Origin of the sequence: Rhodanobacter sp. PCA2, assembly GCF_013620825.1 — a bacterium.
Classification (GTDB): domain Bacteria; phylum Pseudomonadota; class Gammaproteobacteria; order Xanthomonadales; family Rhodanobacteraceae; genus Rhodanobacter_A.
The window spans coordinates 1-55,771 of record NZ_NJIC01000001.1 but is presented as its reverse complement, the minus strand read 5'-3'; the positions used below and the strand labels follow the sequence as shown (position 1 = coordinate 55,771).

The following is a 55,771-nucleotide window of genomic DNA, read 5'->3' as shown; positions in this document are numbered from 1 at the left end:
GGCGTTCCACCATCACCTGCATCACCGCCGCCAGCGAATGGTTGCTGCCGCGGCGATGGAAGATGGTGCCGCCGCTGGCCGCCAGCCAGCCCACCAGCGGCCAGTGGGCGATCTCCGCCTTGGCCACGAAGCAGGCCGCGCGCTGCGAGTGCAGCAGCACGATGTCGATCCACGAGGTGTGGTTCGCCACGAACAGCACCGGGTCGGCCAGCGGCTGGCCCACGCGCACCGCGCGCAGCCCGAAGATGCGCATCAGCGCGGTGGCCCACCAGCGGATCATGCGGTGCGCGAACGGCTCGCGGCCATCCTGCATCACGCGGTTGCGGTTCCAGCTCATCAGGAACGCCGCCAGCATGATCGCCAGCACGATGTGCAGCAGCAGCAGCGGCACGCGCCAGAGGTAGCGCAACGGTTGCAGGCGGTCGCGTCGGGGCGCGGGGATGGCGGCGGTGTTCATCGGTCGCCCATTTTAGCTGCAGTCGGCGAACGGTTTGACCATGCCGGTGTGCATGCCCCGCGGCCGGCGTGCTGCGCGTGCAACCGGGCAGCTACCGGGTGCCGTTCGTGATCGCCGCCTTCCTTGCCTTGCGCATGCGCCGCGCGCGCGGCGGCCTGGCGCCGGCGGCCGAGCCGGCCTAGGCCTGCACCTGCGACAGCGGCAGCGACGACGAGCGCTTCACCGTGCGCAGCACGAAGCTGGAATTGACGTCGGCCACGCCGGCGTCGTTGAGCAGGTGGTCCAGCAGGAAGCGCGAGAAGTGCTCGAGGTCGGCCACGTAGATGTGCAGCAGGTAGTCCATGTCGCCGGTGAGCGCATGGCAGGCCACCACCTCGTCCCAGCCGGAGATCCGCTGCACGAAGCGTTCGATCATCGCCGCCTCGTGCTTCACCAGCTGCACCCGCACGAACGCCTGCAGGCCCAGCCCCACCGCCTGCGGATCGACCTGCGCGGCGTAGCCCGTGATCACCTTCTCCGCCTCCAGCCGCTGCAGGCGACGCAGGCAGGCCGAGGGCGACAGGTTCACCCGTTCGGCCAGCTCGGCATTGGTGATGCGGCCCTCGGTCTGCAGCACGGCGAGCAGGCGCAGGTCGGTACGATCCAGCACGGTCATTGCAAATTGCCTCGCCAAACACGGGTGGACACGCACGAATGTTGCGCCAACTACGTGTATGCACGCAATATTGCAATCTTCGTTCGACCGGTAGGCCCTATGCTGTGGACGCCGTCCGACTTGGCCGGCAACCGCGAACCGTCATACGGAGCCTCCATGGATCAGCCCCCGCCCCGCAAGGTCGAACACCAGCAGACCGACCGCGGTTACATCCCGGTCTACGCGACGGGCGTGGTCGAGCAGCCGTGGTCCGGCTACACCCGTACCGACCATGAGGTGTGGGACACCTTGTACCAGCGCCAGCGCGAACTGCTGCCCGGGCGCGCCTGCAAGGAGTTCCTCGCCGGCGTGGAGCGCTTCGGCCTGGGCGACGGCGGCATCCCGAAGTTTTCCGAACTCAACAAGGTGCTGGTCAAGGCCACCGGCTGGGAGCTGGTGGCGGTGGAAGGCCTGCTGCCGGACGAGGTGTTCTTCGACCACCTCGCCAACCGCCGCTTCCCGGTGAGCTGGTGGATACGCAAACCCGATCAGCTCGACTACCTCAGCGAGCCGGACCTGTTCCACGACCTGTTCGGCCACGTGCCGCTGCTGCTGAACCCGGTGTTCGCCGACTACATGCAGGCCTACGGCCGCGGCGGCATGAAGGCGTTCAACATCGGACCCGAGGCGCTGATGAACCTCACGCGCCTGTACTGGTACACGGTGGAGTTCGGCCTGATAAACACCGACGAGGGCATGCGCATCTACGGCGCCGGCATCGTCAGCTCCAAGGGCGAGTCGATCTACTCGCTGGATTCGCCCGCGCCGAACCGCATCGGCTTCGGCCTGGAACGCGTGATGAGCACGCGCTACCGCATCGACACCTACCAGCAGACGTATTTCGTGATCGACGACTTCGCGCAGTTGTTCGACGCCACCCGGCCCGACTTCACGCCGATCTACGCGAAGCTCGGGGCCGAGCCCACGCACGCCGCCGCCGACGTGCTGGACGGCGACCGCGTGTTCACCCGCGGCACGCGCGAAGGGTTTGCGACCGGCGCGGATACCTGATCCGCAACCGCAGATTCGCTGCGGGCGATATTCCTCGACACTGCTTGACCAAGGGTCAAACCTTGAACCAAGGCGGGAAGCTTTTTCCGTCTGTCCAGATTCGAGGCATTCAAAGCGTGCCGACGAGCTCGGCCGACAAAAAGAGAGCAAGGTGCCACGACTTGCCATGGCACCAGTCAGTTCGACAACCACCAGCAGGCGAATTGGTCGAGTGACCGACGTTCTCCAAGCGAACTATCCGACAGCGCCCGAGGCTGAGGGCGCCCCTCGCCAACCTGGAGTGGCGGGTGCAGGGGCTCGCATCTTCACTGCGAGTCCCGAGTTTTGCCGAGGCCAGGCTTTCGGTTTGACTTGAGGAGTCGGCAGCCTCACGCGACGACGCAGCTGTGGCCTCCGCTCGTCTGGCAAGGCATCGCTAGATCTTGCGCGTGGACAGCAGGATGCTGGTCTCGGTATTGGAGATGCCCTGAATGTTGCGGATGCCATTCAGAACTCGGTCGAACGCTTCCAAGGTATCGGCCCGCAGCTCCGCAATCATGTCCCAGCGCCCGTTGGTGGTGTGAAGCGCCACCACGTTCGGATGGCCGCGCAGTTCGCGCCGCACGCTTTCTCCATGGTTGCCCTCGACCCCGATGGAAGTCAGCGCACGAATTCGGTGCTCTTCCACTTCGGGCCTGAGCCGCACGGTGTAGCCCACGATCGTTCCATCGGCCTCCAGCTTGGCCATGCGGTTTTGTACCGTGGCCCGTGCGACGCGCAGCTTCTTGGCAAGCAACACCACTGAAGTGCGCGCATCGGCGCGCAACAGCGAGATCAGTTCGCGGTCGGTGTCATCCATCGGAATCTTTCATTCTGCAATCTGCAGGTGGCAAATTGTAATCAAGACGGAATAATCTGCCAAGCTGCCATCTTCAATTTGGCACGAAACACAAGAACAATTTCCTGGTCGCGGCAAGCCCGCTTGCCACTACTGCCAGGAGACCTCATGACCCGCTTCGTTGACGTTCCCACCATGTCCCGCCTCGTGCATGACATCGGAGTGACGCAGTTCATTGGCGAGCTCGCCGACGCCATTCAGGACGACTTCCTTCGTTGGCCCGAGTTCGACAAATCGGCCCGCGTGGCCAGCCATTCGGACATCGGCGTGATCGAGCTGATGCCCGTTTCCAACGCCGAGCGCTACGCATTCAAGTACGTCAACGGGCACCCCAGCAACACGCAGCGCGGCCTGTACACCGTGATGGCCTTTGGCGTGCTGGCGGAGGTGGACACGGGCTATCCCGTGCTGCTGTCGGAACTCACCGTCGCCACGGCACTGCGCACCTGCGCGACGTCGCTGATGGCGGCCCGCGCGCTGGCGCGGCCCGATGCCCGCCGCATGGCGCTGATCGGCAACGGCGCGCAAAGCGAATTCCAGGCCCTCGCGTTCCATAGCCACCTGGGCATCGAGGAAATCGCGGTCTACGACATCGATCCGCACGCGACCGGGAAGCTGATTCGCAACCTGTCCGCCTACCCCTCGCTGAAGATCATCCGCGCCGCATCGACAGCCGAGGCTGTGCGCGGTGCGGACATCGTCACCACGGTGACCGCCGACAAGGCCTTTGCCACCATCATCACACCCGACATGATCGAACCGGGTATGCACATCAACGGCGTGGGCGGGGATTGCCCGGGCAAGACCGAGCTGCACGCCGACGTGCTGCGCGGCGCACGCGTCTTCGTGGAGTACGAGCCGCAGACCCGCATCGAAGGCGACATCCAGCAACTGCCCCAGGACTTCCCGGTTGTGGACCTGTGGCGCGTCCTGGCCGGAACCGAAACCGGCCGGCAAAGTGCCGGGCAGGTGACGGTGTTCGACTCGGTGGGTTTCGCGTTGGAGGACTACTCCACGCTGCGCTACGTGAATGCGCAGGCCGAGCAGCGCGGTCTGGGCGAAAACGTGGAACTGGTGCCCCGGGCCGACGACCCGAAGGATCTGTTCCGCCACACCTGCTCCGGGACATCGCGCGCGGCGCCGCGCCGGGTCGCGTAAAGGCGAAGCCCCAGGAGTCGCCTTATGTCCACGTTCCGATCCATACAAGCCCCTGCCGCGGTCGTGATGGTGCGCCCGCACCGCTTCACGCCCAACCCGGAAACCACCGCCGACAACGCATTCCAGAGCGATGCGGCCAAGGACCAGGCCCGTGCCATCGCCGATACCGCCCATGACGAAGTGACCCAGGCGGTCGATCGACTGCAAGCCGCCGGCGTACGCGTCCACCTGTTCGAGGACACGGGCGAGCGTGACACGCCGGACTCGGTGTTCTTGAACAACTGGTTCTCCACGCACTCGGGCGGCCACGTTGCCATCTACCCGATGTACCCGCGGAACCGGCGCCGCGAGCGGCGCAGCGACATCATCGAGATGCTCAAGGCGGAGTACCGGGTGCGGGATGTGATTGACTACTCGGGCCTGGAGAACGATGGCCTGTTCCTGGAGGGCACCGGCGCCATGGTGCTGGACCACATGGCGCGCGTGGCCTACACCGCCCGCTCCAACCGCGCGGACCCGGTGCTGCTGGAGCGCTTCAGCACCCATTTCAACTTCGAGCCCATCGTCTTCGATACGGCCGACACCGCTGGCCGGCCGATCTACCACACCAACGTGTTGATGTGCGTGGCCACCGAATTCGCGCTGCTGGGAACCCGGACGCTGACCGATCCGCGCCGGGCGCAGGAAGTGATCGAGCGGCTGCAGGAGTCCGGGCACGAAGTGATCGACCTGAGCCAGGAGCAGATCGCCAACTTCGCCGGAAATGCCATCGAGCTGTCCGGTCGCGACGGCCGCATCCTCGCGCTGTCGCAGCGCGCCTGTGACAGCCTGACGGCTCGGCAAAAGGCACGCATCGAGCGCAGCGCGCGTTTGCTGCCGCTGGCGGTACCTACCCTTGAGATGGCAGGCGGCTCGGTGCGCTGCATGATCGCCGGCATCCACCTGTCGCCGCGGGATACGACAGCTCAGCCTGGGGAGGACGCATGAACGCCGTTGCTCCCGATGTCAGCTTCACGTCCGTACTTGCAGGCCGCAGCGCCCTGCGGGATGCAATCGCGCCGCCCATCGGCGCCCGAATCCGAGGCCGTGGAAGAGCTGCTGCGCGAAGCGCAGGTGGCCGAGCAGATGCTTGAGAACGAGGTGATCCGGGACGTCCCGCGAAAAAAGCCGTAGGCGCACCTGTCCGGCGAGCGCTGGTGCGCCAGACGATCGACAAGGCACCGAGCGAGCGCTGCTCGTTGCGCGTCGTAGGCATGAGCGCCAGCGCATTCCGCCATCAGGCGCAGCCAGGCCGCAACGCGGCGCTGCGGCGGCGGATCGTGGAACTGGCGCAGCGGCACAAGCGCTACGGCGTGGGAATGATCCACTTGAAGCTTTTCGGCAGGAGGGCGGCGAGCCGGTGAACCGCAAGCGCGTGGAACGGCTGCAAGTGCGGCGGCGCAAGCGGAAGAAGGTGCCGGTGAGCGAGCGGCAACCGCTGTTTCGTCCATCGGCGCCCGACGAAGTGTGTCGATGGATTTCGTGTTCGATCGCACCGCCGATGCCCGCGTCGCCAAGCGCCTGACCAACGTCGTCGACGCCGCGCATGAGTCGGCAGGCATCGAAGTCGAACGAGCCATCTCCGGCATCGGCGTGACGCGCGTGCTGGATCGCCCGGCGATCATTCGCGGCCTGCCCAAGACGATTCGCACCGGCAACGGCAAGGAGTTCTGCGGCAAGGCGACGATCGCCCGGGCGCACGAGGGCGGTGTGCAGTTGCGTTTGATCGAACCGGGCAAGCCGAACCAGAACGCCGACGTCGTACCGTTCAACGGTCGCCTGCGCGATGAGTGCCTCGACGAATACGGGTTTCCCAGCCTGCTGCACGCCCGCACCGAGATCGAACGCTGGCGGCTGGAATACGACGAGGGGCGACCGAAGCAGGCGCAGGGTGGGTTGACACCCGCCGCCTACGCGAAGCAGTCAAGTAACTCCGGACTCCAAACCGACCCGCTACTCAAAGCGGGGGACGTCGATGCCAGCCTGTCGAAGGGGCCTGACGCCGGACATTTTCCATGGGCCTGCGAAACGCGGGAGGTCGCGCGCATATGCGGCGCATCGCCGCGTGGGGCCCCGGTATTTGATTCGAGTCAGATGCGGGGCCGCGGGGCCGGATCAGCATGGATGCAGCACTTCGCTACATGCCCCAAAGGAAACCGATGAAAATCCTCCTCCCCCTGCTCGCCGTCGCCGGTCTCGCCGCCGCCCTGCCCGCCCACGCCAATGACGATACCTGGGTGGTGCGTTTCGGCGCCCACGTGGTCAGCCCCAAGTCCCACAACGGCACGCTCGCCGGCATGAACGCCAAGGTCAGCAGCGACCTCAAGCCCACGGCCAGCATCGAATACATGGCCACGCCGAACTGGGGCGCCGAGCTGCTGGTCGCCGTGCCGTTCCGCCACAACGTGCGGCTCAACGGCACCCAGGTGGCCGTGGCGCACCAGCTGCCGCCGGTGCTGGGCGTGAACTACCACTTCATGCCCGAGAGCAAGGTGTCGCCGTTCGTGGGCCTGGGCGTGAACTACACGCGCTTCTTCAACATCGACGGCAAGGGCCCGCTGCAAGGCACGCGCGTCGCCATCGACAGCAGCTGGGGCGCGGCCGCGCACGCCGGCGTGGACGTGAAGATCGCGCCGCAATGGAGCGTCACCGTCGACGCGCGCTGGATCGACCTGGCCAGCGACGTGAAGGTCGACGGCGCCAAGGTCGGCCGCACCACCATCAATCCGATGGCCTACGGCGTGAGCTTCGCGTACCGCTTCTGAGGTCCTGCCCCGCGCGCCATGGATGGCGCGCGGGGCAATCCATCGCAACGGCTTCCTGCCGCGGCTCCCTCACCGCTGCCCGTGCGCATCCACCCACGGTTTCAGCAGACCGATCCACAGCTCATAGCCGCTGCGGTTCATGTGCAGGCCGTCCGGCCCGAACCACTGCTGCTGCGGCTGACCATCCTTGCCCAGCATGGGCGTGTACACGTCGATATAGCTCACGCCCTGCTGCTTGGCGGCGTATTCGCGCACCAGCGCATTGGCCTGGCTGATCTGCGGCAGCAGCGCGCGGCGCGCCACGCTGGGCTTGATCGCCACGAAGGCCACCGGCACGCCGGGGTCGAACGAGCGCACCTTGCGCACGAAGGCGGCGAAATCGTCGCGCACCCGCTGCGGCGTGTGCCCGGCGTAGATGTCGTTGTCGCCGGCGTACATCACGATCGCGCGCGGATGGTAGGGCGCCACGATGCGGTCGGCGAAATAGGTGGAGTCGCCGATCTCGGAGCCGCCGAAGCCGCGGTTGATCACCTTCGCTTCCGGGAAGTCCGCCGCGACGGATTTCCAGTGCTCGATCGACGAGCTGCCGATGAACAGCACCGCGCCCTGCGGCGGGGGGTTCGCGCGATCGGCGGCTTCGAACGCCGCGATGGCGGAATTCCAGTACGCATGCGGGGCTTCGTCGGCGCACACGGCGCACGAAACCAGGGCCAGCAACAGCGACAGCAGGATTTTCATGGTGCTCCCGGAAACTCACTTCGTTGATGACGGGGACGGCAGGCGCGCCATGCCGCGCTACGGCCCGGAGCGCTTCATTTCGCTCACTTCGAGCACCTTGGCGATGCGCTTGCCGTCCCAGCGGTAGACCAGGTGCTGCGCCTGCACGCAGGGCGCGACGGCATCCGGCTGGAACGCGGCCAGGCACTCGCCGCCCGGATCGCGCACGCTGTCGTAGACGATGCCGTTGGAACCGGCGGCGCGCAAGACGCGCGCCAGTTCCACGCCGGCCGCATAGTCGTCCGCATCGTGTTCCCGCTTCCAGCCGCCGCGTATGTCGTGCAGGCGGCAGTCGACGCGGGTGCGGTAGCAACGCATCTGGATGTCGCAGGCCGGCTCGGCGGTGGCGGCGAGGAAGCGCTCGCGGTGGTACACCGTTTCCTCCACCGCGGTGGCGACGCTGTGCGCGGCGTAGAACACGCCCCACGTACCATCGGAAAAACGGCTGCCTTCCGGATTCAGATGGGTGAAGGCGGCCATCACCGGCGTGCTGCCCGGGCCGCTGATGCGATGCTCCTTCGCCACCAGCTTCAGCGCGCCGGCCTCCTCGCGCAGGCGCGGGTTGGTCAGCGCCTCGATCGCGAACACCGCGTCGAAGTCGGCCGGATCGGCGATGCGGTCGTACACGCCCACCGGCGGGAAACGGCTGGGCACGATGCGCCAGGCCTGGTTCCAGCGGATGCGGCGGACGGGGGGCAGATCGGCTGGCATCGCGGTGGTCCGTGTCGTTCCTGTGGGCCGGGGGGGCGAGGCTGGCGGCTGGCGGTCTCGCGGAACGCGACCGGCGCCACCGCGCGGCTCAGCCGCGTTGCGCATCCAGGTACTGGCGCACCACGAACAGGTCGGCCACGTTGCCCGACAGCATGCGCTCCAGCGCCGAATGGCCGCCGAACAGCGCCGCCGCGTTCGGCTTGCGCAGCCACGCATCGGCCTGCTCCGCATCGGGGAACAGGATCTGCAGGTCCTTCCAGATGCCGATCAGGTAGCTGATGCGCTCCAGCGTGTCGCGGCCGAGGCTGCCGTCCTGCTCGCGTTTCCACTTGTAGAACGTGGATTCGGGCGGATCGCCGAGCAGCTTGCGCTGTTCGGCGACGCGCAGCTTCCAGTGCCCGCTCAACCGGAAAAAACTCCGCAGGGCCGGGCCGTTCAGATCCTCGACGGGGAGTGCCGCTTGCAGGCTGTGCGCCGACATGGCTGATCTCTACGAATGCACCTGAAAGCCAATCTACTCCATACAGGAAGTCAATGCCAGCATGCCGCTTCCTGGCTGACGGATGCTGTCAGTGCGAATACCCGCGCAGCGCATCGGCGCGGCGATCCGCGTTCTCGATGTCCTGCCGGACCGCTGCGGGCGCCTTGAACGTGTCGTCAGGAATCGCCTGGAAATCGACGGCCGTGGTTTCCATGCGGCGGGCGTGCTCGCCCACGTCCTTGCCCTGGAAGGCCAGCAGCAGGCCGTATTGCGCATCGATCCAGAACGTTCCGCTGTCGGTGCCGCCCGGGCCGGACTGCTCCGCATGACGGTAGCGCCAGCCCTCCGACTGCCGCCCCGCGATGACGCGCTGCCCGACCTTGTCGCAGGCGAAGCCCAGCTTCCAGCATGGCTGTACCGGATCGAGCCGGGTGATCGCCCCGATCGGCACATGCTGCGCCGGCAAGGCCCGGTCGGAGGTCGACATGAACAGCCAGGCATGGCCGCGGCCGTCGCGCAGGATGCGCCCGCGCCGCCCCTGGCCTGCATCGAAATCCACGCGCACGCGATCGCCCTTGAGCCAGAGGGTTTCCGCCGCCACGCCGCCCGGTTTGGCCGTTCCGCCCGTGGCGACGCCGCTGAGCACCGCCTGCACTTTCACGTCGGGCATGTCCGCCGCGTGGACGGGAAGCGCCAGCGCACCGGCGATCATCCAGGCGAGCGGCAGGCCACGCCGGTTCACGGCAGCGGAGCCGGATCGCGGATGGGCGTCTGCATGCGCACCACGGCCTGGCTGACGATGGGCAGGCGGCCGCTTTCCAGCATGGCGATCTCGCGCGCATCCATGCCCTGGTAGAACGAGCTGCGGAAGATCGCGATCACGATCTTGTCGATGACCGGCACGATCATCTTGTAGCCGTAGACCACGCGGATCTTCAGCACGTTGGCGTCCTGGACGGTGAGCCCGCTGCGTCCGCCCGGCGTCGACGGGCGGAACGACAGGCTGTCGTTCGGGATCGCCTTGACGCCGTCGAACTGCGTCTCGGCCCAGTCCGCGTAGGCGGACTTGGTCGGGCTGACGATCCGGATCTCGGTTTCGAGCGGGTTGCTGGCGGCGATGTACGCCTCGCCGTAGGCCGTGGTGACCGCCATGTTGTCGGGCTTGTGCGCGTACAGCGGCATCAGGCCACTGGCGAAGCCCTTGCGTATTTCGCTCATCTCCGCGAAATGCGTGGCGCCGCTGCGCGCGGCCTGCAGCGCGGCGTAATCGACCACGCTCTTCACGCGATAGAACAGGATCGCCTGGAAGATGCCGAGCAGGAACACGCCGAACACCAGGATCACGATGGAGGTCTCGACCACCGCCTGCCCGCGCTGGCGTCGCATCGATGGCTGCTTCATGGCTTGGACTCCGCGCCGTCGGCGCCGGTGCCGCGCGGCGGAGGCGGGTTGTCGCTTGCTGCGGCCGCATCGTCCGGTTTCGCCGTGCTGCGCAAGGCTGCGATGTCGCGGGCCTTGTCCGCACTCTCCTTCTGCAGGCCATCGTCGATGCCGGCCGCGGCGCTCGCGCTGCGGGCGAAGGCGGCTTCGGCTTCGCGCAGGCGGATGATGCCGAGGTTGTGCCAGGCCTTGGCGTGGCCCGGTTCGATGCCGAGCGTGTGCTGATACGCGTCCACGGCTTCGTCGGGACGATCGAGCCGTGCATAGATGTTGCCGAGGCGGAACCAGAAATCCGCGTTCTGCGGCATGGCATGCGTCAGCGACTGGTAGCCCGACAAGGCGCCGGCGAGATTGCCCTGGACGTAGGCCTGGTCGGCCTGGTGCTGGCGGTCGACGGTGGCGCCGAGCCGCGACGCGGGCGAGGTCGCGCAGCCGGCCGTCGCCAGCAGGATCATCGCCACGATGGCGTGTTTCAGGTTTCCTGCCATGACCATTCCTCCCCACGCACGGGAGCGAGCGCCGCGATGCCGCCGGGCGCCAGTTCCACGGTCTGCCTTGCGCTGCGGCACCAGCGCATGCGCCACGGCGGCACGCTCTCGTGGCATGCCAGCACGCAGCCGTTCTGCCCCAGGAAGACGATGTCCAGCGGATAACCCATGCCGAAGGTGTGCACGCTGGGGCATGGCGCCAGCCACAGCGCCTGCACCGCGCCGCCGCGCAGGGGCGCCCGCGCCAGCAGTCCGCGCAGGCGGTTCCACGGGCGGTCGGCGTACCACGCCTGCGGCACGATCGGATGGCCTTCGCGGAGGATCACGCCCCGTTTCAAAAGATCCCCTCCTGCCGCATGCGCAGATAGATGAAGTAGCCGAGCACGAGGAAGATCAGCGGGAAGAAGAACATCACCAGCGGCAGCATCATCTTCACCGGCGCTTCGAGCGCGAGCTTCTCGGCGCGCAGGAAGCGCTCCTCGCGGCGTTGCGCCGACTGCGCCCGCAGCGTGGGGCCGAGGCTGGCGCCGACGCGGTCCGCCTGGATCAGGGTGCCGGTGAAGCTGGAGATCTGCGCCATCTCCATCCGCTCCGACATGCGCTTGAGCGCCTCGGCGCGCGGCAGGCCGGAGCGCACGTCGCGCAGCAGGCGGGTGAACTCCTGCTGCAGCGGCCCGGGCGGCCCTTTCTGCGTCGCCTGCTCGATTCCCCCGGTGATGTTGAGTCCCGCCTCGACCGACATGGTGATGAAATCCAGGTAGATCGGCATGTCCTTGATCACCAGCCGGCGCCGCTTGTTGCGGCGCTCGCCGAGCCACAGGCTCGGATAGAGCCAGCCCAGCGCCACGCCCATCAGCAGGGCCAGCAGGTAGAGCAGCAGGCCGTGCTTGTCGAGCAGGCGCAGTACCAGCCAGAAGAACAGCGCCACCAGCGCGGCGCTCACCGCGCGCAGTCCGTACAGCTGCTCCGGGCTCAGCACGAAGTCCTGCCCGGCGGTCTGCAATTCGCGATGCGCCTTCTCCAGCTTGTCCGGCGCCAGCCGCGGCCCGAGCGCATGGGTCGCCGCATTCACCAGCGGCCACAGCAGGCGCAGGCCGAAGGGCAGCGGGTCCTGGTAGTGGCGGTCGGCCTTCGGCACCTCGCGCATCAGGCCGTACACGGCCCAGAAGCCGAGCCCGACGCAGCCCACGACCACCACCGCCAGAACGGGAAGCATCCAGTTCATATGTCGATGCTCATGATCTTGCGGCACATGCGGTAGCCGAGGTACTCCATCACCGCGGCGACAGCGATGACCGCCCAGCCGATGTAGCTGTGATACATCTCGTGCATCGTGTCGGGATACGCGAAGCTGAGGAAGCCGATCAGGCCCAGCGGCATCATCGCCATCACGATGCCCTGCAGGCGCCCTTGCGCGGTGAGCGACTTCACCTTGCCTTCCATGATCAGCCGCCGCCGCAGGGTGTCGGCGAGCGAGGCCATGCTCTCGGCGAGATTGCCGCCGACCTCGCGCGAGATGCCCACGGCGGAAACGAACAGCGCCACGTCCTGGATCGGCACGCGCTGGTGCAGGTGCTCCATGGCCTCCTCCAGCTTGATGCCCATGCGCTGTTCGCGCAGCAGCAGCGCGAACTCCTGCGCCAGCGGCGGCTCGATGTCGCGCGCCAGGCTTTCCAGCGCCGGCGTGAAGCCGAGGCCAGCGCGCATGCCGCCCGACACCATCATCAGACCGTCCGGAAGCTGCTGCTGGATCTGGTCGAGGCGGCGCTGGCGCATCCACGTGTAGATCTTCTTGGGCAGCACGAAAATCAGCACCAGGGCCACGACCGCCAGCAACGGATTGCCCGTGGCGAACCAGATGAACGCGGGAATCAGCACGAGCGCGGCGGCGTTGATGCGGAACAGGTGGCCGGTGTCCATGAACATGAACATGTCGGCCAGGTTGAAGCGCGCCTGCTCGGTGAAGGCCTCCTGGTAGCGTCCCCAGAACACGGTCGAACTGCGCGCGAGCAGGAAACCGACCACGGTCACGCACAGGAACACGACGGCAACGACCGGCAGCACGCTATTCATGCGCGGACTCCTGGCCCTGCTTGAAGATCGACAGGTCGACGGGCACGCCGCGATCCGCCAGCTCCTCGTAGAACTCCGGCACGGCGCCCGTGGCGGAGAACTCGCCGCGCACCTTGCCGCCGGGGCCGCCCTGGTCGCGCGCGCGGAACACGAACAGGTCCTGGGTCTGGATCGTCCCGCTCTCGATACCGGTGATCTCGGACACGTGGGTGATCTTGCGCGAGCCGCAGGGGAAGCGGCGCTGGTGGATGATCAGGTCGATGGCCGAGGAGATCTGCTCGCGCACCACCGTCATCGGCAGGTCCATGCTGGACATCAGCACCATCACTTCCAGTCGCGACAGCGCATCGCGCGGCGAGTTGGCGTGCGCGGTGGTGAGCGAGCCCTCGTGGCCGGTGTTCATGGCCTGCAGCATGTCCAGCGCCTCGCCGCCGCGGCACTCGCCGACCACGATGCGGTCGGGGCGCATGCGCAAGGCGTTGCGCACCAGGTCGCGGATGGTGATCAGGCCCTTGCCCTCGAGGTTGGCCGGACGCGCTTCCAGCGCCACCAGGTTCGGCTGGCTGAGCTTGAGCTCGGCGGCGTCCTCGATGGTGACGACGCGCTCCGAGTCGGGGATGAAGTTGGAGAGGATGTTCAGCAGGGTGGTCTTGCCCGAGCCGGTGCCGCCGGTCACCACGATGTTGCGCCGCTCGCGCACCGCGACCTGCAGGAATTCGAGCATCGGCTCGTTGATCGAACCGTACTGCAGCAGGTCGGTGCCGCTGAGCTTGCGCTTGCTGAACTTGCGGATGCTCACGCTCGGTCCGCGCAGCGCCACCGGCGGAATCACCGCATTGACGCGCGAGCCGTCGGAGAGGCGCGCGTCGACCATCGGCGAGCTTTCGTCGATGCGCCGGCCGAGCGGCGCGACGATGCGTTCGATCGCCGCCAGCACCGCCTTGTCGCTGGTGAAGATCACCGCGGATTTCTCGATGCGGCCGGCGCGCTCGATGAAGATTTCGCTGGAGCCGTTGACCATCACCTCGGTCACGCTGTCGTCCTCCAGCAGATCCTCCAGCGGCCCGAGGCCGATGGCCTCGTCGAGCACTTCCTTGGCGAGCCGGCGGCGGTTGATGGTCTTCGGCAGATCGTCGGAAAACTCGCGCTCGATGATCTCGTCGATCAGGGCGGAGGTCTTCTGGCGCAGCGCCTCCTCGCTCATGCCGCGCACGTCGACACGTCGCAGGTCCATCTGCCGCACCAGCGACTGGTGCACCCGCGTGCGCCATTCCAGCATGTCCGTCGATACCGGCAAGGCGGCAGGAAAGCCGGTGACGGGCGCGGCCGGCACCGGCGGCGGCACGGCGGTCGGCGATGCCACCGGATCGAGCCTGACCGGCGCGTTCGCGGCTTGCCGGGGCACCTGCGCGGGCACGTCATCGGCATGGTCCGCCAGCACGCGCAGGCGGTACGCGCCGATGTTCACCATGTCCTCGCGATGCAGGGGGCCGTGCTCGCCCTTCAGCTTCGCGCCGTTGATCATCACCGGCGCCCGGCCGCCCAGCGTCTCGATGAAGACGCCGTCCTTGCGCATGCTCAGCATCGCGTGCTCGCGGCCGATGTCCCAGCCCTGCAGCACAACCAGGTTGTCGTCGCCGCGACCGATGCCGCAGGTGCTGTGCAGGCAGCGCACCTGGCGGGGATCGCGGTTGGGGGTTTCGATCAGCACTTCGAACATGTCCCGCCCTCAATCAACGATGTCGCTGCCGATGGTCTTGCGGAAGTCGTCGCGCAGCCGGTCGCTCTTTTCGATCAGCTTGCGGTTTTCCGGCGAGTTCGCGTCGACCACGACCGGCGTCACGAAGACCACCAGGTCGGTGCGGTTTGCCTGGAAGTCGCGCGAACGGAACAGCGCGCCGAGGATCGGGATGTTGCCCAGGCCCGGCACCCGGTCGAAGGTCCTGGAACCGCTTGCGTCCACCAGGCCGGAGATGACGATGGTGTCGCCCGTGTGCACGTTGAGCTGCGCGCTGGCGCGGCGCGTGGTGAAGCCGGGGTAGCCGTTCACGGTGACAGTCGGATCGATCTTGCTGATCTCGGTTTCGATGTCGGTGGAGATGTCGCCTTCGCTGTTGACCACCGGCGCGATGTGCAGCTTGATGCCGTACTGCTTGTATTCCACGGTCGTCTCGCCGAGGCCCTGCGTGATGGGGATGGGCACCTCGCCGCCCACCAGGAAGTCGGCGACCCCGCCGCTGCGCGCGGCGAGCTGCGGCGTGGCCAGTTCCCAGGCATTGCCGTCCTGCATCATCAGGTTGATCTGCGAGGCGATCGAGGTGGCGATGCCGAAGTACGCGGCGGTGCCGGGCACCCGCAGCGGCAGGTTCGCCCTGGTGCCATTGCCGTCCACGCCGGCGAAGTTGCCCGGCGTCATCCGGTAATACGGGTTGGTGACCCAGTCGTGCACGAGGCCGCCGCCAGGGCCGGCGATCATGCTGTCCCACTTGATGCCGAGCTGGTTCACCGCCTTCTTGTCGAACTCCATGATGCGCACGTGCATCATCACCATCGGTTTCATCTCGACCGCGTTCGCGCTGGTGAAGTCGAGCACCTGCGGGTAGATCTTCCTGATCGCGGCGATGTGCGCCACGTCTGCCTGCGAGAGCTTGTTGCCCGTCAACACCACGTTGCCGCCCACCGTGTTGACGGCGATGGCGCTGCCGGGGCCGAGCAGCTTGCCGACCAGGTTGGCCGCCTCCTCGCTGTTGCCCACGACGACGTGCACGCTGACACTGCGCTGGGTGCCGTCGGTCATCCACAGCTGCACCGAGGTGTCGCCGGGCTGGTTGGCGATCAGCACCAGCTCGCGGTTGCCGATCGCCTTGACCTGCAGCAGCTTGCCGTCGCCGACGGCGACGCGCTTGAGGGCGCCCGGCGCGCGCTGTACCAGTGCCTGCCCGGCATACATGCTGATGGCGTCGGCGATGACCGGCGCTTCCGCACGTGCCGGCCGCCACGAAAACAGGACGAGCGCGAGCAACGACGCCCACGCGAACACCGCGGCCCGCATCCATCTTGAACGTATCGATGCTTCCATATCTCAACCATTCCCGCCGATGATGAACTGGATGCCGTTGCCGCGAATCGGCCGGCCATACCTGAGCAAATCCGCCTTGCTCAGCGCCTTGAGGTCGAAAGGCTCCCCGTTGCCGGCGGAGCGCAGCATCACGCGCAGCTCGCCCACCTTCATGGCCATGCCGAGGCGCTGGGCATCCTTCGGAGGAAGGCTCAGGGTGATGTTCGAATAGCTGGCATCGTCGTTCTTGCCGTCATTGCGCATGCCCTTCGCCAGCCGGCCGGTGGCCAGCACCGGAACGTCGCTGAGCAGGGGCCGGATCTGATCCGTGTCATCGCCCGACATGAGCAGGAGGATGTCCAGGTGATCGCCCGGCACGATCAGCCCGGATACCGAGTTGGATTCGTCCACCTGGATCGAATAGGCCACCTTGCCGGGATCGATCAGGTTGGAGAAATGATCGGTCACCCGGTCCACGGCACTGCCGCTGATCGGCGCGCCCTGCACCAGCGGCGCGCGCAGCACCTGGTCGATGTAGTCCTTGTAGTTGTCGGGGGTCAGCGCATCCGCCGGGACGAACTCGGCGGGCACCTCGCGCGAGGCGATATCCTGCTGGGTGAGGTTGACTCCCTTGTCCAGGTCGCGCACCGGCACCACCACCTCGCGCATTTCGGTCGGCGTGGCGCGCGTGCGCACTTCCACCTGGTTGTTGATGTAGTGGACGGTCATGTAGCTGGCCACGATGCCGAGCAGGATCGCGCCGCCCAGGAAGAGGAAGTTCCGGTTGATCGCCGGCATGCGTCGTTCCATTCGATTCAGATCCATGAGACGGAAAGTGCGTAGGCAAAACTGGCATAGGCCTCGCGCAAGGCCTTGGCCAGCTGCGGGATGGCATCCGGATAGGCGACCAGCACCAGCACCAGGAGCAGCACCACGACGGTGTATTCCGCGAGTGCGCCGCCGCGCTGCCGCCGACCCCTGGTTCGAAGTGCCTTGGCGATGCGCCGTTGCCGGGACATGTCGGTCATCCTCCGCATCACGGGTTCAGCACGTTGATGACCACCTGCGACTGGCCATCCAGCTGACTCATCACCAGGGTCATCTTGCTGTCGCCGCGCTCGTAGCGCATGACGCAGCTGCCGCTTGCGCACTGGCTGGCGTCCGCGGATTTCCAGCCATCCGCCATCAGGCGCTCGCGGAAGTAGCTCGCGTTCTGCGCCGGCGACAAGGCGTTGCGCATCGCCACGGTGCGCGCCGGCGTGGGATCGTCCGGGTAGGCGATGTCGTTGAATACCCTGGAGCCCATCGGCTGGGGCAGGCCGGCGCCGCGCTCGAAATGCTTCGGCGCCGAAGCGACGTCGATGATGCCGATGTCGCCCTTGCTGCCGCTGCCGAAACGGCTGACCTGCACGGTGATGTAGTAGTCGCCTTGCTGGTGCCCGACCACCTCGGCATTCCCCATGGCATTGACCACCACCTTGCCGTCCCAGAGCTTGCGGTAGTACGCCACCACGTCGGCCTGGCTCTGCTGCGACTGGAAGGTCTGCGCACGCATGTCCAACCCGTTGAAGACGATGCGGCGGGCGACCTCCGCCGATGCCGTGCCGCTCGGCAACGGCGGCTGCGGCCAGCCGAAGGCACACGCAGCCCCGGGCAGCAGCGCGAATGCCAGCCATGGCAGTCGCCGCTCAGCGCCCATGGTTGTACTTCACCAGCTTGTCGGTCGGCACGACATCGGGCGCCGTGCGGCCGATCTCGAATTGATCGAGTCCCGGCGTGAATATCTGCTTGATCAACGGAATGCTGCCGAGCACGTGGACGACATCGTTGATGACCTGGTCGGCGTTGTTTCCCAGCCAGCTTGAAGGCACGAGCGGCTTGATCACGCTGCGCACCGTGCGGTTGCTGAATGCCGCCGATGGCGCCTCCGTGCCATCCGCTCGTTCACCGCCTCCCGATGCCGCCCACGTATCCGCGAGCACGACCGTGCGCGCCGAGAAATCCAGTTGCATGGTGTCGAGGGGGTCCAGGAACGCAAGCGGGCCGCCGTCCGTCCCCACGATCTTTTCCGGCTTGGCATGTACCTCGGCGGTAACCAGGCCTTGGGTATTGGGCGGAAGGTTGCCCAGGGTCTTCGCCACCTTGCTGATGGCATTCAGGCCCTGGTCGAGGTAGGAGGACGCGGCTTCCTGCTTGTAGACCGCCAGCGAAAGTCCGGACGTCTTCAGAAGCTCCCGGTTCGCGAAGGTGGTCAACAAGGTGTCGCCAAACTTTGCGGGCGCGTTCGCGTTGCTGCGGATCGTCGCCTTGGCGTCGGCGAACTGGCGAACGCGCAGTTCCGTCTGCACACCTGCCCGGTTCGGCAATTGCGCATTTGCCAACGCGGGATCCACCGTGGCTGCCCACGCCGCTTCGCGTGCCGCGGCCTGGGTTTGCTGCTTGATGTGGATGTACTGGCCCAGCAGCATCACCCCGGCCGCCAGCGGAACCAGCACGATCAGGGCCACCACCATCTCGATCAGGCTCTGGCCGCGTTCGGCCTTGCCGCTCGGCATCCGGCTGAAGGCAGGTCGACGTGGCCGGTTTTTTTCCGCGGGCGTCGTGCTCATGGATGGCTCCTCGACGACCTGTCAGTCCGCCTTGCTGATCGCGATGTTCGAAGGCACCTCGAACACCTTTCCGTCGATAGGCGTGCCGACGGTCATGCTCTGGGTGGTGAGTTCGTAGCCGTTCCCGCCGGCCGGCTTGCTCCACAGGGTGATGCTGTCCGTGGGCGCATCCATGCGATCGTTCGTCTCGGCCTTGTCGGTGACGAAGCCCCACTTTTGGCCGCCGCTCCACACGCAGAATTCACCGGCGGTCGTGCGGCCCTGTTTGCAAGGCTGGCCTGCGCTCGTACCGCTGCCGGCGTCCTGTCCCATCAAGTCGCCCTGGCCCTGCTTGGCGAGTTGGGCCGCCACGGCTGCCTGCAAGGGATCGCCGCTTCCCGATGGGGTGGCCGCCGCGGAACGCACTGCGCCCGGCGATGCTTCGCTGCTGCCGGTCCGCTTTTCGAGATCGATGCCAATCGACGCGCCGGGCTTGACGATCGTCAGTCGCGACGTGTGCTCGACTCCGAACGCACACGCGACGGCAGGCGGATGATCGATGCTCTTGAAATCCCAATGGTCCGCATTGACCGCCATGCGGTCGCCTTCGTAGCGGACGTCCAGATATGTGCGCCCGAGCTTGCCGACCACTTCCGGACTCAACGGCTGCACCGGCAACGGCCCTCCGCTGCACTTGGCGAGTGCCGCGCGGTAATTCGCCTCGACGGCAGGCGACCCATCCTTCAGGAAGACGATGGTCTGCATGACATGGATGGGCGGCGCGCTCGCCCCGGCCTGCGTGGATGAAGACTCTGTCTGAGACGTACCGCCTGCGTCGCTCGTGCAACCGGCCGCCGGGAGCGCGATGGCCAGGGCCAGTGTCATGAATGTTCTGCGCATCGAACAGATTTCCTTGCCGGAATTTGTCATGTCGGAATTCAGCCCTTGCCGGGAATGCACGGCGCAACCGCCCCGTACGCGATGGCCACCTGCTGGCGCGTCGAGCAAGGCGTATCGACCAGCCGCGCCTGCCAGTAGGGACTGAACAGGCTGCCCAGCTCGCGACTCGATGGGCTGGTCACGCTGTCGAACAAGCCGAAGCCGCGGGGACGGTCGAAGTACACCTGCGCCGAAGACAACGCGGTCATGTCGTCGGACACGGCCTTGTCGGGCACGTAGAAAGCCGATGACGCATCCTGTCCCCCGATGCCGGGCACGTGCGTACTGGTGCGCACGGTCTTCATCGGTTGCTCGACCAGCACGGTGAAGATCGGACCGGCATCCAGCACTTTCACGCCTGCCGCGGATGCGCTTCCCCCATCGACCACGTAGGGAACCGTCGCCTTGTTGTCCTTGATGTCGACGTAAGGCTGCAGCCCGGGATCCGTATCCGGCGCGAAATCCTTCAGCCATGCCTTGTCGCTGCCATCCGTCGCGGGCGACGAAAGCACCTGCTTGCCCGCATCGCCGTTGTCGATTCCACCGGCGTACCGGTCGATGTGGCCCGGGTCGATCTCGTACTGCGAGTTCCAGCCGCGGCCACGCTCGAAACCCGGGCTTGCGATCGACCGGAAGGACTTGGGCGTGCCGGTCACGGCGGCCGCTCCGCCCCATGCCAGCGCTGTATTCACGCCCAGCCAGCCGACCTTGACGTTGAGCGTGTCCACACCGGCCCAGTTCCTGTAATTCACCAGGTCGGTGCCGCCGCGCTTGTGCAAGGGACCCAATCCGTCGCTCCGCTTGCGGGAGAACCCATCCCTGGCTTCCATCACCACGTTCGCATAGCGGTCCGCTCCGTAACGCTCTGCAGCCGAGCCCCCGCTGCTGCTAGCCGGAATCCGGTACTGCGTGCTGTAGGACATCGCTTGCAGCGCCCCTTCCTCCAGCAGGGCATAGCCGCGCGCCCCGATCGTGGCCTTGCCTTCGGTGTTCCGTTTGACTATGTCGGGCACCAGCTTCAACGATTCCTGCGAATCGATCTTGGCTATGGCGTACGACGCCAGCGAGTAAGCCTTGTCGAGGGCGCCGATCGCGGTCACGCCTGCCGAGAACGCCACCTGCATGCCATCGCGAATGGTTCGGACCACCGTCTTCACTTCATTGAGTACGGTGACGACATCCTGCAAGGCCGCACCTACCTCCGCGCCGACGATGCTGAGGTCGAAGATGATGGCAATGTCCTGCACCGCAGTCTTGAAATTTTCGGTACCGCGCAACGTGAAATTCGTCCACGAGTACCAGCTCACCATCTGCGCCACCGCCACCTCGTTGGCCACGGAAGCGCGGTTCATGTAAGCGATGAGGTTGTACGCGCGTGCCTGCTGCACGGCGGCGCTGTAGGCAGCCGCATCGGCCGCATTGACCAGTTGCACCTTCTTGGATGTCGCCTGCCCGGTGTTGAACACGACGATCACGCCGATGCACAGCACCAGCAGCGCAACGATCGCCAGGACCAGCGCCTGTCCGCCTTGCGCGCGCGCGCCATGCACGCGCGCACGACCTCCGCACGCATTCCGGCGCCGGTACCGCGGCGGCGACGCATCGTCGTCCACCCAAGCCACGTTCATTGAAACAGCCATCACGCACGCCCTCGAGCAGTAGTCGAAGAGATCACTCGTGCATGCCGCCTTTTCGCGGCAGCACGAGTCATCCCCGCGGATGCGACGCCAGGGCGCCACATCCGATTCATCGAATGCGAGGGAAATGCCTTATTTGGCCGTGGCGTTGTTGTAGCTGCTGAGGGTCTTGTCCTTCGTACCCTCGCTGTGTGCCTGATTGCCCTGGTTCTTGGCGCGATTGATGTCCTGGGTCGCGCTCTGGCCGGAAAGCTCCCTGGCCATGCCGCCGATCTGTGCGCGGGCTGTGCCGCCGAAGTAGGTGACGGCGGCGATCGCGGCGATCGCGATCAGTGCAGTGATGATGATGTACTCGGTCATGCCCTGGCCGCGCTGGCGGATACGCTGGGCGTGCTTGCGGGGGAAACGTGCGCTCATGGGGGGTATCTCCTAATCCTTTCCGACAAAACCGATTCCTGCATCGGGAACCGGAAGGTCTCCTCAGTGAGAGATGGATGTGCCCCCTGTGCGGCACTGCGACCTACATCCGCGGCAGGAGAAAACAACTTGTTTTGTCGCCTCTCCCGAGCGTGGAACCTATCCCAGCTCCACGACTGTTTTGTGAAATTCTTGCGGTCGATTCATGGGTCGTACACCAATGTGAAGACCTCGCGATCCCGTGCATCCGACCTGTGTCCAATGCAGTGATCGCATCCAAAAAATGCAGCCGCGGGCTGAATGACTGCGGTATCGCGATGCTGCGAACTGCTGATACATCGACTCAAGCTTGTTATTGTCCGGGCTCCCGCGATGCCGACGGAGACATCGAGTGCACGGCAAGACACGGATTTTTTCGCGCTTGTTTCTTGTGCTGATCGCATCGATCGGCAACGCAGCCATCGCTTCGGAATTTCCCTCGCACGACATGCGTGGAAGCCACGATCACCCGATCGTTTCGCGCTTCGCCGGATCGACGATCTTCGGCTACCAGCAGATCGACTATGGTTCGGCCACGCTGCCGATCGGCCCTTACGACGGCAACGCACAACACGGGTTCAAGCGCAGCGAGGACGTGGAAGGCAAGATCACGCGCATCGCCTACGTGGCGCCCACCGGCAAGTCGACGCTCGAGGTCTACCGCAACTTCACGCAGGCACTCGAAGGCGCCGGATTCGCCACACGCTTCGCATGTGCAGGCGACACCTGCGGCAATGCTGCGGATTTCTCCGATCGCATCATCGATCCCTTGCTCGATCAGATGGGCGCGGGTGCGCACAACCTCATGTTGAACAGCCTGTATGCGGTCGACGGCGATGCACGCGTTCTCACGGCACACCTCGACCGCGCAGCCGGCGCGGTGGACGTGTCGTTGCTCGTCGCGCATCAGCAGGGCTCTTCCGACAAGCGGCCGATCGGCGTGCTGCTGCAGATCGTCGAAGCGAAGCCGATGGCCACCGGCCAGGTGAGCGTGGACGCGAAGGCCATGAGTCAGGGCCTCGCGCAGAACGGCCACATCGCGCTCTACGGCATCCGCTACGCCAGCGACAGCGCGGTGCTGGACAAGGAATCCGCCACCACGCTCGCCGAGATGGCGAAGCTGCTGAAGGCGCAGCCGACGCTGAAGGTCTACATCGTCGGGCACACCGACGACAGCGGTTCGCTGGCGCACAACCTCGCGCTTTCGCAGCAGCGCGCGGAGTCGGTGGTGAAGGCGCTGGCGAAAGACTACGGCATCGCCGCCACTCGCATGGCAGCCAAGGGCCTGGCTTCGTACGCGCCCGTGGCGAGCAATCGCGACGATGCCGGCAAGGCGCGCAACCGTCGCGTCGAATTGGTCGAGCAATGATCCGTTTGCAACACGAGAAGAACGACGCGCCATCGCGCTTGCGGTTTCACCGCGCCGAGCGCTGCGACCCGCGCCAATGCACGCACTCCACTCCCCCGACAATGCGACCCCAAGGAGCAAGGCAATGAAGAAAGCGAACAGCTTCACGCACGGACTGGCCGCACTGGCGCTGTGCGCGGTCGCGGCCCTTCCCGCGGCCTGCGCCGCCTCATCCTCCGGCAGCGCGAGTGATCCACAAGGTTTCACGCTGACCGACGGCTTCCTCGCGAAGTACCAGGCGGTGGAAACCGACTCGATCAAGGATCCGTGCCAGCTCAGCCCGGTGAAGGTGCTCGGGCTGACCGGCGAGGGCGCCGGGAAGGCGACGATCGACCAGATGGCCGCCCGCTACGACGCGCAGCCCGGCGTGCACGCCATGCTCGCCAGCCACGGCGTGACCGCGAAGGAAATGATCCTCGGCACGGTCACGCTGATGTCGGCCGCCATCCAGGAACTGAAGCAGCAGCATCCCGGCATGGTCCAGGGCAACGGCGCAGCGCCGCAGATCAGCGCGGCGAACATGGCGTTCTACCAGTCGCACAAGCAGGCCATCCGCCAGTTCAACATGCAGATCGCCCAGCAGCAGTTGCGCGCAAACGGCGGCAAGCTGCCGCCCTGCCTCAGCGCAAGCGCCGGTTGATCCGGCGCGCTCAGCCGCCGGCGTTCCTGCCCTTTCCGTAGTCCGGCTCCGGGCCGCCGTCCTTGATGAACTGGTCGATGCGCGCTTCCAGCACCGGCAGCGGCACCGAGCCGGTGGAAAGCACGGTGTCGTGGAAGGCGCGGATGTCGAACTTCGCGCCCAGCGCCTGCTCGGCCTTCGCGCGGAGTTCGAGGATCTTCAGGTAGCCCAGCTCGTAGCTGTCGGCCTGTCCGGGCCAGCTGATGTAGCGGTCCACCTCGTTGGCGATTTCCAGCGGGCTGAGCGCGGTGTTCTCGGTGAGGTAGTCGATCGCCTGCTGGCGGGTCCAGCCGAGGTGGTGGATGCCGGTGTCGACCACCAGGCGGCAGGCGCGCCACATCTGGTAGGTGAGGTAGCCGAACTGCTGCCAGGGCGTGTGGTAGATGCCCATCTCGTTGCCGAGGTATTCGGAGTACAGGCCCCAGCCCTCGCCGTAGGCGGAGATGTAGCCGTTGCGGCGGAACGCGGGCTGGCCGTGGTCTTCCTCCGCCAGCTCCAGCTGCAGCGAGTGGCCGGGATAGCTCTCGTGCAGGGTCAGCGCCGGCATGTTGTACAGCGCGCGCGATTTCAGGTCCCAGGTGTTGACCAGATAGACGTCCGCGCCGCCGCGGCCCGAGGTGTAGTACGGCGCGATCGCGTCCGGCACCGGCCTGATGGTGAAGCGCGCGCGCGGCAGGTGGCCGAAGAAGCGCGCCATCTTGCCGTCCACTTCCTTGGCGACCCACGCGGTCTTGTCGAGCAGCTCCTGCGGCGTCTTCGCGTAGAACTGCGGGTCGGTGCGCAGGTAGTGCAGGAAGTCGGGGAAGCTGCCCTTGAAGCCGGTCTGCTTCATCACCTCCAGCATCTCGGCGTGGATCTTCGCGACCTGCTCCAGGCCGATGCGGTGGATCTCGTCGGGCGTCAGGTCAAGCGTGGTGTAGGCGCGGATCTGCTGGCGGTAGTAGGCCTTGCCGTCGGGCAGCGCCTCGGCGGCGAGCGTGCTGCGCGCCTGCGGCACGTACTCGTCGCGGAAGAACTCGAGCAGCTTCGCGTAGGCGGGAATCACCTGGTCGCGGATGCGCTGCTGCGCCTCGCCGCGCAGCGCCTGCGCCTCATCGGCGGGGATCGTGTCCGGCATCTGCCTGAACGGCGCGTAGAAGCTGCTGGCCGTGGGATCGCCCAGTTCCGCCACCGCGGCGATGGACTGGTCGCGGCCCTTGAGCACCTCGCGCGGCACGCTGAAGCCGCGCTTCAGGCCCAGCCGCATGTTGTCGGTCTGCTGCTCGAAGTAATGCGGGATCTGGCCGAGGCGGTCGAGGTAACCGCGATAGTCGGCCACGCTGCGCAGGCGATCGCCGCCCAGCTCGCCATCCAGGTCGCTCCAGAACGCCGAGTCGCTGTTGAACGGCATCTGCCACTGGCCGAACTGCTGATCCGCGATGAAGTTGCGGATCTGCTCGCGGTACACCGCGTAGTTCACCCGGTTTTCCGGCGACAGCTGCTGCACGTCGATCGCGTCCAGCTGCTGCATCACCTTGCGCCAGTAGTCCAGGCGCTGCTGCTGGCTGGCGGCGTCCACGTCGTCGAGGCGACCGTTGTTCGGCTGCGCCTCGCCCGAGGCGCTGATGCCGGCCTGGCCGGTGCGCCACGCCCATTCGGCGCCGTAGATCTGCCTGAACCGGGCGTCGGTGGCCTGGTTGGCCCAGGCAGGAACGGCCACGCACAGCGCACCCAGCGCCAGCCATTGCACACACTTCGCGATCTTCACTGCTGCGGTATCTCCGTGGGCGGCGCGGGAACAGCCGCTGCCGCTGCATCTTCCACGCTCCAGTAATCCAGCGCCTGTGGCGGAAGCTGGGGCAGCGCGGCGCGCAGCAGCAGCCCGCGCACGGCATCCTTCAGGCGCGCCACGCGCAGCGGGAGACCGCGCGCAGCCAGCCACGCGGCGAAATCCGCCAGCGCCTCCAGCGCGGTGCTGTCCAGGTCGGGCGACTCCTCCAGGCTGAGCACCACCACGCGGCAGCCGGACTGGGCTTCCACCTGCTGGCGCGCCTGCGCCAGCACGGTTTCCGCGTTCGCGAAGAACAGGGGTTCTTCCGGCCGCAGTATCAGCATGCCGGCCGGCGCCTGTGCGTCGGGATGTTCAGCCAACGCCACGAAATCGTGGCTGCCCGGCAGGCGGCCCAGCACGCTCAGCCGCGGCGTGGCCAGCTGGCGCAGCAGCATGATCAGGCTGAAGGCGATCGCCGCCAGCAAGCCGTCGAGGATGCCCAGCGCCAGCACCGCCAGCACCGCCGCCAGCGCCACCAGCCGGTCGCGCCGCCATTGCAGGTAGGGCTTGAACACGGACAGCCGCCACGACTTGCTCACGGCATGGATCACGATGGCCGCCAGCACCGGCTCCGGAATGCGCTCGATCCAGCGCAGCAACAGCAGCACGAGCAGCAGCACGGTGGCCGCGGCGACCAGCCCGGCCAGGCGCGAACGCGCGCCGGCCGCCTCGTTCGCCGAGGTGCCGGAATAGCCCGCGCCCACCGGCATGCCGTGCAGCAGGCCGGACAAGCCGTTCGCCACGCCCAGCACCAGCAGGTCGCGGTTCGCCTGCACCGGATCGCCATGCTTCAGCGCAAACGCGCGGATGGAACCGTAGGACTCCGCATACAGCACCAGCAGTATCGCGGCCGCCAGCTCCACGCTGGGCAGCCACTGGTCGGCCCGCGGCCATGCGGGCAACGTCCAGGTGGGCACCAGATCGATCGCACCGGTCAGCGCCACGCCATGCCCGGCCAGCCAGCCGGACGCAGCCACGCCCAGCACGATCGCCAGCAGGCTGCCCGGCAACCGCCGCACCCGTTCGGCCAGGAACAGCAGCAGCAGCGCGATGGCGCCCGCTCCCAGCGCGGCCGGATTCACGCCGCCGGCCGAGCGCAGCAGGTCCACCAGCAGCAGCGGCACGAAGTCGCCATGCAGGCCCGGCAGCCCGCACAGGCTGGGCACCTGCTTCAGCGCGATCACGCAGGCGAGGCCGAACGTGAAGCCGCGCAGCACCGGCCGCGCGATCAGGTGCGACAGGCCGCCGAGCCGGGCGATGCCGGCGACGAGGAAACAGCAGCCGGTGAGCAGCACCAGCGTCGCCGCCACCGCGGCGCGCGCGGCGCCGGCCGGACCGGCCAGCGCCAGCGTGCCGGCGGCCAGCACCGCCGCCGAGGACGAGGTGGCCGAGACGACCGCGTAGCGGCTGCGGCCCAGCAGGCCGTAGCTGGCCAGGCCGACGAACAGCGCGATCACGCCCGCCTGCGGCGGCAGCCCCGCGATGCCCGAATACGCCACCGCCTCGGGCAGCAGCAGGCCGGCGATGGACAGGCCGGCCAGCACGTCGGCGCCGGGCGCGAAGCCGCCGGCGCCGGCGCCCTGCGGCGCCGCGCTCATTCGGTCGCGCCGCTCCAGCCCGGCAGGTAGGCGGCCTCGTGGCTGTGCGCGAGCAGCAACGCCTGCTGCAGCGCCTTGGCGCCGATGTTGCCGCCGGGCAGCTTCAAGCGGCGACGGTAGAAGTCCGCCCACAGGAATTCGGAGTACGGCAACGCATCCTTGGCGCAACCGCCCGCCACGCGCACGCGCATCGCCAGCGTGCGGTACGCATCGTCGGCCAGCTTCGCAAGATTTCCCGGGATCGACGCGTACTCGTTGCGACGCCCGTGTTCGTCGTAGGGATGCGCCCAGCGGTTGTATTCCATGGTGCGCCAGAACACGTCCGGCTCCAGCCAGGAGAAGTCGCGCTGGATCATCACCGGCACCTTCTTCACGCCCTCTTCCAGCAAGGCGAGGCCGAGGTGGTGGTGGTCGACGATGTAGACGTTCTGCTTCGGACCCAGCACGCCGGGGAACCAGTGCGCGGCCAGCAATTCCTTGCGCTTTTTCTTGCCGAGCTTTTCCCACTCGGCACGCTTGCTGGCCACCTCGGCCTTGCCGACGGTCATCTGGGTCGGCCGCAGCTTGGCCGGAGCGATCAGCAGCAGCGGATGACGCACACCTGTGGACATGGCACGGTTCCTTTCGTGGATGGCGTGCGGCGCAGCCTAGCAGGGCCGCGCGCGCCGCGCGCCACTCCGGAGCGCGCACATCGGCGTGCGCCTGCGCCCCCATTCATGCAGGCGTCATCGCCGCCGCCGCGTTCAACGATGCGGATGCCGGTGATGGATGTCCGGATAGTGCGGATGCGCGTGGGTGATCGGCGCGTGCGTGTGCTCGTGGGTGTGCGGCTCGCGGCCGTCCCAGTCGAAATCGTGCGGGTGCTGGTGGTGTTCGTCGTGCACGTGGCGATGGGCGTGCGTGAGCGGCTCGTGCGTGTGCAGGTGTTCGTGGCGTTCGGTGAGGTGCAGCCACACGCCCGCGCCCATCAGCAGCGCCGCCAGCCAGAACGCGGGCGAGACATGGTCGCCGAACGCGAGTATCGCGATCGCCGCGCCCAGGAACGGCGCGGTGGAGAAATACGCGCCGGTGCGCGCCGCGCCCAGCCCGCGCAAGGCCAGCACGAACAGCACCAGGCTGACGCCGTAGCCGAACAGGCCCACCGTCATCGCCGCGGCGAGCGTGGCCGCCGCCGGCAGGCGTGCGCCCAGCATCGCCGCCAGCGCGACGTTGACGATGCCGGCCACGAGGCCCTTCAGGCCGGCGATGAACAGCGCATCCGAAGCGGAGACCTTGCGCGTGAAGTTGTTGTCCAGCGCCCAGCACAGGCAGGCGAGCGCGATCAGCGGCGCGCCCGGCCCCACCGCCGCGGGCGCCAGCCACCCCGGCCACGCCAGCAGCACCGCGCCCGCCACGATCAGCAGCATGCCCAGCACGATGCGCCGGTCGGCGTTCTCGCGGAACACGATCCACGCCAGCAACGCGGTCAGCACCGCTTCCAGGTTCAGCAGCAGCGAGGCGGCGGCCGCGCCGCTGCGCGCCAGCCCCAGCAGCAGCAGCAGCGGGGCCAGCACGCCGCCGAACGCGATCGCCAGCGCCAGCCACGCGCGTTCGCCGGCCGGCATGGCCGGCGCGCGCCAGCCGCGGTCGCGCAGCAGCCGCAGCAGCAGCAGGCCGATGCCGCTGCCGAGGTACAGCAGGCCCGCCAGCAACACCGGCGGCAGGTCGCGCAGCAACTGCTTGGCCAGCGGCGTGCTGGCGCCGAACAGCAGCGCCGCCGCGAGGGCAGCGGTGACGGACGGCGAGAGTGCGGGGCGGCGCATGGGTACAGGGTAGTCGTTTCGCGGGCGCCTGCCTGCGCCCGCGAACGCGGGCATGGCGGCTCAGTTCATGCCGATGCGGTTGCCGCCCACCGCCTGCAGGTAGTCGTCCAGGCTGCGGCCCGGCGCTTCGGCAAACGTCTCGCCGGTGGCTTCGCTGGCGTGGATGCGGTCGGGACGGAAGTTGCGGAAATCCCGGCGCAGCCGGCACCACGCGCCCAGCGTCCACTTGCCGCCCCAGAACGCGAGGCACAGCGGTTCCACCTCGCGCAGGCTGGGCTGGCCGCCTTCGTCGCGGTAGTCCAGCCGCAGCACCTGGTTCGCCGCGATGGCCGCATGCAGGCGGTCGATCAACATGGCGAAATCGGCGCGGCCCTGGTCGCGCCACACCGGCGCGTAGATGCGCGTGCGCGCGGCGCGCTCGCGCAGTTCGGGCGGCAGCACCGCCTCGATCTTCAGCAGCGCGGCCTGCGCCCCGGCCGCCAGCCTGTCGCCGGCGAAGGCGCGCACGAAACGCGTGCCGACCACCAGCGCTTCCAGTTCGTCGGCGGTGAACATCAGCGGCGGGATGTCCGAACCCTTGCGCAGCACGTAGCCCACGCCCGCCTCGCCCTCGATCGGCACGCCGGAGAGCTGCAGGTCGGCCACGTCGCGGTAGACGGTGCGCAGCGAGACGCCCAGCGTCTCGGCGAGCGTGCGCGCCGGCAGTGCGGTGCGCCGTCCGCGCAGGGCGTGGATGATGAGGAAGAGGCGATCGGCACGACGCATCCGCACATGGTGGCCCGTCCGCGCATCGATCGCCAGCCCCGGCTATTCGCCGTCCCAGTAGTCGCGGCCGACGGCTGCCCGCCCGACATGGCGGAAGCCCTGCGGCTTGCCGTCCGCATCCCTGCCGGCCATGTGCATGACGGCGAACTTGCCCGAGTCCGGGTATTCGCACAGCTCCGGCGTCTGGCTGGTCGACACGGCGAGATAGCGCAACACCGCGTCGCCGGTGTTGACGATCTGGTGCGCGGTTTCCGGGCCGCCCGGCGGGCAGCAGATCACGTCGCCGGCGCGGATCGGCCAGGTCTCGCCGCCGATGCGCACTTCGCCCGCGCCCTCGACCACGAAGAACATCTCCTCGTTGACGCGATGCGCGTGGAACGGGAACGCGCGCTTGCCGGGCGGCACCACGGTGAGGTTGCAGCCCAGCTTCTGCGCGCCCAGCCGGTGTCCGATCGGCGCCATGCCGCCGCCGAACTTCTCCGGCATCGCGTTGCCGCCGTACTGCTTGTTCAGCACGTCCAGCGGGATCGGTTCCAGTTCGTCGAGGTTGAGGATGGGCTTGTTCATTTCCGGCTCCGGGTGGATGGCGCGAAGAGATGCAGGCCGGTCCAGGCCAGCAGGGTGAGGCGATGGCGGCGTGCGCCGGCTTCACCGGCGCCCGTTCCTGCGGTCGGCGTCGGCAGGCGGTACTGGCCGTCCAGCAGGAGGCCTTGCAGGTACAGCGGCCGGTAAGCCATCAGCACGCGGTCAAGCAGCGGTTTCTTCATGACGAATTCCTCAGGCGGCGACCGCGGTGGCGCGGGCCAGCCACGGCGGCGGCAGCGCATGCTTGTAGAGGCGGAACCAGTGTTCGCGGTCGCTGGCGTTGTAGAGGTCCAGCGTGCGTATCACCTCGCGCGCGAACTCCACGCTGCCGAACTCGCTGGCGGTGAGCGTGCCGCCGTCGCTGACCGCGAGCACCGAGCCGTCGTACTGCTCGGCGCCGCGGTAGTCCGGCACGTGGGCGTCGATGTGGCCGGGGTGGTTGGCGGTATGCCGGCATTGGTCCAGCAGGCCGGCGCGGGCCAGCGCCAGCACGCCGCCGTCGATCGCGGCCACCGGTGCGCCGGCCGCATGCACGCGGCGCGCGGCGGCCACCGCGGCCAGGCCGCCGCCCCGCGTCCACAGGTGGCCGCCGGGCAGGATCAGCAGCGCCGCGCGGGCCAGGTCGAGCTGGGCCAGGCTCAGCTCGGGCTGCACCGTGACGCCGCCCATGGACACCACCGGCGCCGTCGAAAAGCCCGCCACCCGCACCTGCCAGTCGCCAGGACGGCGGATCTCGCACAGCGCCAGCGCGGCCTGCCAGTCGGCGTAGCCGTCGAATACGAGGAAATAAACCGTGTCGCGCATGTCGTTCCCTCCGTGTTGGAGGTGCAGCTTGCGCGGGGCCTGCTGCCAGCATCGTGTCAGCAGGCTGGCCGGGCATGGCGCGATTCAGCCCAAGCCGGGACAATACGCGTTCCGCCTTCCCGACCTTCCTGCTCCGGAGCCGCCATGAAGCCCGTTTCGCTGATCCAGTTCCTGATCGAGGAACGTCGCGCCGGCCACATCAACGCCGAACTCTCCCTGTTGATCGAGGTGGTGGCGCGCGCCTGCAAGCGCATCGCGGTGGCCACCGGCAAGGGCGCGCTGGGTGGCGTGCTGGGCGCGGCGGGCACCGACAACATCCAGGGCGAGGCGCAGAAGAAGCTCGACGTGATCTCCAACGAGATCCTGCTGGAGGCGAACGCCTGGGGCGGCCACCTCGCCGCCTGCGCGTCGGAGGAAATGGAAGACCCGCAACCGATCCCCGACGGCTATCCCCGGGGCCAGCACCTGCTGCTGTTCGATCCGCTGGACGGCAGCTCGAACATCGACGTGAACATCTCGGTGGGCACCATCTTCTCGGTGCTGCGCTGCCCGGACGGCGTCACCGAACCCGTCGCCGAACACTTCCTGCAGCCGGGCACCACCCAGCTCGCCGCCGGCTACGTGGTGTACGGGCCGTCCACCCTGCTGGTGCTCACCTTCGGCCACGGCACGCACGAGTTCACGCTGGACCGCGAGATCGGCAGCTTCATCCTCAGCCGCCGCGACATCCGCATCCCGGCAGCCACCGGCGAGTTCGCGATCAACATGTCCAACCAGCGCCACTGGGAAGCGCCGATGCAGCGCTACATCGGCGAGCTGCTGGCCGGCGGGGACGGCCCGCGCGGGCGCGACTTCAACATGCGCTGGGTGGCCTCGATGGTGGCGGACGTGCATCGCATCGTGACCCGCGGCGGCGTGTTCTTCTACCCGCTGGACGCCAAGATCAGGAGCAAGGGCGGCAAGCTGCGCCTGATGTACGAGGCGAACCCGATGGCCTTCATCGTCGAGCAGGCCGGCGGCGCCGCCAGCACCGGCCGCGAGCGCATCATGGAACTGCAGCCCACGGGCCTGCACCAGCGCGTGCCGGTGTTCCTGGGCTCGAAGGACGAAGTGGAACTGGCCACGCACTACCACGTCGAGGCGGACGGCGCGCAAGGCTGATCCACTACCGACCATCCACTCTCTTTCTTCCGCAGACACCCAGCCATGCGCTTCCGTCGCCTGTTCCTGCCCATGCTCGCCGCGCTCGTGCTCGGCGCCTGCACGCACGCGGCCAAGCCGGTTGCGCCTCCCGCCCCGCTGCCGCCGCTGCCGAAGCTGAAGATCGGCCTCGCGCTGGGCGGCGGCGCGGCCAAGGGTTTCGCGCACATCGGCGTGATCAAGATGCTGGAGGCCAGCGGCATCCATCCCGACGTGGTGGCCGGCACCAGTGCCGGCAGCGTGGTCGGCGCGCTGTACGCCAGCGGCATGGACGCGTTCCAGATGCAGCAGGTCGCGTTCGGCCTGGACGAATCGAAGATCCGCGACGTGCGCCTGTTCTCCGGCGGCCTGGTGCAGGGCAAGGCGCTGCAGGACTACGTGGACCAGCTGGTGAACCACCGGCCGATCGAGCGGCTGAAGCTGCCGTTCGCCGCGGTGGCCACCGAGCTGCAGACCGGGCAGCGCACCGTGTTCGTGCGCGGCGACACCGGCGAGGCGGTGCGCGCGTCGTCCAGCGTCCCCGGCGTGTTCGAACCGGTGACGATACGCGGCAAGCGCTACGTGGACGGCGGCGTGGTCAGCCCGATCCCGGTGGACGCCGCGCGCCAGCTGGGCGCGGATGTCGTGATCGCGGTGGACATCTCCAGCGCGCCCGACGGCAGCAGTCCGCAAGGCATGCTGGGCATCGTGGGCCAGTCCATCGTCATCATGGGGCGGCAGCTGGCCGCGCAGGAAACCGGCCGCGCCGACGTGGTGATACGGCCCAGGCTCGGCGGCATCGGCCCGACCGACTTCGAGCAGAAGAACCAGGCCATCCTCGCCGGCGAGCAGGCCGCGCTGGCGGCGATCCCCGCGATCCGCACCACGCTGGCCGCCCGCGAGGCAGCGCGGGAAGCGGCACGCGTCGCCGCGCACTGAGCCGCTTGCCGGCGCCGCGAAACGCCACACTTCGCACGTTCCTGCACCGATGCCTGCCCTGTCGCACTTGGCCGCGCCGGCCATGCGTTGTAGCGTCGCGCCTTCGTCTTGCCGGAGCCGCGCCATGCTTTCCCGTACCCACCTGCCTCTCTGCCTGATGCTCGCCGCCGCGCTGCTGGCGCCCGCGGCATTCGCCGCCCCGGCCGCCGACACCGCACCCGCTTCGCACGTCGCCCAGCTGCTTGCCCGGCTCGACAAGGTCAAGCGCATAGGCGCGGTGGCGATCTCGCCGGACGGCGCGCGGCTGGCGTGGGTGCTGGAAGGCAAGCCGTCCGCGATCGAGCTGGCCGACGCCGACGGCAGCCATGCGCATGCGCTGGACCTGGGCGCGAAGCTGGCCGACTGCGGCAAGCGCGACCTCGCCTGGGCGCCGGATTCGCACGGACTCGCCTTCATCGCCGACTGCGGCAAGGACCTCACCAGCACGCAGGCGATGCACAACGGCGTCTACCTCGCCGACGTCGCCGGCAAGGCCGCGCCGCGCGAACTGGGCAAGCTCGCCGGCTATGCCCGCGCGCTGGCCTGGACCAGGGACGGCAAGTCGCTCGGCTTCCTCTACGTGCCCGGCGCCACGCGCCGCGCCAGCGCCACCGCCGCGGGCAAGGCGCAGGTGGGGGTGATCGGCGAGGACGACGTGGAACTGCAGCACGTGGCCAGCCTGGACGTGGCCAGCGGCACCGTGCGCACGCTGACCCCCGACGCGCTGTACGCCTACGAATTCGACTGGTCGCCGGACGGCTCGCGCATCGCCTACACCGCCGCGCCGCCGCCGGGCGACGGCAACTGGTGGGTCGCGAAGCTGTACGTGCAGGAGGCCAGCCCCGGCGCCGCGCCGCGCGCGCTGGTCGATCCGGCCACCGTGCAGGGCTCGCTGCACGGCATGCAGATGGCGCTGCCGCGCTGGTCGCCGGACGGCGCACGCATCGCCTTCATCGGCGGCCTGATGAGCGACCAGGGCGCCACCGGCGGCGACCTCTACGACGTGCCGGCCACCGGCGGCACGGCGGGCAACCTTACCCCCGGCACCGCGGTGACGCCGCAGTGGTTCGCCTGGACGGCGCCCGATGCATTGCTGGTGAGCCAGAACGCGAAGGGCAACGTGCAGCTCGCTGCGTACACGGTGCACGGCGACCGCGCCGAGATGCAGGCGCCGTACTTCAGCCTGCCGGCCACGATAGGCGCAGGCGGCCCGGTGCTCTCGGTGTCGCTGTCGGCCGACCACCGCCGCGTGGCGTTCCAGCAGCATTCGTTCGAGCACGCGCCGGAAGTGCACGCCGGCGTGCTCGGCACCACGCCGCCGCCCGCGGTCACCACGCTCAACGCCGCGCTGCAGCCGGAATGGGGCAAGGCGGTGTCGGTGGAATGGACCCATGAGGGCCGCCAGGTGCAGGGCTGGCTGCTGTATCCCGCCGACTACGATCCGCACAAGACCTACCCGATGATCGTCAGCGTGCACGGCGGCCCGGCCTGGGGCGTGCTGTCGGGCTGGCCCGGCATGGGCGCGATGTACGCCGCCAGCGGCTACTTCCAGTTCCTGCCCAACCCGCGCGGCAGCTTCGGCCAGGGCGAGGCCTTTGTGCAGGCCAACCGCAAGGACTTCGGCTACGGCGACCTGCGCGACATCCTCGCCGGCATCGACGCGGTGGAGAAGCAGGCGCCGGTGGACGACCACCGCCTGGGCCTCACCGGCTGGAGCTACGGCGGCTTCATGAGCATGTTCGTGCCCACGCAGACGCAGCGTTTCCGCGCCGCCGTCGCCGGCGCCGGCATCTCCGACTGGCAGAGCTACTACGGCCAGAACCGCATCGACCAGTGGATGATTCCCTACTTCGGCGCCTCGCTGTACGACGATCCCGCGGCCTACGCGAAAAGCTCCGCGGTCAACTTCGTCAAGCACGTGAAGACGCCCACGCTGATCGTGGTCGGCGACCGCGACGAGGAATGCCCCGCGCCGCAGTCCTTCGAGTACTGGCACGCGCTCAAGACCCTGGGCGTGCCCACCCAGCTCGTGGTCTACCCCGACGAAGGCCACCACTTCGAGGACCCAAAGCACGTGAAGGACGTGGCGCAGCGCTCGCTGGACTGGTTCGCGAAGTACCTGCCGGCGTCGAAATGAGCATGGCTCGAGATGGCCGCCCCCGAGCAGGCCGGCCATCACCTTGAGAATCCATTCAATATTTCTCCATGATTTCTATCAACACATTGATATATAAATAGATTGACTTGAAATATCTATTCAAGTATCTATTCAATCATGGCTCCCCCTGTTGCTCCCGCCGAGCGTGTGCTGCATGTCCTGCGCCTGCGCGGGGCCAGCAGCGCACGTGAACTCGGCGAGGCCCTGGGTCTCAGCCAGCCCACCATTTCGCGCGCACTGGCAACCTTGGGGTCCGGCGTGGTGCGGATCGGCCAAGCCCGCCGCAGCCGCTACGCCGTGGTGCGCGAAGTGCGCGGCCTGGGCACGCATTGGCCCTTGTATCGCCTGGACGAGCGTGGCCAGCCGCACGCATTCGCCCGGCTCACGGCCTTGCACGATGCCGGCTGCCTGGTCGAACCCTCTGCGCCGGTCGACTGGCTGCGAGGCGAATTCTCCGATGGCCTGTTCCCCGGCCTGCCGTGGTTCCTCGACGACCAGCGCCCGCAGGGCTTCCTCGGCCGCCAGTTCGGCCAGCGCTGGGCGCGGGAGCTGGGGCTTCCCCCGGACATCCTGCGCTGGAACGAAGACGCCGTGCTGGCCGCCCTGCTGCTGCACGGCGATGACGGTCCCGGCGATTTCGTGCTGGGCGATACGGCGCTGGAACGCGCCCTGCGTGCCGAACCCGAAGCCATCCCCGTCGCGGCGCGCGAACGGCGTTACGCCGAGCTGGCGCAAGCCGCGCTCGCGGGCGAACTGGCCGGTTCCTCGGCCGCCGGCGAACAGCCCAAGTTCACCGCCTGCGTCGACAGCGCCGATGGCGAACTGCGCCACGTCATCGTGAAGTTCACCGAACCAGTGAATGCCGGCGCCAGTGCCCGGCGCTGGGCCGACCTGCTGGTCTGCGAACATCTCGCCGCCGAAGTGCTGGCCGAACACGGCCACGCCAGCGCCCGCACCGAACTGGTCTGGTCGCAGGGCCGCCTGTGCCTGGAAGCCACCCGCTTCGACCGCATCGGCGCGCACGGCCGGCGCGGCTTCGTCACGCTGGCTGCCTGGAGCGACGCCCACGACGGCGAGCGCGACGACTGGGCCACTGCCGCCGCACGCATGCGGCAAGGCGGCTGGCTGCGCGACGACGCTGCGGAACAGGTGCTGCGCCGCTGGTGGTTCGGCCGTCTGATCGGCAACGCCGACATGCACTTCGGCAACCTCGGCTTCTTTCTCGGCAATGCCTTGCCGCTGGAACTCGCGCCGAGCTACGACATGCTGCCCATGCTGTACCGCCCCGCCGCCAACGGCGCCGTGCTGCCTCGCGCCTTCGAACCACCGCCACCCACCCCCGCCGCCTTGCCGCACTGGCGGCAAGCCGCGGCCTGGGCCGGCATGTACTGGCAGCGCGTGGCGCAGCACCCTGATGTCAGCGACGCGTTTCGCAGCATCGCCGATGCCAACCACGCCGTGCTCGGCCACTTGCGCGAGCGCTTCGACACGGACGACGACGGACGATGAATCTCGCGCTCTTCGACTTCGACGGCACCATCACCACCCGCGAAACCTTCGGCGACTTCATCCGCTGCGCGGTGAGCCCGCTGCGACGCGCAGCGGGCGTGCCCCTGTTCGCGCCGATGCTGGCGGGCTACAAGCTCGGCCTCGTATCCGGCATGCGCATCCGCAAGTCCGTCGTGGCTTTCGGCCTGCGCGGTGCATCAGCCGAACACGTACGCGCCGCTGGCGAGCGCTTCGCCGCCGAATTCCTGCCCGGCGTGCTGCGCCCCGAGGCGATGCGGCGCATCGCGTGGCACCAGTCGCAGGGCGACAAGGTGGTGCTGGTTTCCGGCGGACTGGATGCCTACCTCGCGCCATGGAGCCGGCAGCACGGCCTGGAGCTGGTGTGCTCGATCCTGGAAACCCGCGACGGGCGCCTCACCGGCGGCTACTGCGGTGCGCAATGCGTGGGCGAGGAAAAGGCGCGCCGCGTGCGCGAGCGCTACGACCTCGCCGCCTACGCGCAGTGCCATGCCTACGGCGACACGCACGAGGACGAGGCGATGCTGGCGCTGGCGCACAAGCGCTTTTACCGCGGCGTCGAGCGCGTCTGAGCGATCAGAACAATTCGCCCTGCGGCGACGGTTTGCGCGGCGGCACGAAGCGCGAGGCGTCGAGCCGCAGTTCGCGCGCGCGGCCGAAACCGTGCCGGCGGCAGGCGATCTCGAAGCGCTTGCGCAGCAACTCCGCGAACACGCCCTGCCCGCGCATGCGGGTGGCGAAGTTGCTGTCGTAGTCGCGACCGCCGTTCATCTGCTGCACCAGGCTCATCACGTGTTCGGCGCGCTGCGGCGCGTGCAGCGCCAGCCATTCGCGGAACAGCTGCTTCAGCTCCCACGGCAGGCGCAGCACGGTGTAGCCGGCGCAGCGCGCGCCGGCGTCGCAGGCGCGTTCGAGCACGGCTTCCATGTCCTTGTCGTTCAGCGCGGGAATGATCGGCGCCACCAGCACGCCCACCGGCACGCCGGCCCCGGCAAGCGCGGCGATCGCCTGCAGCCGGCGATGCGGCGCGCTGGCGCGCGGCTCCAGTTTCGCGGCGAGCCGGTTGTCCAGCGAATTCACCGAGACGAACACCTGCACCAGCTTTTCGCGCGCCATCGCCGCGAGCAGGTCGAGATCGCGTTCCACCAGCGCGTTCTTGGTGACGATGGTGCAGGGGTGGTGGCACTCGGCCAGCACGTCCAGCGCGGCGCGGGTGAGCCGCCAGCGTTTCTCGACCGGCTGGTAGGGATCGGTGTTGCTGCCGATGTTGATCGGCTTCGGCACGTAGCCCGGTTTCGCCAGTTCCGCGCGCAGCACCTCGGCGAGGTTGCCCTTGGCGCGGATCTTCGTCTCGAAATCCAGCCCCGGCGACAGGTTGAGGTAGCTGTGGCTGGGCCGCGCGAAACAGTAGATGCAGCCGTGCTCGCAACCGCGGTACGGATTCATCGCCTGCTCGAAGGCGATGTCGGGCGAGTCGTTGCGGGTAATGACGCTGCGCACGCGTTCGTCGGTGACCTCGGTGCGCGGGCGCGGCGCTGTTTCGTCCAGCAACGCACCCTGCCAGCCGTCGTCCTCCGCGTGGTGGCGGATGGACTCGAAGCGCCCCTCCGGATTGGAAGCGGCGCCGCGGCCCTTGATCGCTTGCGCTGGATGGCCCGGCTCGTGCATCCGCGGAGTGTGCCGCGCGGCGATCTCAGTCCGCGCGACACGAACGAAGACGCGGCGACTCGCGCCGCCGCGTCTTCGTCCTGGCCATGCCGCCGGATCAGGCGCTGATGTCCACGTCCTTGGTCTCGCGCACGAACAGCAGGCCGATCACGAAGGTCATCATCGCGATCACCACGGGATACCACAGGCCGGAGTAGATGTTGCCGGTGAGCGCCACGATGCCGAACGATACCGAGGGCAGGAAGCCGCCGAACCAGCCGTTGCCGATGTGGTACGGCAGGCTCATCGAGGTGTAGCGGATGCGGGTGGGGAACATCTCCACCAGCCACGCGGCGATCGGCCCGTAGACCATCGTCACGTAGATCACCAGGAGGGTCAGCATCAGCAGCAGCATCGGGTAGTTGATCTTGGACGGATCGGCCTTGGCCGGATAGCCGGCCTGGTCCAGTGCCGCGCCCACGGTCTTGCCGAAGTCGCCGCTGCGGGCGCCGAAATCCGCCTTGGCGAGGCCGGTGCCTTCGAACGACACGAAGCTCTGCCCGCCCACGCTCACCTTGGCCACTTCCCCGGCAGGCGCCGCGACGTTGGTGTAGGGCACGCCACGCTTGGCGAGATAGCTCTTCGCCACGTCGCAGGAACTGGTGTAGCTCTGCGTGCCGGTGAGGTTGATCTGCAGCGCGCAGTTCGCCGGGTCGGCGATCACGGTGACCGGCGCGGAACGGCCTGCCGCCTCCACCGCCGGATTGGCGTAGTGGGTGATCGCCTTGAAGATCGGGAAGTAGGTGAGCGCGGCCAGCAGGCAGCCGGCCAGCACCACCGGCTTGCGCCCCACCTTGTCCGACAGCCAGCCGAACACCACGAAGAACGGCGTGCCGATCAGCAGCGCGCCGGCGATCAGCAGCTGCGTGGTGGTGGCGTCGATCTTCAGCGTGCTGCCGAGGAAGTACATCGCGTAGAACTGGCCGCAGTACCACACCACGGCCTGGCCGGCGGTGGCGCCCAGCAACGCGAGGATCACCACCTTGAGGTTGCTCCAGCGCGCGAAGGATTCGGTGAGCGGCGCCTTCGAGGTCTTGCCCTCCTCCTTCATCTGCTTGAACACCGGCGACTCGTGCAGCTGCATGCGGATGTACACCGACACCGCCAGCAGCAGCGAGGACAGCAGGAACGGAATGCGCCAGCCCCAGTCGTCGAACTTGTCGCCCACCAGCCACTTGCAGCCCAGGATGATGAGCAGCGAGAGGAACAGGCCGAAGGTGGCGGTGATCTGGATGAAGCTGGTGTACAGCCCGCGCTTGCCGTCCGGCGCATGCTCGGCCACGTAGGTCGCCGCACCGCCGTATTCGCCGCCCAGCGCCAGGCCCTGCAGCATGCGCAAGGCGATCAGGATCACCGGCGCGGCGACGCCGATCGATTTGTAGCTGGGCAGCAGGCCCACGAAGAAGGTGGACAGGCCCATGATCACGATGGTGATGAGGAAGGTGTACTTGCGCCCGACCAGATCGCCCACGCGGCCGAACACCAGCGCGCCGAACGGGCGCACCGCGAAGCCGGCGGCGAACGCCAGCAGCGCGAACACCAGCTGGCTGGCCTCGTTCAATCCGGAGAAGAACTGGTGGCCGATGATCACGGCCAGCGAACCGTACAGGTAGAAGTCGTACCACTCGAACACGGTGCCGAGGCTGGATGCCAGGATCACCCGCCGGTGGCTGACATCCAGTCCGTCAGCGGATTTCCCGATGGCGTCGATGGTGGTGGCCATATCCCCTCCGTTTGCTGTGGATGGCCGCCCCCCGCGGAACGGCCATTGGTCGATGTGAACCGCCGACGGCGGAGCGCATGGTTTGCTGCCGCCGGACGGCGACCGCGGCATGCCGCTGCGGCTGGCGCGGAACCCCCGCCCCGCGCCCCGCAGTGGCCTTGAAACCGTTTCCTTCCGTATCGCTCGCGCCACGCTTCCGGGCCGGCGCTACACGCAGCCGGCTGCGCCGCTGCGCTTCCCGCGATGGCCCCTGCGGGGCCGTCGACTGGCCTAGAACTTGTAAATGCCGTTGAGGCTCACCTGGTTGCCGGTAGTGGTGCGGGTGGCCGCGGCGCCATTCGCCGAATCCAGCTTGTCGTGCATCCACTCCGCGCTCAGCGCATACGCCCCGGCGGCGTACTGCACGCTCAGCGCGGACTGCTGGCTCTTCAGGCGGCCGGCGGCGCCGATCCAGCGCAGCACGTCGTTGCGATCGGGCTTGGCCATGCCGTAGAACGCGTACACGCTCCAGTTCGGGGTGAACTTGTAGCCGGCCTGCACGTAGCCGCCGCTCTCGGAGATGTCGCCGAACTGCGCCAGCGCGCCGAAGATCTGGCCCAGGCCGTTGCCGGTGTAGAGCAGGCCCTTGAACACCCATGGGCCGGGCGTCCAGGCGCCGCCCACCTCGTAGCCCACGCTCTTGACCTTGTCCTTGATCGGCGCAGCCACGGTGTCGCCCACGCCCTTGAGGTTCACCTCGCTGTAGTGCGCCGCGGCGTAGGCGACCCAGTCCTTGTCGGCCACGCGCAGGCGCGCTTCCAGCTGCGGACGGAAGCCCGCATTGCCCGCGGTGAGGTAGTTCACGTTGTCGCCCGGGCCGCTCCAGTGGCCTTCGAACGCGCCCAGGTCCAGCCGCCACTTGGCGCCGTCGCTGCCGTGGTTGAGGTCCTGCATCACCACCACGCCGGGGAAACGCCAGCCCACCATGCCGGAGCCGAAGCCCAGCGGGAACGCGATGTGCGAGAGCGAGTCCGGGACGTTGTCCAGCGGGAACATCAACTCCCACTGCTGGCCCACGCGCACGGTGGTGCCGGTGAGCGGATTGGTGATGTCCATGTAGGCCTGGCGCAGGCGCGGCGTGGGCTGCTGCTGGCTGTACGCGCCGGTGCCGTTGAAGCCGCCGAAGAAGTCCATCTCGATGCGGCCGCCGCCGACCCAGTCGCCGGCGAACTTGGCGCCGCTGAAATCCAGCCAGAAGCGCGAGTTGCGCACGTCCATGCCGCTCAGCGAACCCTTGGAGCCGGGCACCGGGAATTCCGCGTTGGTGCCGTTGCCGAAGGTGAAGCTCTTGTTCTGGCTGAAGGCGCTGGCGCTGACGAAGCCGTGCAAGGCCACCGACACGCCCGGCGCGCTGCTGAACACCGGCTTGGAAGCGGCGGCCGGCGCGGCGGCGACGTTCTGCGCGGGCGCCGCCGGCGCGGGCTGCGCCGCCTGCTGCTGCTTCTGCGCCTGGATCATCGCCTTGAGCTGGGCCAGTTCCTGTTCCAGCTGGTCCACGCGCTGCTCCAGTTGCTGCTCGCGTGCGGCGGTGGCGGTCTGGGCCTGCGCGGCCAGCGGCAGTGCGAGTGCGCAGGCGATCCCGAGCGCCAGCGGCCGGCGCACCCGACGGACAAGTGTCGATCTCATGAGGCGTTCCCCAGGGCGGACTGTGGGTCGAGCATGCTCATTCGATCGATCGCAAGACTATTCGCCGATGGTCTTGTCTCGACCAAAGTCGATACGTCCCGCTCCTCGACGCCCCGACGACGCCGCTACACTCGAAGCCAGGCCCGCGCCGTTCGCGCCAGGCTCCGCATCCCGCCCCCACGACCTCGTCAGCAGGAGACCCGCATGTCCACGATCCACCCCGTCGACCCCGCGTTCGCCGCCAAGGCGCGTATCCGCAAGGACGATTACGAGCGTCTGTACGCCGAGTCGGTCAAGGACCCCGAGGGCTTCTGGGCCAAGGTGGGCGAGCGGGTGGACTGGGCGAAGAAGCCCACCCGGATCAAGGACGTTTCCTTCGACCCGAAGGACCTGCACATCCGCTGGTACGAGGACGGCACGCTCAACGTGGCCGCGAATTGCCTCGACCGCCACCTCGCCGAGCGCGGCGACAAGGCGGCCATCATCTTCGAGGGCGACGATCCGGACGAATCGCGCACGCTCACCTATCGCCAGCTGCACGCCGAAGTGTGCAAGTTCGCCAACACGCTGAAGCACCTCGGCGTGGCCAAGGGCGACCGCGTGGCGATCTACCTGCCGATGATCCCCGAGGCCGCGGTGGCGATGCTGGCCTGCGCGCGCATCGGCGCGACCCACTCGGTGGTGTTCGGCGGCTTCTCGCCCGATTCGCTGGCCGGGCGCGTCGCCGACTCGCAGTGCAAGGTCGTGGTGACCGCCGACGAAGGCGTGCGCGGCGGCCGCAAGATCCCGCTCAAGACCAACGTGGACGAGGCGCTGAAGCGTCCCGGCACCAACAGCGTGGAAACCGTGGTGGTGGTGCGCCGCACCGGCAGCGCCGTGCCGATGCAATCGCCGCGCGACCGCTACTGGCACAACCTGATGGAAGGCCAGTCCGCCGACTGCCCGGCCGAGCCGATGGAAGCGGAACACCCGCTGTTCATCCTCTACACCTCCGGTTCCACCGGCAAGCCCAAGGGCGTGCTGCACACCTCGGCGGGCTTCCTGGTGTTCACCAGCTACACCCACGAATGCGTGTTCGACCTGCGCGACGACGACGTCTACTGGTGCACCGCCGACGTGGGCTGGGTCACCGGCCACAGCTACGTGGTGTACGGCCCGCTGTGCAACGGCGCCACCACGCTGATGTTCGACGGCGTGCCGAACTACCCCGACTTCAGCCGCTTCTGGCAGGTCATCGACAAGCACAAGGTGACCTTGTTCTACACCGCGCCCACCGCGATCCGCGCGCTGATGCGCGAAGGCGAGGCGCCGGTGAAGAAGTGCTCGCGCGCGTCGCTGCGCGTGCTCGGCTCGGTGGGCGAGCCGATCAACCCCGAGGCCTGGGAGTGGTACCACCGCGTGGTGGGCGAGAGCCGCCTGCCCATCGTCGACACCTGGTGGCAGACCGAGACCGGCGGCATCCTCATCAGCCCGCTGCCCGGCGCCATCGACACCAAGCCCGGCTCCGCCACCAAGCCGTTCTTCGGCATCAAGCCGGCCATCGTGGACGCGAACGGCGAGGTGCAGGAAGGCGTGGCCGAGGGCAACCTGCTGCTCACCGATTCCTGGCCCGGCCAGATGCGCACGGTGTACGGCGACCACCAGCGCTTCATCGAGACCTACTTCAGCGCCTACCCCGGCAACTACTTCACCGGCGACGGCGCGCGCCGCGACGAGGACGGCTACTACTGGATCACCGGCCGCGTCGACGACGTGATCAACGTCAGCGGCCACCGCATCGGCACCGCCGAGGTGGAAAGCGCGCTGGTGGCGCACCCCAAGGTGGCCGAGGCCGCCGTGGTCGGCTGCCCGCACGACATCAAGGGCCAGGGCATCTACGCCTACGTCACCCTGGTGGCGGGCGAGACCGGCAGCGACGCGTTCAAGAAGGAACTGATCACCTGGGTGCGCAAGGAAATCGGCCCGATCGCCACGCCCGACTACATCCAGTGGGCGGCCGGCCTGCCGAAGACCCGCTCGGGCAAGATCATGCGCCGCATCCTGCGCAAGATCGGCGAGAACCAGCCCGACCAGCTCGGCGACATCTCCACCCTCGCCGACCCCGGCGTGGTGAAAAGCCTGGTCGAGGAACGCCTGATCAAGTGACTCCCCACTTCGTCGTTCCGGCGAAGGCCGGAATCCAGCGCTCCCCGGACGCAAGACACTGGACCCCGGCTTTCGCCGGGGTGACGGACAGCACGCCATGCCCGACATCCTGATCGCCGACGACCATCCGCTGTTCCGCGACGCCCTGCAGCGCGCCGTGCTCGCCGCGTTGCCGCAGGCGCAGGTGCGCACCGCGGAAAGCGTGCATGGCCTGTACACGCTGATCGAGCAGTATCCCGACGCCGACCTGCTGCTGCTGGACCTGCACATGCCCGGTGCCCGCGGCTACTCCGCGCTGGCGCACATCCGCGGCCAGTACCCCGGCCTGCCCACCATCGTGGTCTCCGGCCACGAGGAAGCCCAGGTCGCGCGGCGCGCGCTGGCCCACGGCGCCGCCGCCTACATCCCGAAATCCACGGCCGGCGAGGACATCGTCCGCGCGATCCGCGCCGTGCTCGACGGCGACGTCTGGCTGCCGCCGCACCTGGTCGGCGGCAGCGCCGAACTCAAGCCTGGCGAAGCCGACATCGCCGCCCGCGTCGCCGCGCTCACCCCGCAGCAGTTCCGCGTGCTCACCATGATCGCCGAAGGCCTGCTCAACAAGCAGATCGCCTGGGAACTGGGCGTCTCCGAAGCCACCGTGAAGGCGCACATGACCGCCATCATGCGCAAGCTGGGCGTCAACAACCGCACGCAGGTGGCGCTGGCCGCCAGCCAGCTCGCCGTCGAACCCGGCGCGATGCAGCCGCTGCCGGAGGACGAGGAGGCGGAGTGAGGCCCGTTGCATCGTCGATGCAGCAGGCAACGCCGTCGCGCGCGATCCCTGCGCAATGCAGCGGGAGCCGATCCTTGCCGCCAGACCGCCTTGGTCGCACGCCACCCGGGGCCGGATCGCCGGGGCCCGCACCCCGCGAGCCCGCGGTGTATACCAAACAGCGACATCCTTTCATGTGAGATGCCAAGCGGCTTGCCCGCGCGCATGTGCGGACAAGGGGCAACACCTGTCCGCCACGGGACGATGATGCCGGAGCATCGCCGCACACGTCCCGTCAGGGGTCCGCCAGGCATCGGTCACCAGTGAAAGGAGACACGCACATGCAGCTCAAGACGGTCGGACTGGTCACCTACCACTGCCCGCACCTGAAAACGGAACAGGTGCTGCAGCGGATCCTGCAGCAGGACTTCGGGCTCAGGATGTACGCGCTGCCCTTCACGCCGAGAAAACGCCGGGAGACGCTGTTCGACCATCGCCCGGACCAGTCGGCCGCGGTGGCCCCGCAGGCCATGGCCGAAAAGCACGGCATCCCGTACGTCGAATGCGCGAGCGACCGGGACATCGACGACGCCTGCGATGTGTACCTGATCCTGGGAGCGGGCGTGCTGTCGCCCGGATGCGTCCGGGGAAAGAAGATCATCAACTGCCATCCCGGCATCATTCCCGCGTGCCGCGGCCTGGATGCATTCAAGTGGGCGCTGTACGGGATGAAACCCCTGGGCATCACGCTGCACTACATCGATGCCGAGGTCGATGCAGGCGAGATCATTTCGGTCATCCCCACGAATGTCTACGTGTCGGACAGTCTGGCCACGCTGGCGCGTCGCCACTACGACAACGAGATCGATTGCATGTCCCGCATCACCGAGTTCCTGGACCATCCGCAGAACCCGTTCGAGCACATCGAAACGGGCGAGCCCATGCGGCGAATGCCGCTGGGCAAGGAAAGGGAACTTGCCCACCGGTTTTCGGATTACGTGGAGAAATACGGGAGACCGGGGCAAGCGAAAAGGCGCGGCGCCTGACGGCAATTCCGCAGCACTCCATTGCGCCGGTGAGCCCCGCTGCCCGTCGTGCATGGGCGGGTTCGACGCCTCGGCCCGCATCCCCGGACTCTTCGACGGCGACGACATCGCCATGCGCACCGCCGCGCCCGCACCGCAGCCATTCCGCACGCGCATCGTGATCGCCGTCGAACCCGGCACGATGCAGCCGTTGCCGGGCGACGAGGAAGTGGAGCAAGAAGCCGCGCCACGCCGTCGCGCAACACACGAAGCATTCGTCCTGGGTGGATTGCGTCGATGCGGCCACGACGAGCCGTCACGGCCCCGGGAGACGTCGCTGTCGTGGCGCCGCGGAAGGGAATGGAGCCGAAGAACATCCCTCGCGCCCGTGGAAGCCCGGGATCGAGCGGGACAAAACGCCGCTGCGGTGCACAACTGACGCACATCGGGGGGAAACTGGGTACATCGAGGGCACGGTTACACCCACGCCGGGGCGGTTCCATGCCTCGGTGGGCATGCAGCGGGTTCCATGCCCCGGCTGATGCTTGTTTCAAAGGTTCGCTGAAGGTTGGGTGGCGAGATTGGAATGGCTACTCCGCCATGCCTGGGTCAGGAGCCGGTTCAAATGAAATCTCTGGCGCACGTGCATTGCTGTCGCCCGACTCGCGCAGCAGGCGCGTCCTCTGAACATGGTGCGGATGCGGAATGAAGAGAATCGTCTGGACATTCTGGATTTTCGTGCTGGCGTTGAGCGTCCTGTGGCTTTTTGCCGATACGCTTTGGCCCGCGCAGCCCGGTTACTTCGCCTTGCGTACCGCATGGATCCAATACAGCGGCGTGCTGGCCATCGGCGCGATGTCCCTGGCCATGGTGCTGGCCACTCGCCCCAAATGGCTGGAGCAGGGCTTCAACGGCCTGGACAAGATGTACCGGCTGCACAAGTGGCTGGGCATCGCCGCATTGGCGACCGCCACGGCGCACTGGCTGCTGGCGCAAGGCACGAAGTGGGCCGTGGGCTGGGGTTGGCTGACCCGGCCCGGGCGCAGAGCCCGGGGCGCGGGCGAGTCCGCGGGGGGCGTCGAATCGATCCTGCGCGACTGGCGCGGCCTGGCGGAAAGCGTGGGCGAATGGGCTTTCTACATCGCTGCAGTGCTGCTGGTGCTGGCCCTGGTCCGGCGCTTTCCCTACCGGCTGTTTGCCAAGACCCACCATTGGCTGGCCGTGGCCTACCTGGTGCTGGTTTTCCACAGCGTGGTGCTGGTCAAGTTTGCCTACTGGGCGCAGCCCGTGGGCTGGGCGCTGGCCGTACTGCTTGCCAGCGGCACGTTCTCGGCCGCCTACGTGCTGCTGGGCAGGGTTGGCGCGCGGCGTACCTCGCACGGCCTCATTGAATCGCTGCAAACCTACCCGGCATTGAACGTGCTGGAGACCACGCTACGGATGGACGCGGATTGGCCCGGCCATCGGACAGGACAGTTTGCTTTCGCCACCTCCGACGCAAGGGAGGGCGCACATCCCTATACGATCGCTTCAGCCTGGGAGCCGGAGAACGGACGACGCATCACCCTGATCACCAAGGCCCTCGGCGACCACACCCGCCGCTTGCCGGAGCGCCTGCGGGTAAACGACCGGGTGAAGATCGAGGGGCCCTACGGCTGCTTCACGTTCGACGACGACCGCCCCCGCCAGATATGGATAGGCGCGGGAATCGGGATCACGCCGTTCATTGCGCGCATGAAGTATCTGGCGCGGGACGGGAAGCCGGATCCACGACCCATCGACTTGTTCCATCCGACCAGCACAGTCGACCCGCTGGCCATCGAGAAGCTGCGCGCCGACAGCGTGGCTGCCGGTGTCACGCTGCACCTGTTCGCCAGCCCCCAAGGCGGCCTCCTGACCGGCGAACATCTGCGCGCGGTGGTGCCCGGGTGGCGAGAAGCCAGCGTGTGGTTCTGCGGCCCCGCTGCCTTCGGTCGGGACCTTTGCGCCGACCTGGTTGCCGCGGGGCTACCCCGGGAAGCGTTCCATCAGGAGCTTTTCGAGATGCGCTGACAAGCTCCCGATCATCCTCGGGCAGGTCTTCCTGCCGCTTGTCTGTTCCCCAATCCGCACGTTCTTCGCCACGGCAAACCCGCAGCACCGCACGCGTGATTTCCGCCGCGCGGCCCCCGGCGGCAACGAGCCGGGCATCGGGCAGGCGATCGCAACCGGGAGCAGGTGCTAGCCTTGCGTTCAAGCCTGCGCCACAGAGCACGCAGGCAGGCATCAACGGGTCAACCACGGTTCCGGCCATGCAAGAAACCATCAAGCTCACCTCCGTGCTCACCTGCCCGGCCTGCGGCCACGCCCGCGCCGAAACGATGCCCACCGACGCGTGCATCTATTTCTACGAATGCACCGCCTGCAAGACGCTGCTCAAGCCGCTGGCGGGCGACTGCTGCGTGTTCTGTTCCTATGGCAGCGTGAAGTGCCCGCCGATGCAGTCGGCGGGCTCGGCGACGGGGTGCTGCGGCTGATCCTTCGTCCGGGCGGCATTGCGTCCGGCCGCTGCAGACAAAAGGCCTGGGCGCCGCATTTCGACCGCTCAGGCGCCCACGCGCCTTTCCGACTGCTTCCTCACCAGCGCCGTCAGCAGCGCGCGCAGCGCCGCGGGCCGCACCGGCTTGTGCAGCAGCGGATAGCCCAGCGCGCGGGTGCGTTGCTTGAGGTCGCTGCTGCCGTCGGCGGTGATCAGGGCGGCCGGCGGCAGCGGATGGCAGGCGGCGCGCAGCTGCTGCAGCGCCTGCAGGCCGTCGATGCCGTCGAGATGGTAGTCGGCGAGGATCAGGTCGACCGGACCGCGCCGCAGTTCGGCGGCGGCGGCGGCGACGTCGCGCGCGGTGCGGCAGTCCACGCCCCAGCGGCCCAGCAGCGCGCGCATGCCGTCGAGGATCGCCGCGTCGTCGTCCAGGCACAGCACGGTGAGCGGCAGTTGTTCGTCGCTGACGCCGCCGCGCACCGCCTGCCGGCGCGGCGGCACGGCGGGCGCGCGCGGCACCATCACCGCGAAACAGCTGCCGTGGCCGGGACGCGAGTGCAGGTCCAGCCGGTGCTCCAGCATGGTCGCGATGCGGTCGCAGATCGACAAGCCCAGGCCCAGGCCCTTCTCGCCCCACGGCGACGGCTGTTCCAGCCGCTGGAATTCGTCGAACACGCGCGCGCGCTGGCCGGCGGCGATGCCGGGGCCGGTGTCCCACACCTCGATGCGCACGTCCTCGCCGACGCGGCGCGCGCCCAGCAGCACGCCGCCGCGCTGGGTGTAGCGCAGCGCGTTGGAAAGGAAGTTCTGCAGCACGCGGCGCAGCAGTTGCGGGTCGCTGCGCACGGCCAGCCGCGTGGGCGCCACGCGCAGGCGCAGGCCGCGCTGCTCGGCGATCACCGCGAACTGTCCCTGCAACGATTCGAACAGGTCGGACAGCGCGAAGCTGCCGACTTCCAGCTGGTAGCTGCCGGTGTCCAGGCGCGAGGTGTCGAGCAGGGCGTCGAGCAGGTCTTCCGCCGCGCGGAACGCGGCGTCGATGCGCTCGGCCAGTTGCCGCGATTCCGCATCCAGCGCCGGTTGCTGGCGCAACGCGGAGGTGAACAGCCGGGCGGCGTTCAGAGGCTGCAGCAGGTCGTGGCTGGCGGCGGCGAGGAAGCGCGTCTTGGAGACGTTCGCGGCCTCGGCGGTCTGCTGCGCCTGCGCGGTGGCGGCCAGCGCCTCGCTGAGTTCGGCGGTGCGCTGGTCCACGCGCTGTTCCAGCGTCTCGTTCGCCTCGATCAGCGCCTCCTCGGCGCGCTTGTAGGCGGTGACGTCGGTGTAGGTGGTGACGTAGCCGCCGCCGGGCAGCGCGCGGCCGCGCATCTCGATGGTGCTGCCGTCCGCCCGCACGCGCTGGAAAACGTGCGGCGTGCCGGCGCGCAGGTGGCCGATGCGCTTGGTCACGTGCGCCGCCACCTCGCCGGGACCGCATTCGCCGTGCTCGGCGTTCCAGCGGATCAGGTCGGCCACCGGCACGCCCACGTAGACCATGCCGTCGGGATAGCCGAACAGTTCAAGATAGCGCCGGTTCCACGCCACCAGGCGCATCTGCACGTCGACCACGCTGATGCCCTGCGACACGTTCTCCAGCGTGGAGGACAGCAGCTCGCGGTTGAAGCGCAGTTCCTGCGAGGCTTCGTCCATCAGCGCCATCGCCTCGGCGATGTCGAGGCCGGAGCCCGACAGCATGCCCATCAGGATGCGCCGCGCGCTGGCCGCGCCCACTGCGCCGGCGAGCAGGCGTTCGGTGTGCTGGATCAGCGCGCGGTCGGCCGACTCGCCGGGCTGCAGCGGCCGGCCGCGGCGCCGTTCGTAGTCCGCGAACGCGCGCTCGGTGCTGCGGCGGCCCACGATGCGGGTGGCGATGGTGCGCAGGTCGGCGACCACCACGCGACCGCGCCAGTCGCCCGCGCCGCCGCGCCGCGTCGCATAGGGATCGACGAACAGCGCCGCGTGCAGGCGGTCCTCCAGGTTCGGCCGCCAGCGCAGCGAGACGAACACCAGGCAGGTCACGTTGACCAGCAGCGACCACAGCGTGCCGTGCAGCAGCGGATCGCTGCCGCCCAGGTGGAACAGCGCCTGCGGCCGCAGCCAGCTCAGCCCCAGCGGGCCGTCCTGCTGCCAGCTGCCCACGTGCAGCACCGCCGGCAGCAGCAGCGTGTAGGCCCATACCGCGAAGCCGGCCACCAGGCCGATCACCACGCCGCGACGGCTGGCGCCGCGCCAGTACAGCGCGGCCACGATCGCCGGCGCGAGTTGCGCCACCGCGGCGAACGCCAGCAGGCCGGTGGCAGCGAGGTTCTCGGTGTCGGCCACCACGCGGTAGTAGCCGTAGGCCAGCGACACCAGCGCCACGATCGCCACGCGGCGCACGCGAAGCACCAGTCTGGAGAGGTCGCTGCGGTGCTCCAGCCGCAGGTGGCGCATGCGCAGCAACGCCGGCATCACGAGGTCGTTGCTGATCATGGTGGACAGCGCCACGGCCGCCACGATCACCATGCCGGTGGCCGCCGAGAAGCCGCCCACGAACGCCAGCATCGCCATGCCGCCGTGGCCCAGCGTGCGCGGCAGGTTCAGCACCCAGGCGTCGGCGAGGCCGTCGCGCACCGCCGGCAACTGCATGCCGGTGGCCACGATGGGCAGCACCGCGAGGCTGATCGCGAGCATGTAGAGCGGGAACATCCAGCGCGCGCGATGCAGGTCGCGCGGGTCCTCGCATTCGACCACGCCGATCTGGAACTGCCGCGGCAGGCACAGCATCGCGAAGAACGCCAGCAGCGTCTGGGTGAGGAAACCCGCCGAGAGGCCGTCGCCCGGGTGGTGCTTCGCCAGGTTCACCGTCGCCGCCAGCCCGGGCCCGTGGTGCAGCGCGAACAGCGCCAGCGCCACGAACGCCACCAGCTTGATCAGCGATTCCAGCGCGATCGCCAGCATCAGGCCGTGGTGATGCTCGGTGGCGTCGATGCTGCGCGTGCCGAACAGTATCGCGAACACCGCGAGCAGGCCGGCGCACCACAACGCGGGGTCGGTCGCCAGCGCGCCGTGCAGGCCCGGGTTGCCGCTGCCGCCCAGCACGGCGAACGACATCGCCACCGCCTTCAGCTGCAGCGCGATGTACGGCAGTATCGCCACCACCGTGATCACCGCCACCAGCGCGGCCAGGCCGTGCGACTTGCCGAAGCGCGCGCCGATGAAGTCGGCGATCGAGGTGATGTTGCGCTGCTGCGCCACTTCCACCAGCCGGCGCAGCAGGTCGAAGCCGAACACGAACAGCAGCACCGGTCCCAGATAGATCGGCAGGTAACCCAGGCCCTCGCGCGCGGCGGTGCCCACCGCGCCGTAGAACGTCCACGACGAGCAGTACACCGCCAGCGCCAGGCTGTAGACGATGGGCCGCAGCCGCGGCTGGCGCGGGTACAGCGGGCGCCGGTCGCCCGCCCACGCCACGCAGTACAGCAGGCCCACGTACAGCAGCGCGACGAGCAGCAGCAGCCAGCCGGCGATCATGGTCCTCCCCGCGTGCAGTTACGATGCCATCTGCCGCTTGTGTGCGGCCGCGTCCGTCCGTCAGCATGCGTGCATGCAAGCCCTGGACGGATTCCTTCCCGCGAAAGTAGCAGAGCCCCTGCGCGCTGACGAGGTTCATGTCTGGCACGTGCAGCGCCCGCGCGACGCGGGGCGCGCGCCGCTGCTGGCGCTGCTCGCGTCCTATCTCGGCACCGAGCCGTCCGCGGTGCGGCTGCTGGCCGGCGAGCACGGCCGCCCCGCACTGGTAGCGCAGAGCCACGACGCGCTGGATTTCAACTGGTCGCACAGCGGCGAGCGGGCGCTGGTCGTGGTGGCGCGCGGCATCGCGCCCGGCATCGACCTGGAGCTGCGGCGCACGCGCGCCAGCGCGCTGGAGATCGCGCAGCGCTTCTTCACCGCCGACGAAGCCACCTGGCTCGCCACGCTGGACGAGGACGCGCGCCGTGCCGCGTTCCTCGAACTGTGGACGGCGCGCGAGGCGGTGCTGAAGGCGCTGGGTCGCGGCCTCGCGTTCGGGCTGGACCGCCTGTCGATACGCAGCGACGCCGACGGGCTGGCGCTGCGATCGCTGGAGGGCGACGATCCCGCCGCGTGGCAGCTGCACCGGCTGCACGTGGGCGGCGATGCCTTTGCCGCGCTGGCCTGGCGCGGCGCGCCGCGACGCATACGCCTGTTCGCGCTTGCCGACGCGGGCTGATCGGCGCAGTGTTGCGTTCCCCCGTGTTCCCGTGACGATCCGCCCGCCATGACCCTGCTCAGCGTCAACCTCAACAAGATCGCCGTGCTGCGCAATTCGCGCGGCGGCCAGGAGCCCGACATCTGCCGCGCGGCGCAGACCTGCATCGAGAGCGGCTGCGGCGGCATCACCGTGCATCCGCGGCCGGACCTGCGCCACGTGCGCCCGGACGACGTGCGCGCGCTGGCCGCGATGCTGCGCGGGCGGGTGGAGTACAACATCGAGGGCAACCCGTTCGCCCCGGCGCGCGGCGCCTACCCCGGCCTGGTCGCGCTGGCGCGCGAGGTGCGCCCCAGCCAGGTGACGCTGGTGCCGGACGGCGACGGCCAGATCACCTCCGACCACGGTTTCGACCTCGCCCGCGACCTGGACCGGCTGCGGCCGCTGGTGGCGGAACTCAACGCGATCGGCAGCCGCGTCAGCCTGTTCGTGGACGCCGGCAGCCAGGATTTCGCGGCGGCGAAGGCGATCGGCGTGCAGCGCATCGAGATCTACACCGGCCCCTACGCCGAGGCGTTCGCCGACGGCGAGCCCGACGCGGCGCTCGCGGCCTGCGTCGCCACTGCACGGCAGGCGCAGCAGGCGGGCCTTGCGGTGAACGCGGGCCACGACCTCAGCCAGGCGAACCTCGGCACGTTCAAGGCCGCGATCCCGGGGCTGGCCGAGGTGTCGATCGGCCACGCGCTGATCGGCGAGGCGCTGTACGAAGGCCTGGCCGCCACTGTGCGCAACTACCTGCAGATACTGCGCTAGCCGCACCGCCCGGGCGCGGTGGTTTCGCCGCGATCGAGTCCGGCCTGGCGCGCCACGCGATGCCCGTGCGTGTCGCGACCGGCGCGCCCGGCCAGGCAGCCGGGGATTCGACCCGCACAAACGCCAACCCCCGCACGGGGCGGGGGTTGGCGCGGGTAACGCGGGTGTCGCGACAGCGGCGGCTGGTCAGTCGCTGTCGGTGAAGCCGATCTTGGTCAGGTTGTACTGCTTCGCGTCCGCCAGCACGGTAGCGACATGCTGGTAGGCGGTGGCATCGGCTGCCTTGATCTGGACTTCCGGCTGGTTGGTCTGCTGGGCGATCACCGCGAACTGCGCCTTGAGGCCCAGTTCGTCCACCGGCGTGTCGTTCCAGTAGAACGCGCCGCTGGCGTCGATCTTGAGGTTGATCGGCTCCGGCGGGTTCGTCGGCGGGGTCTGGTTCGGGTTCGGCTGCGGAAGGTCGATCTTGATCTTCTCCAGCGGAATCGGCGCCGTCACCATGAAGATGATCAGCAACACCAGCATCACGTCGATCAGCGGCGTGATGTTGATGTCGGCCATCGGGCCCGACGAGGATTTGACGGAAAACGCCATGACTGCTTACTCCTTCGCGGGCGCGGTGGTCATGAAGCCGACGTGCACCATGCCCTGGCCCTTGGCGTCACTGATCACCTTGCGCACCGTCTTCCACTCGAGGCCCTTCTCGGCACGGATCTGCAGTTCCGGCTGCGGCGCCTTCTGCGCGGCCACCGCCAGCTGGGACTTCAGCTCCGCCTCGGTGACCGGGTGATCCTGGAAGTACATCGTGCCGTCTTCCTTGATCGCCAGGTCCAGCGGCGGGGTTTCCGCAGCCTTCTCCTCGGTGCTCTTCGGATTCGCAGTCGGCACCGTGACGGTGATCGGGTGGGACATCAGTGGTGCCGTGATCATGAAGATGATCAGCAGCACCAGCATCACGTCAGCCAGTGGCGTGACGTTGATTTCCGAAACCGGACCGCCGGTATCGCCTCCGACGCTCATGGACATGGTTCAGCCCCTCACTCGACGCGCGAGCCGGTCGCGAAGAAGTCGTGCAGGTCGTGCGCGAACTCGTCGAAACGGGCGAAGATCACGCGGTTCGACCGGTTGAAGAAGTTGAACGCGAGCAGCGCCGGGATCGCGGTGAACAGACCGATGGCGGTCATGATCAGCGCCTCGCCCACGGGGCCGGCCACGGCGGTCATCGAAGCGTTGCCGCTGGCGGCGATGCCGATCAGGGCGTGGTAGATGCCCCACACCGTACCGAGCAGACCGACGAACGGTGCCGACGAACCCACGGTGGCGAGCACCGTCTGGCCGCCTTCGAGGCGCAGGCTCTCGCGGGCCACGGCCTGGCGCAGGGCGCGGTCGACGAACTCCGAGCGGCTCAGCGACTCGGCGATGCCGCCCTTGTTCGCCTGCTGGTGGTGGGCCACCGCCGAGGCGGCGTCCAGCGCGATCTTGGAGAACGGTTCGCTCTTGGGCTGGGCTTCCAGCTCGCGGATCGCGTCCTGGGTGGAGGCATTGTTCCAGAAGCCGTTGATCACGCCATCGGCGCGCGACTTCACCATGCCGTTGCGGATGGTGTTGGCGATGATGAAATACCAGGAGAGGAAGGACATCACCACCAGGGTGATGAACACCACCCAACCCAGCCAGTCGAAGCCCTGGGCGAGGTTGGCGAAGCCCATCTGCTTCATGGCTTCGGCGTTGGAGTTGCCCGCCACCTGGGCGGCATCGGTCGGTGCAGGAGTCTGTAGGAACATAACGCTACCCTTGGGAAGTCAGGCGTGAACTGTGGTGACAGTGTCGGGGGGGATTACATCTGGCTGAGGTTGAAGGTGACGGGAACGCGGGCGTAGCCCTCCACCTTCTTGCCGTTCTTGACCTCGGGATTGAAACGCCACTTCTGTGCCGTTTCGATCGCCGCGCGATCAAGCTCGTGGTAACCGCTGGACTTGTCGACCTTGATGTCCTTCGGCGTACCGTCGGTGCCCACCAGGATCAACAGGATCACCGTGCCCTCGTGGCGCTGGCGGATGGCCTGCGGCGGGTAGCGCGGCGTGATTCGGCTGTTGTAGCTGAGATCCGAACCGGCGGCGATGTCGGCGGGCGGCGCCGGCGGGGCCGGGGGCGCAGGCGGCGCGGCGGCGACCGCGTTCTGCGACACCTCCTGCACCGGCGGCGGCTCGATGAAATTCACCTGCACGATCTG

56 protein-coding genes and 1 pseudogene (1 of these 57 cut by a window edge) are annotated in these 55,771 nt (G+C 68.2%); 20 read left to right on the top strand and 37 right to left on the bottom strand.

All coding sequences use genetic code 11. From position 1 onward, the window contains the following. Both PCA_RS00290 and PCA_RS00285 read right to left on the bottom strand, forming a co-directional pair. Nucleotides 1-457, bottom strand: the 5' portion of a protein-coding gene (locus PCA_RS00290; RefSeq protein WP_181300113.1) for a lysophospholipid acyltransferase family protein. Its footprint begins 359 nt before the window's first position; 457 of the gene's 816 nt are visible here — the first part of the coding sequence; it begins with the start codon at nt 455-457; the stop codon falls past the left edge of the window. Nucleotides 458-635: 178 nt separating this feature from the next. Then, nucleotides 636-1,112, bottom strand: coding sequence for an Lrp/AsnC family transcriptional regulator (locus PCA_RS00285; protein WP_181300112.1), 477 nt, complete (start codon nt 1,110-1,112; stop codon nt 636-638). 156 nt (nt 1,113-1,268) lie between these two features. Here PCA_RS00285 and phhA point away from each other — a divergent pair, with 156 nt between their 5' ends. Then, nucleotides 1,269-2,162 (top strand): phenylalanine 4-monooxygenase, encoded by an 894-nt coding sequence (gene phhA, locus PCA_RS00280; protein WP_181300111.1) that lies wholly within the window; start codon nt 1,269-1,271, stop codon nt 2,160-2,162. A 415-nt stretch (nt 2,163-2,577) separates the two neighbouring features. Here phhA and PCA_RS00275 read toward each other — a convergent pair whose 3' ends face one another. Beyond that, nucleotides 2,578-3,000 (bottom strand): Lrp/AsnC family transcriptional regulator, encoded by a 423-nt coding sequence (locus tag PCA_RS00275; RefSeq protein WP_181300110.1) that lies wholly within the window; start codon nt 2,998-3,000, stop codon nt 2,578-2,580. Between the two features lie 147 nt (nt 3,001-3,147). Between PCA_RS00275 and PCA_RS00270 the strand changes: the two genes are divergently transcribed. From PCA_RS00270 to PCA_RS00250, 4 genes and pseudogenes are all read left to right on the top strand, one after another. Continuing rightward, entirely contained in the window at nt 3,148-4,197 is a 1,050-nt protein-coding gene (locus tag PCA_RS00270; RefSeq protein ID WP_181300109.1) for an ornithine cyclodeaminase, read from the top strand. 24 nt (nt 4,198-4,221) lie between these two features. After that, a complete protein-coding gene (locus PCA_RS00265; RefSeq protein ID WP_219918417.1) occupies nt 4,222-5,184 on the top strand; it encodes an arginine deiminase-related protein in 963 nt (320 codons plus the stop codon). A 126-nt stretch (nt 5,185-5,310) separates the two neighbouring features. Continuing rightward, nucleotides 5,311-6,177, top strand: a pseudogene (locus PCA_RS17450) (integrase core domain-containing protein); the annotation flags it as partial. 218 nt (nt 6,178-6,395) lie between these two features. Continuing rightward, nucleotides 6,396-7,001 carry an OmpW family outer membrane protein gene (locus tag PCA_RS00250; RefSeq protein ID WP_181300106.1) on the top strand — a complete coding sequence of 202 codons (606 nt, stop codon included), beginning with the start codon at nt 6,396-6,398 and terminating at the stop codon, nt 6,999-7,001. A gap of 69 nt (nt 7,002-7,070) precedes the next feature. On the opposite strand, the gene PCA_RS00245 is transcribed toward PCA_RS00250, so the two are convergent. The 18 genes from PCA_RS00245 to PCA_RS00160 all read right to left on the bottom strand — a co-directional run bounded on the left by PCA_RS00245 (nt 7,071) and on the right by PCA_RS00160 (nt 21,610). Beyond that, the gene (locus PCA_RS00245; protein ID WP_181300105.1) at nt 7,071-7,739 is read right to left on the bottom strand and encodes an SGNH/GDSL hydrolase family protein; all 669 of its coding nucleotides are present in this window, start codon (nt 7,737-7,739) and stop codon (nt 7,071-7,073) included. Nucleotides 7,740-7,796: 57 nt separating this feature from the next. After that, on the bottom strand, nt 7,797-8,489 hold the full coding sequence (locus PCA_RS00240; protein WP_181300104.1) for an RES family NAD+ phosphorylase: 693 nt from the start codon (nt 8,487-8,489) through the stop codon (nt 7,797-7,799). 88 nt (nt 8,490-8,577) lie between these two features. After that, a complete protein-coding gene (locus PCA_RS00235; protein ID WP_181300103.1) occupies nt 8,578-8,970 on the bottom strand; it encodes an MbcA/ParS/Xre antitoxin family protein in 393 nt (130 codons plus the stop codon). An 88-nt stretch (nt 8,971-9,058) separates the two neighbouring features. Next, on the bottom strand, nt 9,059-9,712 hold the full coding sequence (locus tag PCA_RS00230) for a hypothetical protein (RefSeq protein WP_181300102.1): 654 nt from the start codon (nt 9,710-9,712) through the stop codon (nt 9,059-9,061). Then, nucleotides 9,709-10,371 (bottom strand): TadE family protein, encoded by a 663-nt coding sequence (locus tag PCA_RS00225; protein ID WP_255436565.1) that lies wholly within the window; start codon nt 10,369-10,371, stop codon nt 9,709-9,711. Before PCA_RS00225 ends, PCA_RS00230 begins: the two co-directional genes overlap by 4 nt. After that, nucleotides 10,368-10,898: a tetratricopeptide repeat protein gene (locus PCA_RS00220; protein WP_181300101.1), complete on the bottom strand. Its 531-nt coding sequence runs from the start codon at nt 10,896-10,898 to the stop codon at nt 10,368-10,370. Before PCA_RS00220 ends, PCA_RS00225 begins: the two co-directional genes overlap by 4 nt. Beyond that, on the bottom strand, nt 10,883-11,224 hold the full coding sequence (locus PCA_RS00215; RefSeq protein ID WP_343204380.1) for a DUF192 domain-containing protein: 342 nt from the start codon (nt 11,222-11,224) through the stop codon (nt 10,883-10,885). The genes PCA_RS00220 and PCA_RS00215 overlap by 16 nt, the downstream gene beginning before the upstream one ends. An 8-nt stretch (nt 11,225-11,232) precedes the next feature. Then, nucleotides 11,233-12,123, bottom strand: a complete 891-nt coding sequence (locus PCA_RS00210; protein ID WP_181300099.1) for a type II secretion system F family protein — start codon at nt 12,121-12,123, stop codon at nt 11,233-11,235. Then, a complete protein-coding gene (locus PCA_RS00205) occupies nt 12,120-12,971 on the bottom strand; it encodes a type II secretion system F family protein (RefSeq protein WP_181300098.1) in 852 nt (283 codons plus the stop codon). Before PCA_RS00205 ends, PCA_RS00210 begins: the two co-directional genes overlap by 4 nt. Further along, entirely contained in the window at nt 12,964-14,691 is a 1,728-nt protein-coding gene (locus PCA_RS00200) for an ATPase, T2SS/T4P/T4SS family (protein WP_181300097.1), read from the bottom strand. Before PCA_RS00200 ends, PCA_RS00205 begins: the two co-directional genes overlap by 8 nt. 9 nt (nt 14,692-14,700) lie before the next feature. Continuing rightward, on the bottom strand, nt 14,701-15,993 hold the full coding sequence (locus PCA_RS00195; protein ID WP_255436564.1) for a pilus assembly protein N-terminal domain-containing protein: 1,293 nt from the start codon (nt 15,991-15,993) through the stop codon (nt 14,701-14,703). Nucleotides 15,994-16,053: 60 nt separating this feature from the next. Continuing rightward, the gene (cpaB, locus tag PCA_RS00190) at nt 16,054-16,827 is read right to left on the bottom strand and encodes a Flp pilus assembly protein CpaB (protein ID WP_255436563.1); all 774 of its coding nucleotides are present in this window, start codon (nt 16,825-16,827) and stop codon (nt 16,054-16,056) included. Nucleotides 16,828-16,844: 17 nt separating this feature from the next. Beyond that, nucleotides 16,845-17,048, bottom strand: a complete 204-nt coding sequence (locus PCA_RS00185) for a hypothetical protein (protein ID WP_181300094.1) — start codon at nt 17,046-17,048, stop codon at nt 16,845-16,847. A 17-nt stretch (nt 17,049-17,065) separates the two neighbouring features. After that, complete coding sequence (locus tag PCA_RS00180) at nt 17,066-17,728, bottom strand: hypothetical protein (RefSeq protein WP_181300093.1); 663 nt, start codon at nt 17,726-17,728, stop codon at nt 17,066-17,068. Further along, nucleotides 17,718-18,638 carry a TadE/TadG family type IV pilus assembly protein gene (locus tag PCA_RS00175; protein ID WP_255436562.1) on the bottom strand — a complete coding sequence of 307 codons (921 nt, stop codon included), beginning with the start codon at nt 18,636-18,638 and terminating at the stop codon, nt 17,718-17,720. Before PCA_RS00175 ends, PCA_RS00180 begins: the two co-directional genes overlap by 11 nt. A gap of 21 nt (nt 18,639-18,659) precedes the next feature. Next, nucleotides 18,660-19,547: a hypothetical protein gene (locus tag PCA_RS00170; protein ID WP_181300092.1), complete on the bottom strand. Its 888-nt coding sequence runs from the start codon at nt 19,545-19,547 to the stop codon at nt 18,660-18,662. A gap of 8 nt (nt 19,548-19,555) precedes the next feature. Then, nucleotides 19,556-21,184 carry a pilus assembly protein TadG-related protein gene (locus tag PCA_RS00165; RefSeq protein WP_181300091.1) on the bottom strand — a complete coding sequence of 543 codons (1,629 nt, stop codon included), beginning with the start codon at nt 21,182-21,184 and terminating at the stop codon, nt 19,556-19,558. 141 nt (nt 21,185-21,325) lie between these two features. Then, nucleotides 21,326-21,610: a pilus assembly protein gene (locus tag PCA_RS00160; protein WP_181300090.1), complete on the bottom strand. Its 285-nt coding sequence runs from the start codon at nt 21,608-21,610 to the stop codon at nt 21,326-21,328. Between the two features lie 430 nt (nt 21,611-22,040). Here PCA_RS00160 and PCA_RS00155 point away from each other — a divergent pair, with 430 nt between their 5' ends. Beyond that, a complete protein-coding gene (locus tag PCA_RS00155; RefSeq protein ID WP_343204385.1) occupies nt 22,041-23,018 on the top strand; it encodes a DUF4892 domain-containing protein in 978 nt (325 codons plus the stop codon). A 124-nt stretch (nt 23,019-23,142) separates the two neighbouring features. Further along, nucleotides 23,143-23,697: a hypothetical protein gene (locus PCA_RS00150; RefSeq protein WP_181300089.1), complete on the top strand. Its 555-nt coding sequence runs from the start codon at nt 23,143-23,145 to the stop codon at nt 23,695-23,697. A 10-nt stretch (nt 23,698-23,707) separates the two neighbouring features. Here the strand turns inward: PCA_RS00150 and PCA_RS00145 are convergent, their stop codons facing one another. The 8 genes from PCA_RS00145 to PCA_RS00110 all read right to left on the bottom strand — a co-directional run bounded on the left by PCA_RS00145 (nt 23,708) and on the right by PCA_RS00110 (nt 31,100). Next, a complete protein-coding gene (locus PCA_RS00145) occupies nt 23,708-25,456 on the bottom strand; it encodes a DUF885 family protein (protein ID WP_255436574.1) in 1,749 nt (582 codons plus the stop codon). Nucleotides 25,457-25,479: 23 nt separating this feature from the next. Beyond that, nucleotides 25,480-27,144 carry a SulP family inorganic anion transporter gene (locus PCA_RS00140; protein ID WP_181300088.1) on the bottom strand — a complete coding sequence of 555 codons (1,665 nt, stop codon included), beginning with the start codon at nt 27,142-27,144 and terminating at the stop codon, nt 25,480-25,482. After that, entirely contained in the window at nt 27,141-27,755 is a 615-nt protein-coding gene (locus PCA_RS00135; protein WP_181300087.1) for a ParB/Srx family N-terminal domain-containing protein, read from the bottom strand. Before PCA_RS00135 ends, PCA_RS00140 begins: the two co-directional genes overlap by 4 nt. Before the next feature lie 132 nt (nt 27,756-27,887). Further along, nucleotides 27,888-28,946, bottom strand: a complete 1,059-nt coding sequence (locus PCA_RS00130; RefSeq protein WP_181300086.1) for a DMT family transporter — start codon at nt 28,944-28,946, stop codon at nt 27,888-27,890. 60 nt (nt 28,947-29,006) lie between these two features. Continuing rightward, a complete protein-coding gene (locus tag PCA_RS00125; protein WP_181300085.1) occupies nt 29,007-29,711 on the bottom strand; it encodes a YafY family protein in 705 nt (234 codons plus the stop codon). A 42-nt stretch (nt 29,712-29,753) separates the two neighbouring features. Beyond that, nucleotides 29,754-30,278 (bottom strand): cupin domain-containing protein, encoded by a 525-nt coding sequence (locus tag PCA_RS00120; protein ID WP_181300084.1) that lies wholly within the window; start codon nt 30,276-30,278, stop codon nt 29,754-29,756. Further along, nucleotides 30,275-30,478: a hypothetical protein gene (locus PCA_RS00115; protein WP_181300083.1), complete on the bottom strand. Its 204-nt coding sequence runs from the start codon at nt 30,476-30,478 to the stop codon at nt 30,275-30,277. Before PCA_RS00115 ends, PCA_RS00120 begins: the two co-directional genes overlap by 4 nt. Before the next feature lie 10 nt (nt 30,479-30,488). Continuing rightward, on the bottom strand, nt 30,489-31,100 hold the full coding sequence (locus PCA_RS00110) for a DJ-1/PfpI family protein (RefSeq protein ID WP_181300082.1): 612 nt from the start codon (nt 31,098-31,100) through the stop codon (nt 30,489-30,491). Between the two features lie 144 nt (nt 31,101-31,244). Here PCA_RS00110 and PCA_RS00105 point away from each other — a divergent pair, with 144 nt between their 5' ends. The 5 genes from PCA_RS00105 to PCA_RS00085 all read left to right on the top strand — a co-directional run bounded on the left by PCA_RS00105 (nt 31,245) and on the right by PCA_RS00085 (nt 37,514). After that, a complete protein-coding gene (locus tag PCA_RS00105) occupies nt 31,245-32,261 on the top strand; it encodes a class 1 fructose-bisphosphatase (protein WP_181300081.1) in 1,017 nt (338 codons plus the stop codon). A gap of 45 nt (nt 32,262-32,306) precedes the next feature. After that, a complete protein-coding gene (locus tag PCA_RS00100) occupies nt 32,307-33,218 on the top strand; it encodes a patatin-like phospholipase family protein (protein ID WP_181300080.1) in 912 nt (303 codons plus the stop codon). Between the two features lie 124 nt (nt 33,219-33,342). Beyond that, nucleotides 33,343-35,394 (top strand): S9 family peptidase, encoded by a 2,052-nt coding sequence (locus PCA_RS00095; RefSeq protein ID WP_181300079.1) that lies wholly within the window; start codon nt 33,343-33,345, stop codon nt 35,392-35,394. Between the two features lie 138 nt (nt 35,395-35,532). Beyond that, entirely contained in the window at nt 35,533-36,924 is a 1,392-nt protein-coding gene (gene yjjJ, locus PCA_RS00090; RefSeq protein WP_181300078.1) for a type II toxin-antitoxin system HipA family toxin YjjJ, read from the top strand. Further along, on the top strand, nt 36,921-37,514 hold the full coding sequence (locus tag PCA_RS00085) for an HAD family hydrolase (protein WP_181300077.1): 594 nt from the start codon (nt 36,921-36,923) through the stop codon (nt 37,512-37,514). Before yjjJ ends, PCA_RS00085 begins: the two co-directional genes overlap by 4 nt. A gap of 4 nt (nt 37,515-37,518) precedes the next feature. Here PCA_RS00085 and PCA_RS00080 read toward each other — a convergent pair whose 3' ends face one another. From PCA_RS00080 to PCA_RS00070, 3 genes are all read right to left on the bottom strand, one after another. Beyond that, nucleotides 37,519-38,610, bottom strand: a complete 1,092-nt coding sequence (locus PCA_RS00080; RefSeq protein WP_181300076.1) for a PA0069 family radical SAM protein — start codon at nt 38,608-38,610, stop codon at nt 37,519-37,521. 97 nt (nt 38,611-38,707) lie between these two features. Continuing rightward, the gene (locus PCA_RS00075; RefSeq protein ID WP_181300075.1) at nt 38,708-40,372 is read right to left on the bottom strand and encodes an MFS transporter; all 1,665 of its coding nucleotides are present in this window, start codon (nt 40,370-40,372) and stop codon (nt 38,708-38,710) included. Between the two features lie 270 nt (nt 40,373-40,642). Continuing rightward, entirely contained in the window at nt 40,643-42,037 is a 1,395-nt protein-coding gene (locus tag PCA_RS00070) for a porin (RefSeq protein WP_181300074.1), read from the bottom strand. 204 nt (nt 42,038-42,241) lie between these two features. On the opposite strand from PCA_RS00070, the gene acs reads away from it, so the two are divergent. From acs to PCA_RS00040, 6 genes are all read left to right on the top strand, one after another. Beyond that, nucleotides 42,242-44,182, top strand: a complete 1,941-nt coding sequence (gene acs, locus PCA_RS00065) for an acetate--CoA ligase (RefSeq protein ID WP_181300073.1) — start codon at nt 42,242-42,244, stop codon at nt 44,180-44,182. 97 nt (nt 44,183-44,279) lie between these two features. After that, entirely contained in the window at nt 44,280-44,957 is a 678-nt protein-coding gene (locus PCA_RS00060; RefSeq protein ID WP_181300072.1) for a response regulator transcription factor, read from the top strand. Between the two features lie 320 nt (nt 44,958-45,277). Then, nucleotides 45,278-45,982, top strand: a complete 705-nt coding sequence (locus PCA_RS00055; RefSeq protein ID WP_181300071.1) for a formyltransferase family protein — start codon at nt 45,278-45,280, stop codon at nt 45,980-45,982. Between the two features lie 52 nt (nt 45,983-46,034). Further along, entirely contained in the window at nt 46,035-46,400 is a 366-nt protein-coding gene (locus PCA_RS00050; RefSeq protein WP_181300070.1) for a hypothetical protein, read from the top strand. Between the two features lie 266 nt (nt 46,401-46,666). After that, on the top strand, nt 46,667-48,013 hold the full coding sequence (locus PCA_RS00045; protein WP_181300069.1) for a ferric reductase-like transmembrane domain-containing protein: 1,347 nt from the start codon (nt 46,667-46,669) through the stop codon (nt 48,011-48,013). Between the two features lie 239 nt (nt 48,014-48,252). Further along, nucleotides 48,253-48,477, top strand: a complete 225-nt coding sequence (locus PCA_RS00040; protein WP_181300068.1) for a GDCCVxC domain-containing (seleno)protein — start codon at nt 48,253-48,255, stop codon at nt 48,475-48,477. 68 nt (nt 48,478-48,545) lie between these two features. Here PCA_RS00040 and PCA_RS00035 read toward each other — a convergent pair whose 3' ends face one another. Next, the gene (locus PCA_RS00035) at nt 48,546-52,028 is read right to left on the bottom strand and encodes a PAS domain-containing hybrid sensor histidine kinase/response regulator (RefSeq protein ID WP_181300067.1); all 3,483 of its coding nucleotides are present in this window, start codon (nt 52,026-52,028) and stop codon (nt 48,546-48,548) included. A 148-nt stretch (nt 52,029-52,176) separates the two neighbouring features. Between PCA_RS00035 and PCA_RS00030 the strand changes: the two genes are divergently transcribed. Both PCA_RS00030 and PCA_RS00025 read left to right on the top strand, forming a co-directional pair. Continuing rightward, nucleotides 52,177-52,746, top strand: coding sequence for a 4'-phosphopantetheinyl transferase superfamily protein (locus PCA_RS00030; protein WP_343204379.1), 570 nt, complete (start codon nt 52,177-52,179; stop codon nt 52,744-52,746). A gap of 48 nt (nt 52,747-52,794) precedes the next feature. Next, complete coding sequence (locus tag PCA_RS00025; protein WP_181300065.1) at nt 52,795-53,538, top strand: pyridoxine 5'-phosphate synthase; 744 nt, start codon at nt 52,795-52,797, stop codon at nt 53,536-53,538. Nucleotides 53,539-53,724: 186 nt separating this feature from the next. On the opposite strand, the gene PCA_RS00020 is transcribed toward PCA_RS00025, so the two are convergent. The 4 genes from PCA_RS00020 to PCA_RS00005 form a co-directional block, all read right to left on the bottom strand. Further along, nucleotides 53,725-54,132, bottom strand: a complete 408-nt coding sequence (locus tag PCA_RS00020; protein ID WP_181300064.1) for a biopolymer transporter ExbD — start codon at nt 54,130-54,132, stop codon at nt 53,725-53,727. A 6-nt stretch (nt 54,133-54,138) separates the two neighbouring features. Next, entirely contained in the window at nt 54,139-54,564 is a 426-nt protein-coding gene (locus tag PCA_RS00015) for a biopolymer transporter ExbD (RefSeq protein ID WP_181300063.1), read from the bottom strand. Between the two features lie 11 nt (nt 54,565-54,575). Next, nucleotides 54,576-55,322, bottom strand: a complete 747-nt coding sequence (locus PCA_RS00010) for a MotA/TolQ/ExbB proton channel family protein (RefSeq protein ID WP_181300062.1) — start codon at nt 55,320-55,322, stop codon at nt 54,576-54,578. Between the two features lie 53 nt (nt 55,323-55,375). Then, on the bottom strand, nt 55,376-55,771 hold a 396-nt coding region (locus PCA_RS00005), incomplete at its 5' end, for an energy transducer TonB (protein ID WP_181300061.1).

Coding starts and splice junctions, on each gene's coding strand:
- PCA_RS00120 (WP_181300084.1), bottom strand. CDS start 30,278: ATGAACAAGCCCATCCTCAACCTCGACGAACTGGAACCGATCCCGCTG.
- PCA_RS00080 (WP_181300076.1), bottom strand. CDS start 38,610: ATGCACGAGCCGGGCCATCCAGCGCAAGCGATCAAGGGCCGCGGCGCC.
- PCA_RS00105 (WP_181300081.1), top strand. CDS start 31,245: ATGAAGCCCGTTTCGCTGATCCAGTTCCTGATCGAGGAACGTCGCGCC.
- PCA_RS00275 (WP_181300110.1), bottom strand. CDS start 3,000: ATGGATGACACCGACCGCGAACTGATCTCGCTGTTGCGCGCCGATGCG.
- PCA_RS00210 (WP_181300099.1), bottom strand. CDS start 12,123: ATGAACTGGATGCTTCCCGTTCTGGCGGTGGTGGTCGTGGGCTGCGTC.
- yjjJ (WP_181300078.1), top strand. CDS start 35,533: ATGGCTCCCCCTGTTGCTCCCGCCGAGCGTGTGCTGCATGTCCTGCGC.
- PCA_RS00250 (WP_181300106.1), top strand. CDS start 6,396: ATGAAAATCCTCCTCCCCCTGCTCGCCGTCGCCGGTCTCGCCGCCGCC.
- PCA_RS00015 (WP_181300063.1), bottom strand. CDS start 54,564: ATGTCCATGAGCGTCGGAGGCGATACCGGCGGTCCGGTTTCGGAAATC.
- PCA_RS00050 (WP_181300070.1), top strand. CDS start 46,035: ATGGGCGGGTTCGACGCCTCGGCCCGCATCCCCGGACTCTTCGACGGC.
- PCA_RS00045 (WP_181300069.1), top strand. CDS start 46,667: ATGAAGAGAATCGTCTGGACATTCTGGATTTTCGTGCTGGCGTTGAGC.
- PCA_RS00010 (WP_181300062.1), bottom strand. CDS start 55,322: ATGTTCCTACAGACTCCTGCACCGACCGATGCCGCCCAGGTGGCGGGC.
- phhA (WP_181300111.1), top strand. CDS start 1,269: ATGGATCAGCCCCCGCCCCGCAAGGTCGAACACCAGCAGACCGACCGC.
- PCA_RS00205 (WP_181300098.1), bottom strand. CDS start 12,971: ATGAATAGCGTGCTGCCGGTCGTTGCCGTCGTGTTCCTGTGCGTGACC.
- PCA_RS00135 (WP_181300087.1), bottom strand. CDS start 27,755: ATGTCCACAGGTGTGCGTCATCCGCTGCTGCTGATCGCTCCGGCCAAG.
- PCA_RS00165 (WP_181300091.1), bottom strand. CDS start 21,184: ATGAACGTGGCTTGGGTGGACGACGATGCGTCGCCGCCGCGGTACCGG.
- PCA_RS00185 (WP_181300094.1), bottom strand. CDS start 17,048: ATGTCCCGGCAACGGCGCATCGCCAAGGCACTTCGAACCAGGGGTCGG.
- PCA_RS00160 (WP_181300090.1), bottom strand. CDS start 21,610: ATGAGCGCACGTTTCCCCCGCAAGCACGCCCAGCGTATCCGCCAGCGC.
- PCA_RS00035 (WP_181300067.1), bottom strand. CDS start 52,028: ATGATCGCCGGCTGGCTGCTGCTGCTCGTCGCGCTGCTGTACGTGGGC.
- PCA_RS00220 (WP_181300101.1), bottom strand. CDS start 10,898: ATGGCAGGAAACCTGAAACACGCCATCGTGGCGATGATCCTGCTGGCG.
- PCA_RS00095 (WP_181300079.1), top strand. CDS start 33,343: ATGCTTTCCCGTACCCACCTGCCTCTCTGCCTGATGCTCGCCGCCGCG.
- PCA_RS00115 (WP_181300083.1), bottom strand. CDS start 30,478: ATGAAGAAACCGCTGCTTGACCGCGTGCTGATGGCTTACCGGCCGCTG.
- PCA_RS00110 (WP_181300082.1), bottom strand. CDS start 31,100: ATGCGCGACACGGTTTATTTCCTCGTATTCGACGGCTACGCCGACTGG.
- acs (WP_181300073.1), top strand. CDS start 42,242: ATGTCCACGATCCACCCCGTCGACCCCGCGTTCGCCGCCAAGGCGCGT.
- PCA_RS00085 (WP_181300077.1), top strand. CDS start 36,921: ATGAATCTCGCGCTCTTCGACTTCGACGGCACCATCACCACCCGCGAA.
- PCA_RS00060 (WP_181300072.1), top strand. CDS start 44,280: ATGCCCGACATCCTGATCGCCGACGACCATCCGCTGTTCCGCGACGCC.
- PCA_RS00235 (WP_181300103.1), bottom strand. CDS start 8,970: ATGTCGGCGCACAGCCTGCAAGCGGCACTCCCCGTCGAGGATCTGAAC.
- PCA_RS00025 (WP_181300065.1), top strand. CDS start 52,795: ATGACCCTGCTCAGCGTCAACCTCAACAAGATCGCCGTGCTGCGCAAT.
- PCA_RS00055 (WP_181300071.1), top strand. CDS start 45,278: ATGCAGCTCAAGACGGTCGGACTGGTCACCTACCACTGCCCGCACCTG.
- PCA_RS00070 (WP_181300074.1), bottom strand. CDS start 42,037: ATGAGATCGACACTTGTCCGTCGGGTGCGCCGGCCGCTGGCGCTCGGG.
- PCA_RS00100 (WP_181300080.1), top strand. CDS start 32,307: ATGCGCTTCCGTCGCCTGTTCCTGCCCATGCTCGCCGCGCTCGTGCTC.
- PCA_RS00240 (WP_181300104.1), bottom strand. CDS start 8,489: ATGCCAGCCGATCTGCCCCCCGTCCGCCGCATCCGCTGGAACCAGGCC.
- cpaB (WP_255436563.1), bottom strand. CDS start 16,827: ATGCCGGCGATCAACCGGAACTTCCTCTTCCTGGGCGGCGCGATCCTG.
- PCA_RS00180 (WP_181300093.1), bottom strand. CDS start 17,728: ATGGGCGCTGAGCGGCGACTGCCATGGCTGGCATTCGCGCTGCTGCCC.
- PCA_RS00285 (WP_181300112.1), bottom strand. CDS start 1,112: ATGACCGTGCTGGATCGTACCGACCTGCGCCTGCTCGCCGTGCTGCAG.
- PCA_RS00130 (WP_181300086.1), bottom strand. CDS start 28,946: ATGCGCCGCCCCGCACTCTCGCCGTCCGTCACCGCTGCCCTCGCGGCG.
- PCA_RS00245 (WP_181300105.1), bottom strand. CDS start 7,739: ATGAAAATCCTGCTGTCGCTGTTGCTGGCCCTGGTTTCGTGCGCCGTG.
- PCA_RS00140 (WP_181300088.1), bottom strand. CDS start 27,144: ATGAGCGCGGCGCCGCAGGGCGCCGGCGCCGGCGGCTTCGCGCCCGGC.
- PCA_RS00020 (WP_181300064.1), bottom strand. CDS start 54,132: ATGGCGTTTTCCGTCAAATCCTCGTCGGGCCCGATGGCCGACATCAAC.
- PCA_RS00175 (WP_255436562.1), bottom strand. CDS start 18,638: ATGAGCACGACGCCCGCGGAAAAAAACCGGCCACGTCGACCTGCCTTC.
- PCA_RS00125 (WP_181300085.1), bottom strand. CDS start 29,711: ATGCGTCGTGCCGATCGCCTCTTCCTCATCATCCACGCCCTGCGCGGA.
- PCA_RS00200 (WP_181300097.1), bottom strand. CDS start 14,691: ATGTTCGAAGTGCTGATCGAAACCCCCAACCGCGATCCCCGCCAGGTG.
- PCA_RS00170 (WP_181300092.1), bottom strand. CDS start 19,547: ATGACAAATTCCGGCAAGGAAATCTGTTCGATGCGCAGAACATTCATG.
- PCA_RS00225 (WP_255436565.1), bottom strand. CDS start 10,371: ATGAAGCAGCCATCGATGCGACGCCAGCGCGGGCAGGCGGTGGTCGAG.
- PCA_RS00040 (WP_181300068.1), top strand. CDS start 48,253: ATGCAAGAAACCATCAAGCTCACCTCCGTGCTCACCTGCCCGGCCTGC.
- PCA_RS00270 (WP_181300109.1), top strand. CDS start 3,148: ATGACCCGCTTCGTTGACGTTCCCACCATGTCCCGCCTCGTGCATGAC.
- PCA_RS00075 (WP_181300075.1), bottom strand. CDS start 40,372: ATGGCCACCACCATCGACGCCATCGGGAAATCCGCTGACGGACTGGAT.
- PCA_RS00150 (WP_181300089.1), top strand. CDS start 23,143: ATGAAGAAAGCGAACAGCTTCACGCACGGACTGGCCGCACTGGCGCTG.
- PCA_RS00265 (WP_219918417.1), top strand. CDS start 4,222: ATGTCCACGTTCCGATCCATACAAGCCCCTGCCGCGGTCGTGATGGTG.